This is a genomic window from Lysinibacillus sphaericus (genome assembly GCF_015844675.1).
Classification (GTDB): domain Bacteria; phylum Bacillota; class Bacilli; order Bacillales_A; family Planococcaceae; genus Lysinibacillus; species Lysinibacillus sphaericus_E.
Genome location: NZ_LDGC01000051.1, coordinates 57672 through 115342, shown reverse-complemented (window position 1 = coordinate 115342; position 57671 = coordinate 57672). Strand labels below are relative to the sequence as shown.

Genomic DNA, 57671 nt, shown 5'->3' with positions numbered 1-57671 from the left:
CCCCTACGACACAAACAACAACATAACCTAAATTTCCAATAAAGATCATGAGAGGCATCATCATGCCGGACATAAACTGTGCGCGCCAAGCGCTATTAAAAAGACTTTCATTGATTTCATTAAATTCTTGCTTCGCTACTTTTTCACCGTTATACACCTTCATAACATCATGCCCTGAATAGATTTCTTCAATATGACCGTTTATTCTTCCAAGGTCTTGTTGCTGGCGTATGAAGTATTTTCGGGATCTGGACATAATCAAGGTCATTAATACAAATCCTACTAAAGTTGCAGCAAGGGCCGAAAGTGTCATCGTCACATTAATAGAGAACATCATAATCAACGATCCAAAGAACATAACGACGGCCGTTACTAACGAACCAATACTTTGATTTAGAGACTGTCCAATCATATCCACATCATTCGTGACACGACTTAAGACATCTCCATAGGTTGTAGAATCAAAATATTTCAACGGTAATCTATCAATTTTGTTCGATATATCTGTCCGTAACTTTTTAGAAACTCGCTGCGTAATCGTAGCCATAATAAACGCCTGCAAATAATTGAAAATAAAACTCAATCCATACAAAATAGCAAGGAACAAACCTATTTTTCCAATAGCCGTAATATCAATCTCACCAGTAATACCATCCGTTATCAAATCGGTGATGTCACTAAGCATATTAGGTCCAATGATCGTGAAAATTGTTCCTACAGTTGCCAATACAAGTGCAAAGATCGTCGCTGGTAAATAAGGTTTACAATAGGCAATCAACTTTCCCCAAGGCTTTTTAAAATTTATTGGCTTTTCCCCTGGAACCATCATATTACCTGGATCAATGGGATCTTTTTGGGGCTTATTTTGTGTGTTAGGCATTTTCCAACTCCTCCTTCGATAGCTGAGAATAAGCGATTTCCTGATAAGTCTTACAAGTTTTCAATAATTCACTATGTTCCCCCATACCAACGATTTTACCTTCATCAAGAACAATGATTTTATCAGCATTTTTAATCGTTCCAATTCGCTGTGCCACAATCAAAGTAGTTATGCCTTTTGTTTCAGTTTTCAAGGTAGAACGAAGTTGACGATCTGTTTTATAATCTAGAGCGGAAAATGAATCATCAAAAATAAAGATTTCTGGATTACGATTCACTGCTCGTGCAATAGAAAGACGTTGTTTCTGACCTCCTGATAGATTTGCACCACCTTGAGCGATAGCCGCATCATATTGGTCATCCATGTTCTCTACAAATTCTTTCCCTTGAGCAATTTCCACCGCTTTTTTGATTTGCTCATCTGTTGACGGGGTCTGGCCGTTACCACCGTAGACAACATTAGATTTTACTGTACCTGAAAATAGTACGACTTTTTGAGAAACGTAACCAATCTTATTATGTAGAGCTTCTTGTGCATATTCTTTCACATTAATGCCGTCAACTAATACTTCACCTTCAGTCGCATCGTAAAATCTAGGGAGTAAATTAATAAGCGTACTTTTACCACTACCCGTAGAACCAATGAAAGCGACAGTTTCGCCTTTATGTGCTGTAAAGCTAATATTTTCTAAAACATAGTCCTCTGCATTAGGATATTTAAAGCTAACATTACGCAGTTCGATTTCACCTTCTATTCCCTTAGGTGACGTTTGCAATTTTCCATCCATAAGTGTTTGAGGTGTATTTAGCACTTCATTAATACGCGCTGCAGATACTGCTGCTCTCGGCAGCAAAATGAACGTCATTGATAACATCATAAATGCCATAACTACTTGCATTGCATAGGATGTAAATACGACCATATCACTGAATAAGCCAATTCGATTCATCCCCCCTGCATTATTAATTAAATATGCACCAATCCAGTAGATAGAAAGAGTTAATCCTGACATAATCAGCCCCATCCCCGGCTGCATAAGGGCCATAAGTCGGTTCACGAAAAGATTTGTATCCGTTAAATCTTTATTTACTTTTTCAAATTTTTCTTCCTGATATGCCTGCGCGTTATAAGCATGAACAACACGAATACCCGTTAAACCTTCTCTTGTTACTCGGTTCAGATGATCTGTCATTTTTTGAACGACTTTAAATTTCGGTAGCACAAAGATGATCATGTTGCCAATTAAAATAAGTAAAAAAACTACAGCTACTCCTGTTGCCACTGACCACTCCCAGCTTTTCCCGGTAATCTTTAAAATAGCCCATACTGCAAGGATTGGCGCTTTTATCATAACTTGAAGACCTATCGCTACAGTTTGCTGTATTTGCGTTATATCATTAGTAGAACGAGTAATTAGACTTGCGATTGAAAAACCATTAATCTCTTCCATAGAGAAAGAGAGAGTTTTATCAAATACACCTTTTCGTAATTCCTTTGACAAAGATGTTGCTACCATTGCTGCAAAATAACCAACAATAACTGCCAATATCATACTGCCAAGGGCACATAACAGCATCTTCCCTCCAGCTGTCCATATCTCGCTCGTTTTACTGCCCTCTGTTTGTACAATAGTCGTAATTTTAGCCATATAATCCGGCAACTTCAAATCCAAATAAACTTGGCCTACAATGAACACAATACTAGCAACAACGAGCGCCCATTCTTTAGGTTTTAAGTATTTAAATATTTTCAACATATTCGCAATCCCCCTCATTTTAGTTAGCACGCTAACTATATAGTAATAAAAACTTCAAAATAGCATCTTCTTCAAGATCGTATATTCTCTTTCATGGCATCCATCACTTCAAAAAAAACGTCAAGTTTCTCTTCCGGGATACCTGATAGTAATTTTTGTTCAAAGATTTCTCTACGACTCTTAATATCTTCATGTATCTTTAGCGCCCCTTCTGTTAAGACAATTTTTTTGAGCCTTGAATCGTAGGAAACAGATTGCCTTGTAATCAATCCCTTACTTTCCATAGACTTTAGTATTCTAGATGCTGTTGATTTACGAATAGAAAATGCTCTTTCAAAATCCTTTTGAAACACATCTTTATCTTGCTTTTTGCAAAGGTAGCTAATCGTCCAACCATGCATGGCAGTAAGGTTATCTTTTTTCGTTAACGTAGCACTTGTAATTTGATCCAATTGTCTTCTCATTAAAAGCGACAATGTACGCAATTCTAATCCAACTGATCTCCTTTTGCTCAATCCTATTCCCCCCCAATAGATCAACACTTAACTATCGCAATTAAAAAACTAATTTATTAGTATTTTTAGTCGAACATCTTGTTAATAAAGATAATTAGGTTCCTTAGGTATCGATGAGTCATCTTGAGATTTATCTTCGTATTCAGTTTGCAAAAAACTAATTCCATTTGTAGAAGCTCACGAAAATTTGATTTCGGAAGTTATTTTATTTTCATATTTAATTCTCCATTATGGTCAAAGCAGTGTAGCCATTTATCAGCTTCACTAACCATCCAATTTCCACACATGCCATGGGTTTGGAGTATGAAACTAATGATAGAAAATGATGACGTATTTAAAATATCTTCTATGCAGTGAACACTTAGTTCAATACCATCTACACAAGTATGTTTTTGAGTTAATTCTTGTTCTACTTCTTTTACCGCTTTATCTGCGGTTTATTAGGCTTTGCTTAGTAATCGCTTTTGTGTCTAAGTCAGCTACACCTTCAATACCTAGAACGAATCCCCTTATGTATACACTATGTATGTCATCTTGAAGATGAGTAGAATACGTACGTCTGAACAACATCGTTTATTACAGGAAGAAAAATAGGGTTGATGTTTTCCCAATCTGGATGGTTAATAATATTCCCATCACCATCCGTGACACATAAGCTTCCAATTACTCTAATACTAGTCATCACATTACTCCTTTTATTATTTTTTAGTAACTTAGCACCTCTAACTGCCCGTTTTATCTTCTATCGAATAAAAATATGACATTACGTAGTTCTCCCTTTGAAAATATGACTATCATTTCCATTTCATATAAAAATAGGATAGCACATTTTTTGTACACATGCTATCCAACTTTCATTATGGAAGTCCTTTAGGTTGAGATAACCTTCAAAAAACTATACTTAATTTTTAATCCTTTTTTCCAGCTAAAAGTATCCGCTTTTACTTTTCATTAAACTTAAATTCAATCTTTCCTTCTACAAAACGGAGTGACGCATTAAATTGTTTACCATTTTTTGATTTAAACCCTTTAACCACAGCTGTTTTACCAACCTTACATAAATCATTAATGTTCTTTTCAGTTAGTTTTTTTCCTAATAGCCTTCCTGGGAACGTTTGTTTACAACCATTTTTATAATTCGAGCAACCGTAAAAGCTTTTACGCAAACCTATTTTTCCTACTTTACATGTCGGACACATCACAATATCTTTCACAGCGGTTGGTTTAAACTGCTCTGCGTCAATTGTAAGTGACTCTAACTGTTTAGGTACCTCGGCGATTAATTGATTAACAAACTTGCCTATGCTTTCAATAAAATGTTTTGCAGAGCCTTCTCCACGACCAATTTTATTTAAGTAAATTTCCCATTTTGCAGTCATAGATGGACTTGAAAGTAAGGTCCCTTCAATTGACCGACATAAAAGCTCTCCTTTAGGCGTAATGCTCACTATGTTTTTTCGTACTTCAATAAATCCATGCTTTTTAATCGTCTCTATAATGCCACTCCGAGTTGCTTCTGTGCCAATACCTTCAATCGATTTCAGCATCTCGATTTCCTCTTCATCCTCAACTGATTTACCGCATGTTTTCATCATCGTAATGAGTTGACCTTCTGTATAAGGCTTGGGAGGTGTTGTCGTGCCTTCTAAAATAGAAATCTTACTTTGTACCATCTCATCTTGGAAAACGACAGGTAATGACTCCTCACGCTCCTTTAACTCTTTTTCATTTGAAAACAATTCTTTCCAACCTTTTACAAGTTCTGTTTTCCCTACCGTTTTAAACTCTATATTTTTGACATTCGTTAAAATCGTTTTTTCATCATATTCATAATCTTGGTGAAACATAGCGAGTGTCGTATTGACTATTTCGAAATAAATATTTCGTTCATCAGCATTCATGGATTGTAACGCTTTTTCTGTTGGCACTTTTTTCGTTGGAATAATAGCATAGTGCTCCCCTACGTTGGCACTATCGACATAGCGTTTGTTATTCCCACGATTTAGCGAATTAAATGTCTTTCCCACGAGCTGCTGATATTTTGCCAAGGATTCATTTAAATAAGCAAACTCATTATGTGTAATGAGCTGTGAATCGGTACGTGGGTAAGAAACGAGCTTTTTCTCATAAAGTGATTGCGTAAGTTTCAACACATGCGACGGACTGTATTTCCAACGTCTATTAGCGGCGGCCTGTAATGTTGATAACGCATGTAGTTTGGGTGGTGCAACACGCTTCGTTTTGTTCGTTACACTCGTAATTAGACCCGTATCCACCGGTTCAACCCCATGTTGTTGCAATAATTGCACAGCCTCTGCACGCTCTTTTGTTTTTAACTTTGCCTTCCCTTTATATACACCATTTTGTGCTTTAAAAACCCCTTCAATTTCATAAAATTTTTCAGGCTTGAAATATTCGATTTCCTGTTGCCTTTTATAAATTAAATAGACGGTTGGCGATTGCACACGACCGATAGAGATACTACCCTTAAAGCCTTTTTTTTGTAATAGTAGCGTATATAGGCGACTACAGTTCATGCCCACTAACCAATCGCTAATTTGACGTGTTTTTGCTTCTTGGTACATGAGCAGATCACGCTCATTACTTTGCATATTATTAAAACCTTTTCGAATTTCCTCAACCTCTAATGAATTGATCCATAATCGTTTAACAGGCTTATTTACTTTCGTCATTTTTAAAAGTGAGTAGAAGATGTTTGAACCCTCACGTTCACTATCGCAGCAGTTATAAATCATTGTTATTTGTGGATCACTAAAGATTTTTTTTACTGCATTAAATTGTGTATACATTTTAGAGACAACTTTATCTTCAAATTTTTGAGGAATGATCGGTAATGATCCAAGCGACCATTTCTCCCATTCCTTTTGATATTCTTTTGGTTCCTTTAATTCAACAAGATGACCAACTGCCCAGGTAATTACTGCACCTTCAGGAAAAGTAGAACAAGGTTCCAATTCAATAAATACTTTCTCTTTTTGTTTAATTTTAAATGCGTCTGCATAAGCTCTTGCTTGAGATGGTTTCTCTGCCAAAATGGCGATTTTCCCCATTAATCATCACATCTTCTTTTAAATATTTTAGTAGCTTTATATATAAACATAAAACCCAACTAATCAGATTAGTTGAGTTTAGTGTAAAATACCTTACTACTATCTTACTTTAAACATTCTAAAATATCACTTACTAAAATCTTTGTACCAGGAGTGTAATACGTGTCATTCGATAAAGCTTATTATCATCCCATTCATCAGGGGACAATTCTTTGATTGTATTGAAAAATGCACAAAAAATCGCTATGTACCTATTGGAACATAGCGATTTTCGTACGAGAGGATCATTTCATCAGCTATTGGAAGTGTAGTTTTTTCTAAAGTAAATGTTCTCCATTGGGGGGAGTTTATATGAACCTCTATGAAGAGGAATGTTTAGAAAGCTCAAGTACAAATATTACTGTATTTTATTTAAGTTTGTTTTTTTACTTCTTATTCTGATCTGCATCAAATTGGCATATTGCTCCCGAGTGTACCTATTCGTGCTAGTTAAATAGCTTATTCCTTCTCTTTTACCGCTTGTTTGCTTACTGAACTACTCACTTTACTTTTATCTCTTAATTCCAAGAGCTTCATCAAGTTGTTTTTTTTGCTTTTTCTTTCGTTAATGTACCTGCTTCTGCTTGGCTGAAAATTTCTTGTACTTTTTCTTTTGAAATCTCATCTAAGTTAGTTGGTTTACTTACTGTTTTTTTATCTACCTTCATTCCAAGAGCTTCATCAAGTTGTTTTATTGCTTCATCTATCGTTAATGTACCTGCCTCTACTTGGTTGAAAATTTCTTGTACTTTTTCTTTTGAAATCTCATCTAAGTTTGCTGGTTTACTTACTAGTTTTTTATCTCCCTTCATTCCAAGAGCTTCATCAAGTTGTTTTGTTGTTTCTTCTTTCGTTAATGTACCTGCTTCTGCTGGATTGAAAATTTCTTGTACTTTTTCTTTTGAAATCTCATCTATGTTTGCTGGTTTACTTACTAGTTTTTTGTCTCCTTTCATTCCAAGAGCTTCATCAAGTTGTTCTGTTGCTTCTTCTTTCGTTAATGTCCCTGCTTCTGCTTGGTTGAAAATTTCTTGTACTTTTTCTTTAGAAATCTCATCTAAGTTCGCTGGTTTACTTACTAGTTTTTTATCTCCCTTCATTCCAAGAGCTTCATCAAGTTGTATTGTTGCTTCTTCTTTCGCTAATGTACCTGCTTCTACTTGGTTGAAAATTTCTTGTACTTTTTCTTTAGATATCTCATCTAAGTTAGATTGTATACTTACTATTTTTTTAACTACCTTCATTCTAAGAGCTTCATCAAGTTGATTTATTGCTTCCTCTTTCGTTAATATACCTGCTTTTACTTGGTTAAAAATTTCTCGAACTTTTTCTTTAGAAATCTCATCTAAGTTAGATGGTTTACTAACTTGCCCTTTCACAAATTCACTACCTCCAATAATTTCGGTTGGGACTTCGGCAGCAAACGCAGCTCCAAAAGTTGAAAGCGCAAATACAGCACCTAAAGTTGTAGCAGCCAATTTCTTTCTCTTTTTCATAGTTTTTAATCTCCTTTTAAAGTAATTTGTCTTACAGTCTTGATTGTATAGGCGTTATCTGTAGTTACTGTGAAGACTATCTGAATATTACCTGGAGATTTTGGGGTATCTGGAGTAATTTCCCGAAAACATTTTATCTCTGTGCAGTAAACCATCGTAGATTGGCGTTCCAATATTATTCAATTTTCTACTGAAAGTCCATCTGCCATTTTTCCATATTTTTATCATATTCTTAGCATCATAAAGCCGCAAAAGGGCCAAAAGCACACGTAATGACTTAACCATTTTCTTCAACGAATCCACCATTTTTGGTTTTAATTCTGAATTATTCTTTGCAACAGGCTGATTATCCAGTAAAGGTGGATAACATCAAATTAAATAAATTGCTAGTTGAAGTGTTAATTGTTTTTTATGATGATGTCAATAAAGCACAGATCCAACCATCAATCCTTATTCCAGAGGATGAAATTTTTATTAATAACCTGACTAAGCGCCGTGTGAGACATTAAATCTCACGCGGCTTTTTTTGCATTTTTATGAATGTAATCGTCAAATAACGCCCACCTATTTTTCCGGGGCGCTATTGTTACGCTATCTAGGGTCCCGTCAGAAAGATACGGATTTACAACGTTAAGGAAAGAATGGTTACCAAACGACGCTTCAGGCACTTTAACCCCTCTTTTCGACAGCATAGTCAAATTTCCTCCACCTAGCATAAACGCATACACAGGCAAAAGAATATAATGTACATAAATTATTAAAAAATGTATTAGGAGGGACATTTTTGTGGATTCCATGTAAAGAAGGCTGTTCTTGCGAACGTTGTAAACCAGGTGTGATGAGAGCAGTAGAAATGTGTACTGTACCTATAGCAGCACCTCCACCAACATATGCAAACTTTTTCCAAACAGACTTTGTAACACTTGCCACTAATCAGCCTATGCCTTGGAATCGTATGGGGCAAACTGCTGGGATAACTTTAGACCCCGATACAGTAACTATCAGGGTTACTCAGGCAGGTGTGTATTACATTGATTATCATGTGAGCGGAAATTTTTCGTCAGGCGGGACTGGTAACACTACAATAGCTACAGCAATATTCGTTAATGATGCCGAAGTCAACCCTATCCAAACTAGATACGGTGCCGATAACAACGAAACAGATAGAAGTGAGTGCGAACCAATCTCAGGAGGAACAATTATATTTATCCCAGCGGATGGAACTGTTCAGTTAAGGAATGTAAGTCCAAGTTTCCGTACTTGCGACGGAGGGCTTTTAGCTGCTTCAATCAATTTGATTAAAATAAATTAATCATGCGAAAAGTTGATTGTCTTTAAGAAAAATCGACTTTTTTAAAAACTCCTTTCTCCTACTTATATAAACCCATAAGAAGCCGTATAAGTCTTTTTAAGGTGTTGACCTTAATTAACTTCAGGCATTCCTATAAAGCCCATTCCATAATCTAATAACGCTCTATACTAAAAATCCCCTACAAAGAATAGTTCATCCTTGTAGGGGGGTTTTATTATTAATGGGTAACACTTGGCGAGTTAAATTAAATGTGTTTCCATAGTTATCTATGAAACTACGTTTAAAACCTTCCATGTCGACCATTGATTCATGTTTTCAGCATTCCCTTAATTACGTTACTTTGCGAGGCGTAAAAAAGAGAAAACCCCGCTTTAAATGAAAATTAGATGCGTCATAACATAATGTTTCCTCCACCTCGCATAAACGCATACACAGGCAAAAGAATATAATGTACATAAATTATTAAAAAATGTATTAGGAGGGACATTTTTGTGGATTCCATGTAATGAAGGCTGTTCTTGTGAACGTTGTAAACCAGGTGTGATGAAAGCAACAGAAATGTGTACTATACCTATAGCAGCACCTCCACCAACATATGCAAACTTTTTCCAAACAGATTTTGTAACGCTTGCCACTAATCAACCTATGCCTTGGAATCGTATGGGGCAAGCTGCTGGGATAACTTTAGACCCAGATACAGTGACTATCAGGGTTACTCAGGCTGGTGTGTATTACATTAATTACCATGTGAACGGAAATTATTCGGATGGTGGAACTGGTAACATGTTAATAATTACAGCAATATTCGTTAATAATGCCGAAGTCAACCCTAACCAAACTAGATATGGTTCTTTAAACAGCGAAACAGATAGAAGTGAGTGCCAACCAATCTCTGGAGGAACAATTATATTTATCCCAGCGGATGGAACTGTTCAATTAAGGAATGTAAATCAAAGCTTCCGTACTTGTGATGGAGGGGCTTTTGTAGCTGCTTCAATCAATTTGATTAAAATAAACTAATCATACGAAGGGTTGATTGTCTTTAAGAAAATCGACCTTTTTTAATTTATAAAAGTCAGTATGACCCATCACTTTTTCCTAATTTCTCGCACTCTTCTATTCTTGGATTTTTCTTTAAATATTTACTTATTTCTCTGCCTCTTGCTATTTACGAAAACGAATATATTGCCTTTACATACTATATTTGCACCAACTGCAACGCCTTCTTAACCTCCTGAACATCTTTTGCTAATACGCCCTTCACATTGGCTCCAAACCATTCCAGTGAGGCATCTATCTTCATGTTTGAATCTACTTCTGCTAGGAATTCACCATAATCAACTGCACCTTCAAATAATGGAACCATCCCTTCTCTAGACCCTGCTGCGGCATAAACATTGTTTGGAGCAAAAACATCAAGTTGTGCACGTGAGGCAATATTTTTAAAGTGAAAATGTGAGATATAAGGACGAAGTTGCTTCATGGCGACAATAGGGTCCGTCCCTGATTCCCATATATGTAAAACGTCAAAGTTCACTCGTAGGCTTGAGTGATTCGTTTCTTCGAGTAACTGCATTGTTGAAGGTAGATTATCTGTCAATGTGTTCGGATGAGTTTCAACAAGCAAATATTGTCCTTTTGACTCAAGATAATCACAGAGCATTTTAAGTCTGAAAATAAGTTCTTCCCTTTCTTTTGTACTCGTGTCTGAGCTGCCCTTTTTTCCTACAAATGTCCGAATCTTATTCGTTCCCCAGCGCCTTGCAAGGGAAGATAACCTCTCTGTTTCAGCCATCATCTCAGATACTGGTGCTTCTAATGGCAAATAATCACTAAGCATGCTCGTTTCCAAACCGTAGGAGCTTAGCCAATCTGCTCCATAATGAAGTTCATCTGCCAAGTTCTTTGCATGAACACCCCAGAGCTCTATTCCTTGGAAACCTTGCGTTTTTGCAAATTGAGCTAATTGGTCAATCGAGTGGAGATGGTGCCGAAACGAGATTGTACAGATAGATAGTTTCATAAAATAACCTCTTTCTTGTGCTGTAATGTTAACCATGCTTCAAAACATTCTTGTAATCCTTGCTTAATCTTGAACTCAAGAAGATTTTGTTCTTCTAACTTCACAAAAATATCTTCCGCTACTAACAAATCTTGCGTCATCGCAAGCTTCATCGCTCGATACTGAATCGTTGTATAGCCATTCACTAGACGCTCAATGTCATCACACCATGTGTCAAAGCCTTCCTCTTCGCGGCCAAGTGCTTCCCAAAAAAATGCAAAGGCATGCTCATATGCATACTTTCTAATCGCTATAACCGGCAATTGTTTTAATGCAGTCGGAAGTTTTGACATATTTTCTTTTTCTTTTCCTGAAATATACTCTTTCATAATTTCGGTAATGGCATCTGTCAACGGATTACAATGAAGCATTATACATGTATTAAAATAGGCTTCAACGGTCTCTGTAGTTGGCGCAATAATCGTCTCTGCATCAAAGTAATAGCCACCTTCGACAGTTGGCTCTTGGATTGCAGCTAAAATTCTCTCCTTCGGTAAAATCCCTTCCCAGCGAAAATCAGGGTCATACATAAACCATTCTTCTTCATTTTCTGTCGATTCTAGCATCACATAATGAGGGAATGGACGTTGATGAAATTTATTCTCTCGCTCTGGAAGCATCGATAAATCCAGCATTACCATCACATGTTGATGTGGAGATTTATTCTCTAATAACCTTAGCAGTTTGTTTGTATTTTCTTGTTTTGATTGCTTTTCGTCATACCATTTGTAAAGCTTGATTCCATAGAGCATTTCATACCATGTTTGAAAGAAATGGTGATCAATTTGATCAGAGTGGTATGCTAGCACTCCGTTATCGAGCACATCAAAATCTGCGTCCCATACCCCAAAATAGTAGGGTCTATGATCGACGCCTTTCGTTTTCTTAATAACCTCACAAACACAGCTTACAAAACAATGAACTTTTATCATTTTAGCCTCCGATTATTCTACCTTTTGCTGTTTTTCTAAAAAACTTGCTAGTGTTCCTACTGTTTTGAAATCTTTCGGAACGAGAACCTCATCGGGAATGGAAATGCCAAGATCCAACTCTATATGAAGAATCAGTTGAAGGACCATAATTGAATCCATATACAAATCTTCATTTAATCGGGCATCTTCATTAAAAGAGGATAGTGTCTGCAACTCTAATGAATTTTCCATAATATCATAGATGCTCTTGATCAATTGCTGTCGCGTCATACTGGTATGCCTCCAAGTTTTTTTCTACTTACTTTTCCGTTAGGCAGCTTTTCAATTTCATGAACAAACACAAACTCCATCGGAATTTGATGTGGCGCGAGAAATTTCCGGCACCATTCCCTAAGTTCCATATTATCGATTGGTTCACTAGACACATATTGTGCGCATACTCGCTCTCCTGATAAGTTGTCTTGTTTCTTATATACGACAGCTTCCACTATTCTTGGGTCATCCATTAACACGGTTTCAACTTCATGCGGATACACATTCAAGCCTGCTACATTAATTGTGTCATCTATTCTTGCAAGAAAAGAAAGAACATGATCTTCTATATAGCCAAGATCTTTCGTATAAATCGTTTGTGTAGACGATTCAATGATAATTTCGCTCGGTGTTTGTTTGTTACCAGCTGTCACCTTCACATGAGGAAGGGGGTAACCCATTTCTTTCGGATCTTCTACATTAGGGTGAATTGCAATACACCCAGATTCAGAGCATCCATACTGCTGTAGTACTTGACGTGATTTCTCTCTTAACGATGTCAACCAGCTATGCGGCATCACAGTTCCTGACGTCATCACACGATCAAATTGTTGATCAATCGGTAATAATCTACTTAATGTATAAAGTAACGCTGGAGCCCCATAAAGTATGTGGTTAGGATATTCTTTTAGCATTTTCAACATATATTTAGGGTTACTATTCGTAATAATAACCGGCTTTGCTCCCCTTCTTATGCAAGCCAAAACACCACAAATGAATCCATAAGAATGAGTGACCGGACAAGCAACAATAGAATTTGTTAAGGAATCGACAGGTAATGTCTTCACATAACTTTCAATCTCTTCTTCCACTGAACTCCACGTTCGTTCAATACATTTAGGAGTTCCCGTTGTACCTGAGCTCATTTGAACTAATACGCCTTCTTGGTTGTTGGAATGATTTGATAATTCGATGAAAGAATCGATTGATTGGAACAACAAAAGATGACTACGTGCTGAAGAAGCAAGCCGTATAGATCCCTCTTTTGGCGTCGCAGGATGGATTGGGACAACTGATCCACCTTTTTCGCGAATGTATAAACAAAGAGCTATATATTGGAAAGTATCATCCGTACAAATAGCTAGTCTGCGATTGTTACACTCCCTTAGATGAGGTAAGCTTTCATATAGTTCAAATTGTTTATCGATATTTTCTACTGTATACAATTGATCATTGACATAAAACATCATCATTTCCCCTTTTCATCCGCTTGCGCCAACGTATTGTTGACGAAATGTCGAAAATTACCTTCTTCTTTATTTTGAACTTTCTTTGTTAGCAAAGATTCAACATAAATAGGTGTGCTAGTATGCTGAAGCTGTTCATTTCTAGAGCGTAATGATGGAAAACGTTCAAAGTGCTTCTGTATTCCGTTCTTAACTAGACTCCAAAAACGTGTTTCTGCAAATCCATACTGCTCTTCTAGCAAATAAGATAGTTCACTTAAATGAAACACGAATAGTGTATCCATCGCTAACTCTCGTAAAGCCTCTACAGAAGACATCCAATAATATTGATCGACAGGTGCATCTTTAAAACGTTCGTGTATCGTTTCAAAGTTTGGAACGAGGCTTCTGTCTGCAATAAATTCTTCCATATATTCGATACTGTCATGGAAATCCCTCAGTACAACTCGAGTTGGCCACCCATTTCGATGTAATAAAATCATATTTTGCGCATGTGCCTCAACAGCAATACCGTGAGCGACAAGCAAGTGCCACACAGGAATAACACTCACTTCGATCAAGCGTTTTACCCACTCCTCCGTTCCATATCGGCAAAGCCAATCATCAATAAATGGACGCCCATCTAACTCCATCATCATTAATACCGTAAACGGTACCGCTTCCTCTTCATCCTTCATATACAAGCGCACACTTTCTCGCCATATGGAGCCAAGCTGACCTTCTAGTTTGCTGCTATGTTTTTTTGCATTCGGTTCAAAAATAATCCCTGCATATTCTTCCAGTACAATAAGAGACGCTTCCTTATGTAAATAGTCGTCTAATTGAATCACCTGTTTAAGCCATGCTGAAATATGAGGAGCGGCACAAACAGCATGAGCATGTAACTTTCGTAATGAAGAGGTATTCACCATATTCATCGAGCATTTTAATTGCGCCTTTTTTGGATTTGAAAAATTCCATAATGTTCGCACTGATTGGGTTGCCCTATAGTCATCTCCTTTCACAGTTAGAGGTATTAGATCTTTTTGCTCCATTAATCCAGCTAGTTCATGCATCATGTTATGCCATTGCCAAGGATGAACCGGTAAGAACGTATACTCTTCAAATGTTCTATCCAATACCGCAAGCGTTGTAAGAAGGTCTTCCCACAGCAAATGCCCTAGCTCTTTTTTCCAAAAGTTCTCTTCTTCTTCAAGAACCGTGATTCGAACGTAGCTTCTTCTTACCGCAACCCATTGAAGAGTAAAAGATTGCTTTGCCTCAGGGCCATAGTCTTTATGGTCGTCGATCGTAAAACCGGTTCTGGATTTAAAACAAGGATGATATGGATGTCCTTCAATGATTTCTGATTCTAATTCCTCATAGCTCGAATTTCTTCTCGACATCGGCATTTGGAGATGATGATCATTCCATTCACATAGCTTACTCGTCAAATGAAGTTCTTTCAGTAACCGAACTTTGTCTTTACGAGTCGAAAGTAATTCATCTACTAGGTCCTCAAGACTTGCTTCTAGTAACGTTTCATCTTTCCCTATGCAAAAAATACTATCTCCCTGTATTCGGATGCGATCAAATGCCATTCTTCTGCCTTCACAACGATAGGTGCACTTCTGTCCAACAAGCGTAAAAATTGAGGTCCATTTATCTAAACGTGTTTCTTCATAGTTGATTAGTCCTTCAAAAATCATTGCTTCTACAAGCTGCCGCCTTACACGTAGCTCTCCTTGTTTAGAAGCTAAAGGCTGTAGCTGTTGCATATTCTGCCTCCTCATGCTGAAGAACAAACGGATTTGGAATTTTCGTGTATACCGCTTGTTCAAGTTCGGCTTCTAGTTCGTCTACATCATGAAACCTTGTTAATAAATTTGCCTTGAACGCAAGCTCTTCTTGTTTTAGAATGTTACGAATGAATGCCTTCCCGAAACCTGTAAATTCTTTTTCTAATAATTGCAGTTGATCGATAGACCACTTCAAAAGAATTTTTTCATCAATGAGCTGATCTGCTCCAAAGCGGGAAATAACGGGAAACAATTGATTCATAAACAAATAGTATGTAAATCTATCATGAATAAGGGCATCTTCGTAAAATAGCTCAGCTGTTTCTTGTAAAGAAGGCTCTATTGAAAGAAGGACTTCTTTATATGTTTTTGATAAGTAATAACCTTGGTTATCACGATAATAATAAGTAGTGGGATAACCAGAAGAAATGTTTAACAGACTGTTTTGCTGGTGTGCTTCAAGAGCAATCCCATGTTCATCGTATAATCTTAATAATGATTCAATAGCACATGTCCAATAGTCTTTAAACCAGGCTAAACTTACACTCTCTATTGAGCGGAATTCTGATTGAGAGATTTTCATAATGAGCTGACACAGTTTTGATTTTTCGTTTGGCAAGGGCTCTTGCACAAGAGTAGCGATCATGCATATTCCTTCATCATGCCCTTTAGGAAATACGTTTGAGCGAAAAATAACCTCAAACCCTGATTCCGTCTGATTTGGGAACTCTACAGTCATATAGGCTGGATCATCAATCATCCGGAAAGATGGATGGTTCTGTAAGAAATCAATCTTATTCATTAACCGAGCCATAACAATTCCAGCTTTGAGTTCATGCGTTCTATTTACCCTCAATGAATTTGTTATTTTTACAGGAATTGAAAACTTATACATCATTTCTTCATTTGAGCTATATACCGTTCTTATCGAAGAGGTTGCTGTATAAAATGCCCCAAGCGCACCTTCGTATTTTATCAATCCTTCGGCAATCGCTTCTTTTACATATTGTTGTTGTAAAAGCCACTGTGCTTGAAGCGGGTGCATCGGAATGAGGCAATCCTTCTCTGACATAACAAAATCCGATTGTGATTTTGTTAAAGACTGAGAAATAAGTTCACTCGCACTTTTTTCTAATACAGAGGACTCTTTGACAATTTTACGGTCGACACGAAAATAGTGAAGTTGGAAAGAACCTTGTAACTCTGGCGCAAAACTCGTTTGTTGCCAATCGGCCATCCCTTGTCTGCTTTTAGGTGTCGGATGAAGCCAATGACCAAGTAAGTTAGACTGCTCAGCTTCAATAAACGTACAGTTAGCTCCATTTTGTTTCTTACCTTCCAAACTCTTTTCAATATAATTGGCCATCGTTTGATAGCTCTCTATTATACGAAGAATGAGTTCATCAAAATGGGAGGAAAGTCCAAGACATCCATCCGCCTTAGCCATTAAATGTAGTTCCTGAATAAGCGTGATGAGTATCGTTAATTTATCTTCAACAAGCCATTGTTTTTGTTTCGCACAATACTTCAACGAAACACCAAATAAATGTCTTCCAACAAGAGATTTGTATTCCATGCCAAATGCAAAACGTGTGTTTTGGATCGGCAACTCAATCTCTAATATATGTGCCTCTGTAATCAAGATAGATAGTCGCTGTTCTTTTATCCACTCTTCTTTTCTGACCCAATGTCCGCTACTCACCTCTCGTATATAACAATTCATAAACGCCTGAAACGTTGCATTTTCTGCAATCTGTTTAGCTATCTGTTGCATGTAATTAATCATCCTTTCACAAAGCCTTCGCCTTCCCAAATGATAATAATTATCACTCACTGATAAAAAAATTAGTCTCCCTAATTAGAAAGACTGATGATAAGAAGCGAATGGGCACAAATGTGTTGCTAACAACAAATGATAATGATTATCACTTTCAGTTACATATTATAGGAAAGATGGAAATGACTCAACTGTCTAAAGACCTATATGGCAATATAAACCATCGAAATAGGTAAAAGTGTAGAAGTAGACGTCGTTTCTTGTATGACATGTGCAAGTTTATTAATATATGGCTCGGTATGACGCTAAAATATTACAAAGAGCTAGAAAAAGAATCGTACGATTTGGAAAAGGTCTGTATGTTAATAATGTTCATAGTTATTGATGTGATAATTTTATGACGTTACTTCGTTTTCATCGTTACTAAGATTTATGTCCATAAACTTTCACGTGTAATTGCAATATACAAAAACCCTTTCTTATCAACGAAAGGGTTAAAAATTATAAATATGTACATATATATTTATAGAGATAAAGTCACACGCAGAAATGACCATCTGAACATCTTGCTGCTTCAATAAACTATTAATGATTTTTAGCTGTTTTCTTGCTGTACTTAATGCAAATTCGCCGGGATAATGGAAAGTTCTCCATCTGCCATTTTCCCATCTTTTTATCATAATCCTTAGCATCAAGAAGCTCTAAATCACACTAGAAAACGTCAAAAAATTTCACATGCAAAAATTATTTGACGTTTTTTTATTAAATTTCATTTAGTTAATAGAATAGATGCCAAAATAGGCAAAGTATCAACGTATATAGAGCCCCTCAGTATTAGCTATCTTTTCAAATAGATCAAGATTATTTTCGCTATAAATGATAAATGCTAATCCATTCCCTCTAAATACAATATTTTTCTCCGGTATAATAAAGAATACATCAAGATGATCCGAAACAGCTAATTTAATGAGAGAAATTAACATAGAAAACTCATCAATGTTGATTAAATTTGATTCTTCACGATTTTTTTGTATTATTTCATTCCATTCTTTCTCGTAGAATTTATAATACATTGTATCTTTATACAAAGTTACTGGTACATCATAGAAAGCATAAAATTCAGTTGATCCTAACCATATCATTTCAAAAAATTTCTCGAATTTTTCTAAGCTTTTGAAATACGAATAAAAATCCTGAGTTTTTTGTTGAAAATCTTTACTTTCCAATTTATCAAAGAATACTTCTACTTGACTAAACTTTTCATTACTTTTTATTTGATAAGGGTAAATATCAAGTATTTTAACATTCTCATACTCACAAAGTTGATTTAGTAATTCATCTAATCTTTTACTATCTCTATTTTTAGCCTCTATGCAAATACTATTCACTAAATCTTCTAATGACATGCGATATGCCTTCTTTCATTTTTCAAATAATTAACGGACATTGTTTTTTCTAATACCAACACTTGGTCATAGATCTCTGTTATTTCATATATAATTAAACCCTATATTTTACAATAAATAAAAGAATCCATTTTGAAAAAAACTAGATCGCAATGGATTCTTCTTTAAAAGGTTTAATTAGCGGGGTTTTCTTCATCCCCACTAATTATTAGTTGAACGAATCGGGCTTTTACGGTGAGTTTATCTCTCACCTAACTTCTTTGCTTTTGCCGAATTTTGAGGTGGAGGTATTACTGCCCGTTAAAGCGGGATATAATTGTTTAATCATTTTTTACAGCGTTATCGTTTTTGTTGCAACTGTTTGTTGAAATGCTTGATCATGCTCAACAAACACCATTGTCGGATTAAATTTTAGAATAAGCTCTTCAATCTGCATGCGTGAATAAATATCAATAAAATTTAACGGTTCATCCCAAATATAGATATGCGCTTTTTCACATAAACTTTTGGCGATAAGCAGCTTTTTCTTTTGTCCACCTGAATAATGAGAAATATCTTTCTCAAATTGAATTCGGTCAAAGTCCATCTTACGTAGAATGGATTTAAATAACGTTTCATCAATCCCATGCTCCTCAATAAAGTCAGATAACATTCCCTTCAAATGAGAAGTATCTTGTTGGACGTAGGAAATAATGAGTCCTGAACCTGCATACATCGAGCCCGTATGCTGTATCGGATCTCCTTGAATGAGTTTGAGTATACTACTTTTCCCGCTTCCATTCTTTCCATCAAGCACAATTCGGTCACCTTGTTCAAGTTTAAAGCTAATTGGCTTATTCACTATTTGGTTATCGTACTGAACAGACACGTCGGCCAAAACAATCAATTCATTTGAATGAAACGTCAATGACTCTAATTTTAATGACTCGGTTTTTTCCACATTTTTTAGCAGTTTTGACTTTTCCTCAATAGCTTTTTGTTGCCTTGATTCAAGGTTTTTTGCTCTCTTCATCATCTTCGCTGCTTTATGTCCTACAAAACCTTTGTCTAACTTAGAGCCTGAATTCGTTGTTCCATTTTTGGAAGCTTCCACTTGATTAGACCAACCGGAAGTACGCTTTGAAGACTGTTTTAATCTCCCAATGTCTTTTTGTAGACGCTCATTAGTTGCCTCTTCATGTTCTTGCTGTCGATCAAAATTCAACTTCCAAGAAGAATAGTTACCACTTTGAACTTCAATATTTGCCCTATTTATAGATAAAATATGGTCAACGCAGCCATCTAAAAAGTTTCGGTCATGTGAAATTAATATAAACCCTTTTTTCTTCCTTAAATATGCAGAGACCATCTTTCTTGCTTCGGTGTCTAGATGGTTGGTTGGCTCATCAATTAATAAAAACTGCCCCTCCGTTAAAAAAAGTGCAGCAAGCAACACCTTGGTCTGTTCTCCGTTTGACAATGTTTTAAAAGGTCGATACATGACCTCGGCATCAACGTCTAAATAGGATATTTCACGAAGAATTTCCCAATCCTCTGCTTGGGGGCAAATTTCTTCCATGATTTCATGGGTATACTTGTTTTTATCCGAAACTGGATAAGGGAAATAATTAAACTCGACCGAAGAATTGATTTTCCCACTATACTCATAATTCCCTAATAATAAATGAAAGAATGTTGTTTTTCCTCGTCCATTTCTACCGATAAACCCAAGTTTCCAATCCGTATCTATTTGAAAGCTTACATTTTCAAAAATATTGTCAAAGCTGCTTGGATAAGAAAAAGTTAAATTTTGAACTTGTATCATTGACATGATAATTCCTCCTTTGTATAGCTATACTTTTTACTTTTTATACAAAGTCGGCATATCCATCCATTTTAAATTTCTCCGTAAAAGTTTGATGGATATTAACGACTTATACGGAGCATTACATGCGTAACAATTGTATCTGAATCGCTCATTTCCCTCTCCCCTTATCGATTAGATTGTTTATGAGAGCATAAAAAATCCTCCCAATTAGTAATTGGAAGGATTAGTCTTTCACTTATATTAAATAAGTGTTCTTTTTTGTCATAGGAAACATGACAAATAAAACGTAAACTGATTTATAAAAATGGACAGACTAATCCTATATTTTGTAATTTGAAGTTTGAAGTTGTTCGTTTCAAATAAAAATATAGTTTAGTTAATCATCGTCCATTCATCAGTCCTCTCATAATTTGTATTTTTATTTTACCAAATTTTTTTATGAAATACAATTCAGCATCATTTTCATGTCAAATTACTGTTTGTTGCCTTTTGGTAATACCCATACAACTGACCACAAGCAGCATCAATATCAATGCCAAATTAACTTCTAATGGTCATATTAATACCGGACGATTTCTTATAAAACTTCACAAAATGGCACTCCTATTAATCTATTCACTTTAGCTCTTTAATACTATACCTTACTAAAGAACACCTCACCCTTTATCTTTGATACTTAAAAAATGCTAATCCATGCAAAAATTTGTTTATATTGACCCACAGATGTTTCGTATCCAAGGACTATTTGATACTACTTGCACCTACTAATTGTTGACATTTTTGTGAATAGTGCTAGTATTAAAAATTAATTGAATATAAATAACTTATCCGCTAGGGGTGCCTTTGTAAAGGCTGAGATTGAAGTGTGACTTCGGGACTCTATGAACCTGACCTGGTTAATACCAGCGTAGGGAAGTGGTATACGGAAATTTGTCCTTTTCATCTCCAGCCACTTTCTTTACCAAAAAGAAAGTGGCTTTTTTGCATCCTACATTTGGAAGGCGGATAAATCTTAAAGAGGTGACCCCTATTAACTTATTATCAAAAGCAATTCATCTCATTTCTAATGGAAAAATGCCAATGGAACAACTAAGTGAAATTTTAGCAGACATCCATCCATATGCCGACGCTATCCATTTGCGTGAAAAACAAATGACCGCAAAAAAATTATTTGAAGCAGTCAATATGCTTTCCCGAGTTGGCGTTCCGTTATCCAAAATAATCATCAATGACCGGGTGGATGTTGCCGTTGTTACAGGTGTGAAAGGAGTCCAACTAGCCTATCACAGTTTGGATGTATCTATGATTAAAACCAACTTTCCTCAATTGACGGTTGGTTGTTCCATCCACTCAGTTGAAGAAGGAAAAAAGGTTCAACGCTTGGGAGCCGACTATGTGATATATGGTCATATTTTTTCTACCCAATCAAAGACAGGATTGGAACCAAGGGGTTTAGAGGAATTAATAAAGCTTACTAGTTCACTGGATATTCCTGTTATCGCTATCGGCGGTATTGCTCCTGAAAATACTAAACAGGTGATAAACAGCGGGGCCGACGGTATTGCTATGATGTCGGGCGTATTAAACGCCGATGATCCATTAGCTGTAATAAAAGCCTACCAAAAAGAAGTTAAAATGGAGATGTGTTGAGTGAAAAATACATTTGATGTTGCAATTATCGGAGGAGGAATTAATGGCTCTTCCATTGCCTATCAACTTTCTAAACTTGGAAAAAAAGTCATCATTCTTGAAAAAGGAACTTTGGCCTGCGAAGCCTCCAGTGCAGCAGCAGGTATGCTGGCAGCACAAGCGGAAATGGAACACGACGGTCCATTTTTCCAATTGGCATTAAAAAGCCAGGCTATGTTCCCCTCCATCACCAACGAATTACTTGAATATACGGGGATCGATATCGAATTTGTGAATAAAGGCATGTTAAAAATTGCGGAAACGGAAGAATTAGCTTCAGAGGTAAAAAGTCAGGTATTATTCCAGCAGAACTGGGATTCCGGCATCCAATGGCTCGATGCAACACAAGTAAGAGAAATGGAACCTGCATTAGCACCAACTGTTGCCGGTGCTATGTTCCTTCCAAATGATGCCCATGTTCAGCCTGCAAAATTATCACTTGCCTTCGCAAAAGCAGCAGAGTATTTTGGTACAGAAATCCGTGAAAATACAGAGGTCCTTTCTTTTATTTATAAAAATGGCGTTGTCAAAGGAGTATACACATCAACGGGAGCCGTCTATTGTGAACAAGTCGTTGTCGCTACCGGTGCCTGGGCTGCCAATTTAATGAAAAATACAGGGATCAACATAACCGTTTATCCTGTAAAAGGAGAATGCTTTTCTGTAAAGCCGAATAAGCCGATCGTTCACAGATCGATTTTTTCAGATAAACGCTGTTATTTTGTTCCTAAGCGAAATGGTGAAATTTACATTGGGGCCACTGTCGTGGAAAATACGTTTGATAAACAAGTAACGGCTGGTGGAATTTCTACCTTGATTGAACAAGCCGTTAAGCTGATTCCCCAGCTGAAAGATGCCCCTTGGGAACGGGTCTGGGCAGGATTAAGGCCGCAGACAGATGATGGTTTTCCCTATATCGGCGAGCATCCTGATATTAAAGGGCTATTTGTAGCTGCCGGACACTATCGAAACGGAATTCTATTAAGCCCACTTACCGGCAAACTCACAGCCCAATTGCTTACAGGTCAAGTGGAAAATGAGCAGTTTCTTGCTGCGTTTCGCATTGATCGATCTCAAATATTGATTCGTTAGGAGGACAGATCTTGGAAGTGATACTAAATGGAGAAAAATTGAAGTTATCAGAGGAAATTGTGTACGTTTCGGATCTGCTCGAATATTACAAACTGCTAGATAAAGTAGTTGTAATTGAGGTAAATGGAGAGATTCTGAACAAAGTTGATCATCAGGAAACCCGGCTCTCTGACCGGGATCGCATTGAAATTGTACATTTTGTTGGAGGCGGATAATTATGTTAAAAATAGGTCCTTATTCATTTCAATCCCGTTTGCTACTTGGAACAGGAAAATACCCTAATTTTGATATCCAAAAGCAGGCTGTTGCTGAATCGGAGGCAGAAATCCTGACATTTGCCGTTCGGAGAATGAATATCTTTGAAGCGAACCAGCCAAATTTTTTAGAAAAGCTTGATACTAAAAAATTTACTTTATTGCCAAATACAGCAGGAGCCAAAAACGCAGTCGAGGCCGTCCGCATTGCAAAGCTTGCAAAAGCATCCGGCCTTTGCGATATGATTAAAGTAGAGGTTATTGGATGTGACAAAACATTGCTTCCTGACCCTATTGAAACGTTAACAGCAACAGAAGAATTAATAAAGGAAGGGTTTATTGTTCTTCCGTACACATCAGATGATGTTGTTTTAGCCAGAAAGTTGCAGGAATTAGGCTGTCATGCCGTAATGCCAGGAGCCTCACCGATTGGTTCCGGACGGGGAATCATTAACCCGGTTAACTTGAGTTTTATCATTGAACAAGCAACGGTGCCAGTTATTGTCGATGCTGGTATCGGCTCTCCTGCTGATGCAGCAATGGCAATGGAGCTGGGTGCTGATGGAGTTTTATTAAACACAGCTGTATCTGCAGCAAAAGATCCTGTCAAGATGGCAAAAGCTATGAAACTTGCCATTGAAGCCGGACGCCTTGGCTTTGAAGCTGGTAGAATCCCGAAGAAACGTACTGCCGCAGCGAGCAGTCCTTTGGAAGGGATGAGTATTGGGTGAATAATCGCTATTCACGACAGGAATTATTTGCACCAATTGGGGAATCCGGACAGCAAAAAATTTCATCTAAACATGCATTCATTGTTGGAGCTGGAGCGCTGGGAACAACAAATGCTGAAGCACTAGTCCGCGCGGGAATAGGTAAACTGACGATTGTGGACCGAGATTATGTGGAATGGTCAAACCTGCAGCGTCAACAGCTATACTCTGAAGATGATGCAAAAAACCGGATGCCCAAAGCGATCGCAGCAAAAAAGCGCCTGGAGGCCATCAATTCAACAGTAACGGTCGAAGCAATAGTAGCGGATGCGTCAGTGTTTGAGCTGGAAGAATGGGCAAAACAGGCCGATCTCATGATTGATGCGACCGATAACTTTGAAACAAGAATGATGATGAATGATGTCTCGCAAAAATACTCAGTACCTTGGATCTATGGCGCTTGTGTGGGGAGCTATGGCATTACATATACGATCATTCCTGAAAAAAACCCTTGTCTTTCATGTTTGTTGGAAACAGTCCCAATCGGAGGTTTAACGTGCGATACCGCGGGAATCATCGGACCTGCCGTGCAAATGGTTACTGCCCATCAGATAAGTGAAGCTTTAAAAATATTAGTGGATGATACAGCATCATTACGGAATAAGTTAATATCCTTTGATCTTTGGAAAAACCAATATAGTGCGATAAAAGTGGATAAGATGAAAAAAGATGATTGCCCATCGTGCGGGAACAATCGGACATATCCCCACCTATCCTTTGAAAATCAAACAAAAACAGCTGTTCTATGTGGAAGGGATTCTGTTCAAATCCGGCCTTCCGCGAAAGAAAAACGTGATTTAGCCGAACTGGAAAAAGTCTTTTTGCAGCAAGGCGGAAATGTTCAACGAAACCCTTATCTGTTATCTTATCGTGTCGATGATCACCGTTTAGTAATTTTTAAAGACGGGCGGGTTTTAGTCCATGGAACAAAAGATATTGCGGAAGCGAAAACATTGTATCATCGATATTTAGGATAAAAATTTAAACATACTAATCTTAGTATGTTTCGTTCGTTTATGCCTTAAATACTTTTAAAGCACCTGTTCAACTTGTTATTCCAAGCATTTAACAATTTTCCCAAGTTCTAATCTCTTCCCTCCGAAAAAGAGTTCGAATTTATTTAAAATATTCTTTCTTAACAAAACAAAGAGCCACATAAAAATGTGACTCTTTGTGTTGTTAATGTCCCCGATGTAATCTAATGGCCGAATTTCGCTAAGAACGGGATTCGTTTCGTTAGTCTATTATAAATATTGAATAGGATTTGTACGTCCGGCTCCAATTTTTTAGAAGACTTAATAATGACTAAGCTTGCCCCAAATGACAGAAGGGCTCCGCCAATCACGTCAGCGGGATAATGAACGCCGACATAGAGACGGGAAATACCTACTAAATGTGGTACTAATTGATGACCACTATATGTGATAAATGGTCGTGGATGATAGTAGACCAAATGAATGGCGTTTAAACCCAATCCAAGTAAACATGTAAAGACAATGTATATAGCAGTATATGTTTTTCTACCCTTTTTTCTTTGTTTGCAGTAAACCATAAATATAAAATAAATACGATTACGACATAAGGAACGTTATCGGTGATGAAAATCATCCCTTGTCCAGAAAAGGATAGCGCCCCGCTATATCATTAATCCATTGAAATAATCCATAATTCATTTAGTAAATCTTGCATTTAATTTCTTGGCGTTCATTTTGTCATGTACTGTCTTTCAGGTGATCAATGCTCAAAAATCATAATCCCAGTTGAATACCTACATACCTCATAAATGACGTCATTATTAGCCTCATAGTCATAGTTTCCCATAAATCAATAAACAACAAACAAAACGACGAAATCTACAACAATAATTCTCAGGCTAGAAAATATTATTGTAAGCTAGCAAAAATCAGTATAAAGATGATAAAATATTCTCATAAAGGGGGCTTTCAAATATGGGGAAATTAAGCAAAAGGAACATTCTGTGGATTGTGCCAATCGGGATTTTAGGGGTATTCTGGTATTTTTACGGTCCACAAAAGGACATTACAGATAATGAATATATTACATATGTTAAAAACTATTCATTCGAAAATAGTAATAAGACGTTAGAATCTGGCTTTGCCAACGCTTGTAAAAATCCATATTGGGTATATTTTGAAACTCAAAAAGGACAGGACGTTGTAGAATTTAAAGGAGATTGTCCTGTCAATAAAAAACCTGCAAAAGTAAATGTTCAATTTTTAGTTGATCGGGATATGACAAATGTGAGATACGGTGCAATGCTCGTCGAGAATAAAATGCAGGAGGAAGCGGATCGAGACAAATTCATGCTCGCATTAGTTGGCGAATAAAAAGATATAAGCTCTCGTTTGAAAAACGAACGAGAGCTTCTTTTTATCGAATCGATGGATAGCTGTACTTTACCGTCGGATAGTTCATCAGAAAGAACCCTTTTTTATGATCATTTCACAGCTTTCCAAATGGTCCATCTATCCTTTTCCACTATAGAACTCTCAGTTGTAATAGTCTGATCAATGTAGTTCACTAAATCATTTAATTCTTCATCGTCTAATTCGTGTAAAATACTTCTACCTGTTCTTGCCCGTAAATCGTTTAACAATTGCTCTTTCTGTTCATACACATTTCTTGTTTCCCATAACTTTACTTCTGTAATCTCGTTAAAACCAATTTCCTTAAGGGTCTCAACGACTAGCTCACTACTATGTCTCCGTTTAATTTCTTGTACCTTTAATTTTGGAAAACGTTCAAAGAAATAGCCTCTAATATGGCAGTCATCTCCCTTAAGAAGACAATCTTCAGGTGTCCGATCTTGGATAATGTAGACCCCTTCATCCCCCAAAATTCTATATGCCTCTTGAAAACAAGCCTTTACATCTTGGATATGATGTATTAACGCTCGTTCCAGTACTAATTGAAAGCTGTCATCATCTAATCCTGTTGCCAAAGCATTTCCTTGCTTGAAAGTTATATGATGATATTGTTTACAATTTTCTGTCGCTCCAACGAGCATAGCATGTGAAAAATCCACACCGATTACAGAAGTTACGCCCATATCGGCTAATGCTTTAGCGTAAATCCCTCCGCCACAGCCAATATCTGCAGCCTTATTAATGCTCGTTATAGGGACAAGTTCTCTCATTGTTTCAATCCATGAATGGTCAGCATGCCGAGTTGTATAAGTAGTTTGATTGTCCTTATTATGAAAATCAATTCCCATCTTCATCACTCTTTTCTGTTTTTAATACCAATCTCTCTGGATATTCTTGCTAATACAATTTTACACCCTTTAGATACATAAGTAAAATCAATACTAATTATAAATCACCATAAGTTATCGTTATCAAAATGACCATTGATTAAAATCACTATCATGTGTTTTCTTACTTTCTTCAAAAACGACATTCAGTGCAAGTCCCCCCTCTAGACATAAACAAATACTATAACATGTTAATATTCACCAGAATAAATCTATTTACAAAGGGTTACTAAAAATGTAATATTACACCACAAGTGAATGATATTCGTAAAAATGAGTCATTTAATATGAAAAAATTGTAATGGATTTCTATAGAAAATCCTTTGAACGGACCAACGCAGCACTAGCTCAAAGGTATGAATACTTCAAAAAACATTAGGGGGAAACTAGTTTGGATTAAGTTTGCGAGAAATTGGAGTATATCTAACGATGATGATGATTGGTATTAATATTTAAGAGGAAAATTTATGAAATAACGAATATATAATTTAATTTTAAAGGAGTAATCAAAATGAAGAAAAACAAGAAAATCATTATTATAAACAGCCTATTAATAGGAACTATCATTCTAAATCTTTTTATTTTCACTTCGCGTATGCGCATCTTCCCTTGGTTTATTGAAGATGCATGGGGATATTTAGGAGTATTGCTTACAACACCAATCTTAATAGGTATTTATTTCATATTTAGACATTATCACAAGCTACAACTAGTCTCAAAGATCACTAAAATAATCCCCTTATTTGTTGCTGTATCATCATTGATTATTGTAATCATGCCGACAACTGATTTTTTAAATATTGTTTCCCTTGTAATAAACGTTGCTATGGTATTTTTAGTAGCATTCACACTAGATTTAGAAAAAGTTTAAGATTAAAACAATCATCTAAATTAAAGCCCAACAAAAAACTCATGCAATTTGAACTGCGCCCCAATTGTTAGATGTGTCTAACAGTTGGGGCGCAGTTCAATTCATTACTTTTCGCATGAGTTTTTTTGTTTATTTTACGGACTGGATAATGTTTAGCTCAAGTATTCGAATTTCCTTATTTAGCTTAGCAATGGCTGCTTCTATTTGTTCAAAGCGTTCCAAATGACTTTTACTGACATTATGTGTGGGTAACGCTTCTTTTAGCGCTGCCTGCCCTGCATATAGAATTTCAAGTAAATCCAACTTTTCAAAATAAGCTGTGCTATATTGTATCTCCATTCTATCAAAGCCCCTTACTGTTACTTTTTCACTACTAATAACACGATGCCTTTATTAGCACTATAACCGAAAAAAGCAAGCACAAAACTACATCTTAGTCATCATTTATTATCCAATAAAATGCATATCAATAATGAAAGTATATTTTCATAGGTTAAAAGATTTATTATTAATAAAGTGACACTTTTACCAGCAGGGTTTTCCTCATTCTCCACTTTTTTTAATTGAACGAATCAGGCTTTTACGGGACTTCTTCGCTTTAGCCGAATTTCGAGGTAGAAGAAGTGATTACTTATACATTGTTTAAAATGGAATAGACAAATGTATCGTGTGCCAGCCCGTTTTGATACATATAATCTCTAAGAATTCCTTCCTTTTGAAAGCCTATTTTAGTTAGCAGCTTATTCGAGGCTTCATTTTCAATAAATACAACAGCACCTATACGAGACAACCCCATATTTTGAAAGCCATACGACACAATTTTGGTAACCGCTTCTTGTGTATATCCTTTTCGCCAATAATCAGGATGAATTTCATAACCGATTTCTGCTCGTCTATGTATAGGCGACCATGCATGAAAACCAATTGTCCCGATTATACCCTTTTCTCCTTTTCTTTCAATGCCCCATCGTATTCCCCTTTTTGCAGCAAAGTTATTTGAAAATAAGTCCACTAAATCTTCTGCTTGTTGTAATTCTATAAATGGTTCTTGTCCGTAATAGCGGGTAACTTCTTCATTAGAAAAGCAATTGAAAAGGCTTTGCGCATCATCCTGCGTCAGCTCTCTTAAAATAAGTCTTTCGGTCTCTAAAATTGGAAACACAAACTTCTCCCCCTTTAATTACATTTATTCTCCACACTTGCGTTAAAATCCTTTAATACAAAAAAGCACACCCAATAAAACGTGTGCTCACTTTGTTTATATGTTTTATCCAAAAATTTGTGCAGCTATAGCAAATAGTGTATCATTTCTAGTCGGCATTTTTTCAGCATGCAGAATCATCACTGGAGGTTTATTTGCTTCTGTAAAACCACTTTGCTCTAACCTTTTAATAAATTCAGCATGACCGGATGGTACATCAATTCTTAATTTTCCATTATGATCCTTCGCTAAAGTATTAATGATGAAACAAGCTGTTAGAGAATCAGGCGCAATAATAGGGCCTAAAATTAAATTGAGTGGTCCTAAAATGGACAATCCAAAGCCTATAATTTTCCCATGAGAATCTTTCATAACGATACTTTGCTTCGATTGTTTTATTCTATTCTGTAGAAAATTACTTCTTTTAACGCCAAAGGCTGCTGCATCTAAGCTGACAATATCGGCAAAATTTTGCTCATTAAAATCTTCAATCGTATACTCGTTAGAAGCTAGGTTTTTGTCATTGAAATAGTTGTTATTCAGATATTTATGTACATAATCAACAGTGGCAAAACCCATTTTCTTATATAACGGTTCACCCTCTTCCGTTGCGACGAGCATAATTGCCGTTTGTGCTGAAACACTTTCTATACATTTTTGAGTAGCTAATTTCCCAAGACCAAGCCCTCTGTAATTTTCATGCACAATAACCATGCCTATAGAAGCTACATTTGAATCATAAGTGATAATGGCCGCACTTGAAACAATTTCCCCCTTATCATTTTTATGCCCAAATATTTCACCAGACTTCATCACTGTTCTAATTTCAAATTCATCGTAATCCCACCCAACAGAGTCAGATAGGGCAATTAATCCTGGAATATCATTTTCTTCGAATACTACTAACTGTAATTGATTAAATGTAGTCATTTTTCCCTCTCCCATTCCAGAACGTTTGTTTCTATTTTATATGTATACCCTTTTATGCACAAGTTTAAATTTTTTAAAATTTTAGATTCATCATTGAATGACATTTTTAAACGTTGTAATTTGAAAAAGCCAGGAAGCTTTATTCTGTGCGAAAGCGTAGTGACAGCAACGACCAAGCGTCCAGCCGATACGGAAATCAACCACGTGTTATAGTAACGAACCTAAATATTGAAAATATTTCTATATATGCCTTTTAAAAAGAACAAAAATATATATAATAGAAGCTAGACTATGCACTCCTACTTTTAACATATATAGGTGATTGAAAATGACATCTTATGAACGAATACTTATAATGGTCCCGCCGTTTCCCTAGCTACGTCTACTCTTTTCTAAAGAAGTAGATTTTGCTTGTAGGAGGGCAATAAGTTGAAAAAACATGTAGCACCATCTTTATTATTAATGATTGTTCTTGTAGCTTTTCCACAGATTAGCGAGACAATCTATACACCATCTCTACCTGATATTTCTGATGCATTAAATGCTTCAAATCGCTCTGTACAGTTAACTTTAAGTATTTATTTTATAGGGTTTGCTATCGGTGTCTTTTGTTGGGGATGGCTTTCTGATTTTATTGGACGAAGACCGGCTATGCTAGGCGGTTTAATTTTCTATGGTATTGGAAGTTTCATGTGTTTTTACGGAGAAACGATCACATTTCTATTAGTAAGTAGATTTATTCAAGCTTTTGGGGCAGCGACAGGCTCCATTATTACGCAAACTATTTTGCGAGAAAGTGTATCCGGCAGTAAAAGACATGCGATGTTTGCGCAAATTTCTGCAGTCATTGCGTTTACTCCTGCAGTAGGGCCGCTGATTGGTGGTTGGGTCGATCAAGCACTTGGTTTTAGAGCTGTTTTCTTTGTACTCGTTGCGATGAGTATTTTGTTGTTTATCTATGCTTATTTCAGACTCCCTGAAACAACAGATAAATCAACGAGAAAAAGAACGGCTATTTTCCCAGTTGTAAAAAGAATGATTTCATCTCCACGGGTTCTTGTCTTTGGGTTGCTAATTGGTGGGATAAACGGCGTGTTATTCAGTTACTATGCTGAAGCTCCTTTTATCTTTATTGACCATTTCAATTTATCCCCTGGACTTTATGGATTTCTTGGTATAATTGTGGCTCTTGCCTCTATTATCGGTGCCATGATTTCTAAACGACTAGTCAACAAATATCAGCCAGCAAAAGTTATTCATCTCGGTTGTTTGGTCATGACTGTCGGGGCTTTATTACTACTAATCATAAGTACATTACCATTGCCTACTATCGTCTTACTAATAGGCATGTTAGTGACCATTTTTATTACATTATTAGGTTCAGGAATTGCTCTACCTAATTGCTTAAGCCTTGCGCTTGTCAACTTTCAGGACGTTATCGGGACAGCTGGCGCTATTTTCAGCTTAGGCTATTACTTACTTGTAAGCTGCATAACTTCAGGTATGAGTTTCCTGCATACTGGTTCTTTGATAATTATGCCACTATATTTCTTCATCCTAACGATGATTCTGTTCATATTCGGAAGAAAATTTATTGATTAAACTATTGTAGCGGGAATATAAAAATCAATTGCGCTTCCTTAACTGGCCACCCTATATATCTATTAGGGTGGCCTTTTATTTACTGAAAGTAATAATTGACTACTTCTTCAGCCGAATGAAAAATAATATTGCTTTGCGTTTTATAAATAAACTTTGGTGAAGTACAAGCTTTTTCAAGACTTTTTGCGTACTTTAATGTATCGGTCATTTGTTCGATAATCTCAGAATAGCCATCAAGATTATTAGAGATCTTTGGCATCATTGTATCGGAAATGTCTAAAACAATGGAAACTTGATCCTCCGCATAACTATTCAAATTAATAAAAAAACACTCTTCCAAATCTTTCGAATGCTTGTCAACATTAATAACTGCTTCATTATAATTTGCAATTAGTCCAGTAGATGTCACTGTAATGGTAAAGCCTTGTTCAGTTAATTTTTTATTAACGGCATCTAAAAATGTATTGATTTCCGCATCCATTTTAGGTGTTACAGTTGTCTGTATTAAATTATCACAGTTTTGATGTATAGTATCAATTTCTGCCTGCTTATCAACAAGTAATTTAAAGTTTGATATCGAGTACACACTAAATCTCCCCTTTATTATAAGGTTGACATTAGCGCGTTTTTTTAGTCATCTTTCAACCATATATTTTTAGAACCATGAACTGATTCAGGAGAGTTTACTAATGCCCTTAAAGTTTTTAATAATGGCGATGTATTCAAGAAGGCTCTTTTTTATTTGACACCCCCATATTAAAGAAGTTAAATCAGTGTTTTTACCATGGTAAAATAGCTACTGCCAGGAGGATAATCTTTTACTTCTCCTACTACTTGATACCCCCTCGTTTCATAAAACGTACGTGCTTGAAAATCATAGGTAGTTAACAATGCCTTCGTAGCCCCCATTTGCTTGGCTGTTTCTTCAGCTTTCGCTAGTAGCTGTCCCCCGATACCTTTTCCACGGAATTCTTGACTGAACCAAAACTTTTTGATTTCTACCCAACCCCAATAAACCTCAGCAGTGATACCGCCAATCCATTGCTGTTGAAGATCCGTTACGATTATATTTAACGGACGAACAGAACCTTTTTTTCTACTTTCTTTATGATACGGTGAATGTTCATCGTTGTACTCTCTAATCTTTGTATTTAAAAACTTAGTAAAGTCATCGTGTTTTTCCAATAATATCTCTACTTGATAATCCATATGTTTCCCCTTTCCATATGTATCTCTATGCTTTATAACGCTCCATTAGCTTTTCCTGATGAGCTGTGAAAATTTCTTCGAGTGAAATATCATATTTATTAGCAATCACTATAATATTCCCTAAAACATCTCCAAGCTCCTCTACTAATTCTTGCTTATTTTCTTCATAGGATTGAATCTTTTCATCTGGTCGATCCCTACCAATTTCCAACGCTCGTATAGCTCTTGCTACTTCGCCAGTTTCTTCAGCTAGAAAGCCGATACGCGTAAAAACACTTAAATCAGACCAACCACGTGCATCATAGTAATCTTTCACGAATTTTTGAAACTCATTTAATTCCATTTCTATTTCCTCCATTTCCTTCCTCTTAAAATTAAATTATACTATAAAAGTGAAAAGTGAATCGGTGAGGTTTTTTAATCCCCCACTTATTGTTTTCTAACCGTTATTACGGAAAAAACTTATCAAATATGGAGGAACCATTATGAATAGTATTGCAGTATTTTGCGGATCAAGCATCGGTGCTTCAGAGGCATATAAAGAAGGCGCTATTCTTCTAGGAAAAGAATTAGCAAAACGTAAGATTACGTTAATATATGGTGGAGCAAGTGTCGGTGTGATGGGAACAGTAGCAGACACGGTTCTGCGTGAAGGTGGCAAAGTCATTGGGGTTATACCGACGTTATTAGAGGAGCGTGAAATTTCTCATAAGAATTTAACAGAGCTAATTGTTGTCAATTCTATGCATGAACGCAAAAGCAAAATGATGGAACTAGCTGACGGCTTTATAGCTTTACCTGGAGGACCTGGTACGTTAGAAGAATTATTCGAAGTATTCACTTGGAATCAAATCGGCCTTCTGCAAAAGCCTTGTGGTATTTTAAATATCAATCATTACTATGATTTACTCATTGGCTTATTTGACCATATGCAAAACGAACAATTTTTACAAGCTCAATCTAGGAATGCACTACTTGTCGATGAAGACGTTGCGGCACTACTAGATAAATGTGCAGCGTATGTTCCTCCTGCAGTCAAAACATATCAAACAAATAAATGAGGTAAAATTGTCATTTGAAGAATTAGAAGTATTAGATGGCTATTGGACAAATATGAATAGCTATATTAAAGAAATAACAAAGGTAAATTTAGGTGGATGAATATGAAAGAATATAGCATTGCTAATACAACCAAAGAAGAACGAGCTGAAAGGTTAGCGCGAGCGGAAGCAATTAACAGCTTAGGAGCTAAACCAGTAGCGCCTGAAGATCAGGAATTATTTCAAAGACATATTGACGGTGAACTGGAAATTGAAGAAGTAACACAAATGTTGATTGATAAATACAAAGAATCCAAAAGCTCTAAATGATTTCTCATAAAAAAGTTTGACCAGTTCTACCCTGTAATATTAAAGACAAGTAAATGTACATGATAGTTTATTACATCATATCTTGTTTAAAATGTTGCACATATAATAAAAATGTACATTACTAAAGTCAATTTTAGTGGTGTACGATGTATTTGTAGATTTGTAATAAAGTTTGATTAAATTGCCCCATATTAACCTTGATATGAGAACAAAAATTAAAGAGCATTTTTGAAAAAAGATTGATCAAAACATGCTCTTATTTAATGTGATAGATTAAATTCTTTAAAAAAAGTTCGATTATTTTTGAAATCCGTGTTGCATTAAAGCACCCGTTACTTGAATAAGAAAAACAATATTTATTACTTCTATTCGTTAATATTAAGTATCTTGTAATAAGCAAAAATGATGGTGGAGATACCAATCCCAAAAAGGATACTTCCAGCAGCTAAGAAATTATTTGTATAACCTTCAATTACAATTAGGTATTGCGAAGTATCCATCTCACCTTGTGTAACTATCCGATATTCAGCAAGTGATAATCCAATATCAACACTGAAAAATAGCAATATAAAACCAATTGCAGTTATTACAGAACCTAAAGAAACTAAACCTTTTAATTTATTTTTCGTCATTACTCTCCCTCTAATCTATTCTTTCACTAAACTACGCTGTTAGTTGAATAATCAGTTGTTTTATCCAGTGTAACATTTTTACAAATATTGGTGTGTATGTGTACTTTTCTTTTACTCCTGCTCAGAGCAGCGTCAAAATCACCTCTAAAAATAACTAACGAGGTAATTTCAATCAAACTGCGATCAATCTTTATTACAAAGTTAATAGGCACATAACTGTACAATCTTAAACCATTCCCACTATATAATGGTGCGTAGTAAGAATATTCGTTTTTTTGTAAATACTTCCTTAACCGCTTCATATCAATAGTATTGCTAGTAAAAGAATGTAATAGTAAAACGGCCTTCTCACCACCTTTAAAGAAAAAAGGTTTAGGGGCTACTTATTTTCATCATGAATTTAAATATCTCACTAACCTAGTATTTATCCCAACGTTAGCTTTATCCAATCCGATTTCCTATATTCTCCGTCTATTCGTGCTTTCGGAACAATTGGTTTTATTTTGCCATGTGGATTATTATTCTTTTCAAGTCCTTTGCAAAACCTTTAAAAAATCCTGAATTTCTATTAAATGATCAATGATGTAATCTGCTTCAACATTTTGCCATGCGTCATTTCTTTTCCAAATAGCCCTCATTCCTACTTTTTTAGCGGCCTCTACATCATTAATAGGATGATCCCCTACGTACAGACTTTCATTAGCAGATACCCCAAGTTTAGATAATGCTCGATTAAAAATTTCTGCATTCGGCTTTTTGATGCCCTCCCATTCAGAGATAAGAATCACGTCTAAATCTTTTTCTATTCCTAACGCTCGTATATTATCTAGTTGAAATTGTCCATATCCATTCGTGATCATACCGAGTTTTAAGCCCTGTTTTTTCAAATTGTGCAACATACTATGCAAATGTTCAAATGGAACACAATGATTTTTAAACTCCTGTAAGTAATCCTCTAACATCTCTTCCGGAGACAACATTATAGAATACTCTTCGATTAATTGCTGATAGACTTTATCTTTCCACACATATCCATGATTATCGAGCTCAATAAAGCGATGAATAATATTCTCTTTTAAAATATGTGATAGATTTGGTTTTAATCGCTCGTATTGCTGATCTATAAATGAGCGAACAGAACTATCCCGATTTAACAATGTCCCATCTAAATCAAAAATCACAGCTTTAATCATTAGTATCCATCTCCTTTATTTAATTCCTCGACTACGTTTTTTCACTGCCACTACGGCTATTAACACCATGACTAACTTCATCACCAAAATCAATGCGTACATGCTAAAAGATATGATTGCTGGCAAAAGAACTAACCACCAAGACCATGCAATAACATCCGAAAGTTTTAATACTACAAAGACAATTGTTAATACTTCAGCAATTCCCAAGTTCGCACCACCTATCAAATTGGAATATAAAATAATAGATATCTAAATTCCGCCATTCAATTGTTATACAACCATTTAAGCACTTATATGGAACATTTTAAACTTTTAAAAACACGATGAAACCATTTATTTGTAAATTCGTCTAAATATCGGAAATTACGATTTCCAAATTAAAAAAGGGAGATATAATCATGAAAAAACCAATTAAAAAATCTTGGATGATTGCTTCAGCACTAACAATAGGTATGGCCGTTCTAACGCCACTACAAGCAGGAGCTACTTCAGTAAAACCACCAAATGGTGTTACTGTTCAAATTGAACAACAAATTACAGGAACGATTACAGGCTTTGACATTGGCGGTTCCGGGGTTTACTTAAAAGGTAGAGACGGTAAAAACTACTATATCAGTTTCTATAAATTTTCTAAAGAACAACGAGAAAAAATGAACTTAGTAGAAGGACAGGAAATTACAGTTGAAGGCGGTGTAGTAGAGAGTCATACAGACTTTTACAATTTCGAAGTGTATAAAAAGGAGAACTTGCCTAAAGATGTACCAAATGAAGAGCTAACAAAATTAGAGAAAATGTTTTATGAAGTGCAGAAGTTGGAAAAACAATTGAAGGCTGAAATGACACAAGAAGAGTTTGACAAGAAATATGAAGAAATCACAAAAATTTATGAAGCTATGTATAAAATCGAAAGGCCATATACTATAGCTATTTGGCAGCCTCAACCATTTGAAGAGTTTCTAGAAGATTACGGATTTAGTAAAAAAAATATAATTATTGCAGAAAATGATAAAAAAGAGCTCAAAGCTATTTATGAAGAGTGGGTAAAGCTTGAAAAAGATGTTCAAATAGATGAGGCTAATGAAAAAATAGAAAAATTCCACAAAACCCTCAAACCCTATTATGACCAACTTTATCCACTTCCAACATTTGAAGAATACATTGAAGGCATTAATTATGATATCTCTGCTGAAGATTTAGCGAAACTAAAAACTATTTATGAAGATTACCGAAAAGCAAAAGGAGATGACAATTCCAAATTAATGAGAAAACTTTGGGGGGAATTCGATAACATCCTTGATGAATATAGAATTCCTCCCACGTTTGAAAAATACATGGCTGTCTATCAATTCAAAGTTAATAAAGCGGATAGAAAGCAATTAAAACAACTTTATGAAGAAATCTTAAAGCTTGATAAAAACGAAGAACAAGCGAAAATTAAAGAGAAATGGGAAGCATTTAATACTATTTTAGAGCCATATATTAAAGCAAATAAAGATGTTCTAATCTCAGCTTCTAAACTAACAATTAACGGCCATGAATACCTACCACAATAAATAAAAGAATCGGGGTGTCCTTGTTGGCATCCCCCTTTTTGTTGATTCCACAATAAAAGAATTTCCATAAAACCTACTTTCATAAATATGATAGATTTAAACCCCTTCTCCTTCGATGCATCCATAGGCTGTTGGAGAAAATTATTAACACAATCATTATTTTATGAAATGTTTGAAACTTTTTCAAAAATTGACGAACCTTTTCATTTGGTAATTCGTCTAAATATTGGAAACATCGTGTTCCAGAGTAAAAAAAAGGGAGATATGATTATGAAAAAACCAATTAAAAAATCTTGGATGATCGCTTCAGCACTAACAATAGGAATGGCTGTTCTAACGCCACTACAAGCAGGAGCTACTTCAGTAGAACCAACAAATGGTGTTACTGTTCAAATCGAACAACAAATTACAGGAACAATTAAAAGCATTGGCGAATCCGGGGTTGACTTAAAAGGTAGAGACGGTAAAAACTACTATATCAGTTTCTATAAATTTTCTGAAGAACAACTAGGTCAAATGAAATTAGTAGAAGGACAGGAAATCACAGTTGAAGGCGGTGTAGTAGAGAGTTATACAGACTTCTACACTTTCGAGATTTATAAAAAGTCATTGCCTAAAGAAGTAACAAATGAAGAACTAACAAAATTAGAAAAAATGTTTAATGACGTGAAGAAGTTGCAAAAAGAAATTTCAGATGACATGACAGAAGAAGAGTTTGACAAGAAATTTGAGGAAATCGGAAAAGTTTATGAAGAGATGTATAAAATTACAAAGCCATATATATTAGCTAATTGGCAGCCTCAAACGTTTGAAGAATATTTGGAGGAATTTGGATTCGGTGAAAAAAATATAATTATTGCAGAAAATGATAAAAAACAGCTCAAAGCTATATATGAAGAGTGGGTAAAGCTTGCAAAAGATGGTCAAGAAGATGAGGCTAATGAAAAAATGGAGAAATTCCATAAAATCCTCAATCCATATTTCGACCAACTTCATCCAGATCCAACATTTGAAGAATATATGGAATACTTCAACTTAGTAGATATCCCTGCTGAAACTTTAGCAAAACTAAAAACTATTTATGAGGATATCCGAAAAGCAGCTAAAGATGACAATTATGACTTACAAGATAAACTTTACGGGGAATTCTATGACATTATTGATCAGTTCATAAAGCCTCAATCATTTGAAGAATACATGGCTGACTATGAATTCAAAGTTAGTGAAGCGGATAGCAAACAATTAAAACAGCTTTATGAAGAAATCTTAAAGCTAGATAAAAAAGCAGAAGAAGCAAAAATTGAAGAAAAATGGGAAGCATTTTACACTATTTTAGACCCGTATTTTGAAGCATCTAAAGAAATCCTAATCTCTGCTTCTAAACTAATTATTAACGGCCAAGAATACCTACCACAATAAATAAAAGAATCGGGGTGTCTCAACAATCATTAAAATGATTGTTGGGATTCCCCTTTTTGTTGGTTCTACAATAATTTAGGCCCCCTTCCTGCCTACCTTCCATAAATATGTAAATATACCCCCCTTCTTTTTTGTTTTATCGATACCGCATATCCAGTTATTTCCTTCCCAATCAATGTCATTCAAGGCAGGTGATAAAAATTATCAACACATTCATTATTTATATGGATTGTTTGAAACTTTTCAACTTATTTCAAAAAAACAACGAACTTTTCCACTTGGAAATTCGTCCAAATATTGGAAACAACGAGTTCCAAAGTAAAAAAAAGGGAGATATGATCATGAATAAACCGATAAAAAAATCTTGGATGATTGCTTCAGCACTAACAATAGGTATGGCTGTTCTAACGCCTCTACAAGCAGGAGCTACTTCCGTAGAACCAACAACCAATGGTGTAACTGTTCAAATCGAACAACAAATTACGGGAAAGATTAAAGAGATCAGTGAAGACGGGGTATATCTAAAAGGTAGGGACGGTAAAAACTACTATATCAACTTATATAAATTTTCTGAAGAACAACGAGAAAAAATGAACTTAGTAGAAGTACAGGAAGTCACAGTTGAAGGCAACGTAGTAGAGGGTTATTCAGACTTCTACACATTCGACGTTTATAAAAAAGAATTGCCTAAAGGGGTAACAAATGAGGATTTAACAAAATTAGAAAAAATGTTTAAGGAAGCAAAAAAGCTGGAAAAAGAAGCTGCAAAAGCGGATGAAAATAAAGCGATTGAAGAGGCAGAAAAAAAATATGAAGAATTGCATAAAATTTATGTAAACATGGGTAAAATCGTTAAGCCGTATTATTTAGCTAATTGGCAACCTGAACCATTTGAACAGTATATAGAAGATTACGGCTTTAGTGAAAAAAATATAGTTATAGAGGAAAATGATAAAAAACATCTTAAAGTTATTTATGAAGAATGGGTAAAGCTTGAAAAAGATAATCAAGAGGAAAAAGCTAACGAAAAAATGAAAGAATTTCAAAAAAAGCTTCAACCGTATTTTGATAAACTTTATCCAACTCCAACATTTGAAGCGTATATCAAAAAATTTGAGTTAGATATCCCTGCTGAAGATCTTGCAAAACTAAAAAATATTTATGACAATGCTCAAAAAGCAGAAAAAGATGACAATGGAGATTTGTCTGTAAAACTATGGGAGGAATTCTATTACATCATTGATAAATTCATAAAGCCTCCAACATTTGATGATTACATGGCTGACTATGATTTCAAAGTTAGCAAAGCGGATAGCAAGCAATTAAAACAGCTTTATGAAGAAATCTTAAAGCTAGATTTAAAAGAAGAGAAAGTAAAAATTGAAGAAAAATGGGAAGCATTCCATACTATTTTAGAGCCATATTTTAAGGCAAATAAAGAAATTCTAATCTCTGCTTCTAAACTAATAATTAACGGCCAAGAATACCTACCACAATAAGTAAAAGAAACGGGTGTTTCAACAATCATTAACATGATTGTTGGGATTCCCCTTTTGGTTGATTCTACAATAATTTAGCCCCCTTTCCAGGAATACGATAAATATAAACCCTCTTCTCTTTTGGTGTAGAAAAAAACACTAACTTCGATTTTTATTAGTTCAATTGCATCGCCATTTATCTCCTCTTCTACTTCGATGTCATCCATATGCTGATGGTAAAATTGATTAACACCTGCATTTCCAACAATAATTCCCTTGTACTCATTGGTACTGCTCAAGCTTTATTGTTATACCTTATTTAAACATTCAACATGGAATCTTGGAAAATTGTATCTTTCCCAAAAAATAACGAACCTTTTTATTTGGTAATCCGTCTAAATATTGGAAACAATGTGTTACAGAGTAAAAAAAAGGAGACATGGTCATGAAAAAACCGATTAAAAAATCTTGGATGATTGCTTCAGCATTAACAATAGGAATGGCCGTTCTGACGCCACTTCAAGCAGGAGCTACTTCAGTGGAACCAACAAATGGTGTCACTGTTCAAATCGAACAACAAATTACAGGAACGATTACAAGCATTAACGGAGTTGGGGTTGAGCTAAAGGGTATAGATGGTAAAATCTACTACATCAGTTTCTTTAAATTTACTGACGAGCAACTAAAACAAATGAACTTAGTAGCAGGACAGGAAATCACAGTTGAAGGCGGAGTAGTCGAGAATTTTGCAGACTTCTACACTTTCGAAGTTTATAAAAAAGACTTACCTAAAAATGTACCAAATGAAGAGTTAACAAAATTAGAAAAAATGTTTAGTGAAGGGAAGAAGCTAGAAAAAGAAGCTTCAAATGCAATAACAAATAAAAAGATGGACGAAGCTGAAAAGAAATTTGAAGAAATGAATAAAATTTATGAAGAAATGCATAAAATCACGAAGCCATATTATTTAGCTAGTTGGCAGCCCCAACCTTTTGAAGAGTTTCTAGAAGACTACGGATTTAGTGAAAACAATATAGTTATTGCAGAAAATGATAAAAATGACCTTAAAGCTATTTATGAAGAATGGATAAAGCTTGAAAAAGATGGCCAAGAGGAAAAGGCTAAGGAAAAAATGAAAGGATTTAATAAAATACTCCAACCATATCTGGAAGAGCTTTATCCAACTCCAACATTTGAAGAATATATCGGACGCTTAGACTTATTAGAAATCCCTACTGAAACTTTAGCAAAACTTAAAAATTTTTATGAAGATTACCGAAAAGCAGAAAAAGAAGAAAATTATGATTTATTTGATGAAATCTGGGTTGAATTCCACGACATCCTTGGTCCATTCATAATACCTCAAACGTTTGAAGAATATATGTCTAGCTTTGAATTCAAAGTTAATAAAGCGGATAGCAAACAATTAAAACAACTTTATGAGGAAATCTTAAAGCTAGATAGAAAAGAAGATTTAGCAAAGATTGAAGAAAAATGGGAAGCATTTTACACTATTTTAGAGCCATATTTTGAAGCAAATAAAGCTATACTACTCTCTGCTTCTAAATTAACAATTAACGGCCAAGATTTCCTTTCACAATAAGTAAAAGAATCGAGGCGTCTCAACAATCATTTAGAGATGATCATTGGGAGTCCCCTTTTTAGACCAAAAGTTTGCTTCGCCACCAAGTACAGACTATTTAAATATTTCAATATATTTGTTATCCTTTCAATGATTAAAATAAATTCCATATAATAAGGGGTGATAGATTGACGTTTGATCTATTCAAAACAATTGCTCGTTAGGGGACGAATGCCGAAGTCAGTGATTATAGGAGAACACATACTAGTGGAAGATGGAGCAGTCCGTCTTACAGTGGTTGACACAAAAGCATAAAATCAATCGTGGTCCGGATCAAAGGATGAAATAAGTCTTTGTGAAGCAGGAACTAGAAGTAATCGTTTTGAAGAGCAAGACGGTGAATTCGAACATTCCCTATAAAAGCCTGATACTGCTATTGTAGAAAAAGAAAACGGAACCCTTCCTTCAATGTTGAAATAACATTTTGGAGGAAGAGCAATTGAGTAGAAAAAATGAGAATACAGCATTTCAATGTGAAAATTGTAGTACGATGGTTGAACCATTAAGCAACGGCAGCTTCAGAAATCATTGTCCAAATTGTTTATTTTCAAAACATATGGATAATGTTCCTGGTGACAGAGCGAGTACTTGTAAAGGTTTGATGAGACCAATTGGAGTCGATTATACTGGAAAAAAAGGCTTTCAACTTATTCATCAATGTACAAAATGTCAAAAAAAGAGTCGAAATAAAGTTGCTGTTGATTCCATTCAAGAGGATCAAATTATTTACTTTATGCAATCGATCATTTAGTTAAGTATTTATAAAAGACACATTGGAAATAAACTTCAATGTGTCTTTTTTGTATTCATTTTACTTCTATAGCAAAAATATAAGAAGAACTACCCTTATCCCAGCTACCGAAAACACTATAAATATAAGTCCCCTTTTCTTTCGGCACAGTGAAAACATTACCATGTACTTTTACTACCTCTATTTCATCGTTGCCTACCCATTTATCAACTTCTATTCCCTCAATAGGTGCTTTCTTAAAATTAATATTAATTTCACTTTGCGGTGAAACAGGAAACGGAACAATTTTATTATTAGCAATAATTTCAGGTGGTGGAATTTTATCAACACATCTATTATTTATAAAGCCTTGCCAACAATAGGAACCTTGTACTATTGATACTTCCTTACCTTCTGACAAAACAACAGGCTTGGGTGGTCCAGCAATTATTAGCATCATCATCCATACAAATGCGATAATAAATAAAAGACTAAATATTGTTTTCTGTAGTCTTCCCATTTAAAAGTTCCCTCCAAACATTAATTTTTATTCTTTGATTTAGATTCAATTCAATTTTGTCGCGTTTTTTATAATGTATAACAAAAAAATGAATGTAGTGAATAATTAGCAATCCTATATGACACATTACATATAGGAGGTGGAAGAATAATGACTAGAATTATTGGTGTAGAACAATCATTAACAAACGTTGAAGACGCTTTAAAAGCAAAAGGTTATGAAGTTATTCAGCTTCGTACTGAAGAGGATGCAAAAAAATGTGATGCTTGTGTAATCACTGGGCAAGATAGAGATATCATGGGCATTAGCGATCCTGTCATGGCAGGACCTGTTATTGACGCTGACGGTCTCTCTGCTGACGAAGTACTTCAACGTGTCGACAAATATTTCCACTAATAAATAACTAGGTGCTGTCGCTATAGCTTTGTTGACTATAGCGCAGCACCTTTTAATATTTATGTCGATTATAGAATGGACATTCATAATTTCACCCATTCGAATCATATCAATTATGCCTCCGCGTATGCATCCGGAATTGGCTTTGTGAATTGAAACCTATTATCTTCCCAGAAGTAAATCTTACAAATTCCATATGTAAACGGCATTAACAAGTATTACTTTTGTAGACTTGGCGAAAAGACGTTTTTGAGAGCACCAATTATTCCCGGCACTAGAAAAACAATGCCAAAAAAGATAGTAAGTAAATTGAAATTGTTTGTTTCATAAAAAGTAAACCACTCTTTGAAAATTGAAGATTCAGTAATTCGTGCAAATAGCGTTCCACTAATATCTCGATAATTAGGAATCCATCCTGTTGCTTCTAAGGTCATAAAGATTATTTGTGACAATACAAATACACCAATAGCAGATACCCAAGGTTTTTTCAAAAATGGAGTATGATGTTGTTTATTAGCCAAGTAATTTCCCTCCCTCTATTTAATTCTATTTATACATATACGTAAAATCAAGGGTTAAATACCAACATTAAACAATCCCCTTAACACCATTTGCCTTTTTTGTTGTGTGAAACCAAACCCTTGTAATAAATCACCAACAATGACTTAGATATATATAACATATTTACAATTAATCTGTTAGCCTTTCATCATTCCACTTATGATTTTAGCAAGAAAATTTAATGAAACGCTTGCTAACTCTCATTTCACTTATTCTTGTTGAATCACAATACTTCCCCCTACTAACCAATCCTTTTCGGAGAATTCCTTTCTGATTCCGTGACATCCGCCGGAAGAAGTTAAATGGTGAAAAAATCGCTACTATTAGAAATTTAGATAGTACAAATACAAATTTAACGAATCGCATCCACATTGAAGCTATCAATGATGACATCGCCTCTTTAATAGCTATCATGTATCAAACATTTGTATATGAAAAATGAAACAGTTATTTTTCGTGCGACTAAATGACACAATTAATTCTCCACGAATTTGGAAATTAATCCTGCCCTTATAACAGCGCACATAAAATTTATTGCATCCTTTCAAAGAAAAAAAGTCACACCTTTTGAGAAGATGTGACTACATACATTTGATTAATCAAATTCTAAAACGTTTTTTTCTATTACCACTTTGTAAACATCTATTGTACTAATTAAAATCGTTTTATAATGTTCTGTTTCAGTAAATGAATACCAAGGCTTCTCATTGAACCCATTAGAAATTTCTTCAGTAAATGTTTCTTGTTCAATATTATTCTTGATTTTATACTCATCTTCATGACCTTCGTTATAGCAAAACTTCACTTTATATTCATACTCCATAAGTCAACACCTCCCATCTATCTATATAATGGATTGGAATGACAAGAAATATGAGCATAATAAAAACTACATCTATTTATGCATGACAAATTATATTACTTGGCCTCTGCTTTGTTAAATTGTTATTACTGCACAGTATGGTACTCCATATTTATAGAACCTTAAATGTTGATTAAGATAGGATTAAGGGCTCAATATAAAAACACTTTAAAAAAGTAAATAATTAAACTGACAGCAACAACGGTATTGAATACCAAAGCAATCTTATAATGAAACTTAATTTTAAATAAAGACACCAGTATATGATGTAGAAATAAATACATTGTTAATACAACAAAGTGCATGATAGAAAACACGATACTCATTATGATTAAAGAAGAGCGGCTCAAATCTCCTGGAAAACTATCCGCAGCAGTAAAACGTATACTGCCCACAAAAAGTACAGTTATCCATTGCATATAGTAGGTTAAGATAGACACAATTAAAAAATAAACTACATAAGATAAATATTGAAGAAATGACTTAATATCCATTCACACTCCTTAACTAAATGAGAGTATTACACTCTGATTTCTAAGTATGATTAAATACAATAACGATAAAACTATTAGATTTGTTGCATATTTCTCCAAAAATGAAACGATAACCCGTTATATATAATAAAAAAGCACCGATAATTCAAGGCGCTTTCGTTTTTTGATTCTTTCGAGCTTGATGACTTTTTTCAGTTGGGCATTCTCTCTATTTTTAAAATCAATTGTGCACACATAATTCTTTAAAATTACACCCTTTGCAGTGCCATTTTTCAGTGGTTTGCTCAAATTCCTCAAAGTCCACGGGTTCATTGGAGAATATATCCGCCTGATATTTTTTCATTTCCAGCACACTTCGCTGAAACGTATGTAAAATATTGTCCATATCAAATACTGAAAAGGCGTATTTTTTCCGTTTGCCAGTCAATAAATATTCATTATAGACATCAATCTGGTCAAGCGATACTCGATATTTCTGCTGAATATAGTATGCATAGAGCGCTAATTGTTGGCGATCATCATCGGACTCTACACCTGTTTTCCAGTCGATAATAATCCACTTGTCTGTCATCTCATCAAAATAATGAAAATCCATTACTACAAAAACTTGTACACCCTCGATTTTCATGGAACGAAATTGTTCAGGCTCACCGATTCGTAGCGAGCCTTTTTGTGCGGTAATTTGCTGGAACGTTTCACTGTTAAGAAAGTTGTCAAACACAGCCGTCATACGTTCCTTATAGTCCTGTACCAGTTCAGAATTTAACTGCCCTTCGTAATAAATTTCCTGCATCATATAAAATTTATTAGGCTTATGTCTCCATAAATCTACATGACGTGTAGAATCGATAAAAGCGGCATTAAGCTGGCCACGCGCACGATTTACAAGTTCAGCAACAGTCGGCGCCTTGCCGGTTTGTAAGTAATCATTGATCGATTGTTCTATTAAATGATGGACGATTTGCCCAAATAAAATCGGCATCGATTGAAGCTTTTTTAAGCGATAGACATGTTGATGATATGGCTCCACATTGTAACTGAGCCAGCCATTATGAGAAAAATAATATTCATAGCCATACTTCCGCGCACAGCTTGTTAACGTTTTATGACGTGACAGTGACCACGAAAAAGATGGATAAGGTGTGATTTCAAACATGGTTATCGCCTCCTTATATTTGTTTTATAAAATCATAGACGAGCTGTACGATTAGCACAATGGTTACAATCCGCAGCAATAGCTTTACTTGATTTGCCTTAACCTTTCTGGCAAGGAAAATGCCTATTTGTGCACCGATTACAGAACCAATCATTAATACGATTGTCAACGGCCAATCAATTTTACCTGTGGCAATATACGTAATCGAAGCTCCTGAGCACATCGCAAAAACACCTACACGCGACAAACCTACTGCTTTCATATAAGAGATTTTCTGATGTGCATATGTATAAAGTGCAAGCGTACTGCTACCAGGGCCGAACATCCCATCATAAAAACCAACCCCCAAAAGGATTGGACCGTTTTTACGATTCATTGTAAAGCTTTCTTTTTCTCCAAATTCAGCCCCACCTAAAAAGGACATAACAAGGGCAAAGCCTAATAAAATGATGGCGATAAACGTTAATGTGTGACTGCTCATAAATGATGCAAACAGGCCTCCAAGTGTACCACCTATTAAGGAAACAAGTAATACAGAACGCATTTCTGACCATAGTATTTCTTTTCTTTTATAAATTGTGTAAAAGCTTGAAAAGGCACTGACCATATTAGAAACCTTATTCGCACCGATTGCTGAATGGACTGGTACCCCTACTAACATCATCGTCGGTAATGTTATTAACCCGCCACCTCCAACTAATGTGCCAATGATGTTGCCAATGATTCCAATTAGTAAAAACAACAAGTATTCCATCTAACCCTTCTTTCTATGTCACACATGATAGTATTCTTATGATACAGTATAACAGACTGCAATTTTTTAATTGAACTATGAGGTGAACAAATGCTAGAACAACAAAAAACACCTACACCACGCTTTTGTAAATCGCTAACGCTTATTGTTGCGACTATTTTTTTAGCTGGCATTACGGCAACATTAATCCAATACAATAAGCTTCCCGCTTCTATACCGGTTTTGCAAAGCTTTAAGAGTGAACATGCGCAATTTGGCCCGAAAATCACCATTTTTTATTTACCTTTCATTGCCTTAATGCTATTTTTGCTTTTACAATACTTAGAGATGAAAGCAGCTTATCCTACTTTACGTAAAAATAAGTCTACCTTATCTCATATCCAGCGACAAAATGGAATCATTACCTTTTGTCTCATCAAAAATAGTATACTCTTATACTTTACATATTCACTATTCAATGATTTAACAGTTGCATTAGGCCATGATCGCATTTTACAGCAATGGCATGCTTATGTATTTCTATTTGTACTAAGTACAATATTTATAATGGGGATTGTGCGTGGGATTTTATTGAATAAAAAGAAATAGAGCATACGATACGCTGTACTAATGTATGATAAATAACAGAAAATGGAGAATGAAAATATCTGTTTATCAACAAGGTACATCGTTTTGCCCCTTTAGATATTTTTTTCTAAAGGGGTTTTTTTGCTCTTTCATTATGAAAGACACGCATCAAAAAGTGTACGTCTTTTTTTCGGTTGTTCATTTTTTTAAAGGATTAAAATGCAGTTTGTCGAATAAAATGGAGAACAACTTTAAAGAATAGATGGAATTTATGAGGGGGAAGCTTTGTGACAAAAATTGCAATTATTTCAGATATCCACGGGAATAAAACGGCATTAGAAGCTGTTTTAAAAGACATTCGATTAAGAAAGATTGAAAGAATTTTTTGTCTTGGTGATTTAATCGGCAAAGGTCCCCGAGGATCCGAATGTATAAATCTCATACGAAACAACTGCGAACACGTAGTTCGAGGTAACTGGGACGTATTTATTCAATCCCCTACTGATAATGATTTTATTCAGTGGTACAAAGATAGATTAACAGAAGAAGATTATCAGTATCTTTGTTCATTACCATTTAACATTGATCTTGAATTAAACGGACAATTAATAAGGTTTTTCCATGCATCTCCAAGAAGTGAATTTGAACGTATCTCGGTTAGTCATCCGATTGAAAAGCGTTTATCTATGTTTGAAAACAGTGAAGTAATACAATCAAACAATACCAATACAATTCCTGATATTGTATTCTACGGCGATATACATACAACTTTTTTACATACATTTAAAAAGGGTATTCTATGTAACGTTGGGAGTGTTGGCAATTCGCTTGACTTAACTACAGCTTCATATGCGATCCTAGATGGAACTCATTCAAACAATGCCATTCAATTTATTAGAGTAGATTATGACAGGCAAGCTGAGCTTATGATTGCAGAAAAATTGGGGTTGCCCCAATTTGATAAATATTATGATGAAATTATGTTTGCAAATTATCGAAATGCTTAGAAGCATTTTTTAATCGGGCGCATTGATTATACTTTATTTCAAATCTACAGAAAAAAAGCTACTTGATGTCAAATAGCATCAAGTAGCTAATATTTTTTACAGATCCGTTTTCATTTGTTCAAAGGTATGTATTAACACATATTTTTGTACGCCGCGCGCAAATCCAATGCTTTCTTTCTGATACTGATCAAACGCGGCTTCATTCTTCACCTTGTGCGCATAAACCGCTTCAATTGCTGGCTGCATCCACGGCTTTGTAAGCTGATCGCTTCGCATGTCTGTTGTTCGTCCTTCAAGTGCAGCGATATAACATTTTGCATAGCTAGTTAATGGCTCTTTATTTATTTTATTAGCCGCATTCTTTGCTTCCTCTAAATTCTCTTCCATTATTGCCTTAATAAATTTCCAGTTATACTTCATTGCTGGCTGTTTATGCTTTACAATTGCTGTATCTAATGAGTGAAACTGGTCTTCCTTTGTACCATAAGCAACTGCATATAGGTAGGCAAAAAAAGGATGCTTCTTGCGATCTTTTACTAACTTATCTACCAATTTCATATTATTAGTCCAGAATACAATATGTATATGTCTATAAATCATTGCAATCGCGATAAGGATAACGATGCCAAGTGAAATGGATTGGCTAACTCCAGCTAGTGATAGTAATAGTGCCAACATAAATATGACCAAATAAAATATGGCTAGTTTTGTAATTTTCATAATTCCACCTATTGTAATTTCCTTCGCATTTTTCGAGAAAAAATAAAGCCTGCTCCAAGGAAGAATATAAGCGCCATAAATTTCATGAGAGGAATAATAAATAACTTGCTAATTACGAGAACAACAAGAATATAATAAACCACCATTGCCAGTAATAATAATGTTAGTTTATTCACTGTTCTCCCTACTTTCATTTAGTGCTACTTCAATGGCCGTTAACGCTTTCGGTCCCATCCCGTGTAATTTTTTTAACGTCGATAAATCAACCTTTTCCAATTGCTCTAATCTTGTATATCCTGCCGCATTTAATGCACGTATAGCAGGCTTCGCTACACCCTTTGGCCATTCCGTCATTTATGCTCGTCCCTTCCTTTTTCTTCTATTCAGTATCTCTGTTCCTATAATACCTATTAAGAGTATAGCTAGTGAGGCGACATGGTAATCAACGAAAAAAGTCGTAAATGCTATATTATAATAGCGGCATATGGCAGTGATAATACGCCCTCCCATTAATATTAAACCGATAATCAAGCATCCTTTTACTATTTGCTCGATGAATTGCATTTCAATCACCTCTCCGCTTTATTATGCAAGGGAAAATGATGAAATGCAAATGAGCTAGGTCCTTAGAGCATATTAAAAATTGCCATGAAGGCGGCCAACAGATTGCCAATGCCATGTATGCTCCAGCTTGTTATAATGGAGCCATTGGATTTTCGTTCATTGATCCACCCCATTAAATAACCTGCGAACCCGGTTGCTAAAACAACTAACACTACGACATCAAAAGGAATATAAGAGTAAAACATCCATCCATGTAAAATACCAAATAATAAACTTTGCATAATATTTCCGATTTGAAAACCAGATTTATGCATGAATCTTTTCAGTAAAAAGCCTCGGAAAAACAACTCCTCTGACAAACCTGTTTGTACAATAGCATGGAAAAGTGCTGATATAAGTGCTGAAAAACCAACCCCTGTAAAACGATTTGACGCTAAGATTGAACTGTCTAGGTAGAAATAGCTAATCGTAAAAAGTGGTCCGAATAATAAAACAAAAATGACTAAAAACCATAAAAAATAAGTACCTTTGTTTTCAATAACAGGCTTTCGAAGGCCAAGCCATGCTAAAAATGATTGTTTCTTTTTTGCAGAGAAAAACCACCAAATGAACGGTATAACTGAAAATAAAATGACCTGAAAAACTGCATCTATTATGCTTTGCAAAACCATAATCTTTCCCCCTGTTCATAATGTTTTACATGAAGAATGACAAGCGATGGTGAAAGGATCCTCTCGGATGGAGAAAGCCGCCATTATTCTATAGCTGTCCTTCTTCAATGTTAAGCATATTAAATAGCAGAGTTAAAATCAAGGTTAATTTAATGATAATCATTAAATAATTATCTTTTATAACTAAATATTAAATGCTAATCAATTTACCCAAAAAACGACTAGAAATAAACTGTACCCTATAAGATAGATACTTTGAACAAAGTCTATTTTATAGGGTACTTTTGACTTTCACAAAGTAACATGCGTAAATAACAAAAAAACCGAAGTATCTCTACTTCGGAAGCATGCTTACAAATCTTCTGTTTTGAATTCTGTGTAACCCTCATAGTAATAACTTGCGTCAATACCTTTGAAAAGACTTTCCTTACTTAAATCATCTGTCAAAGTGTTTTGAATTAAATATTTGAGCTCTCCTGTACTTACACTACTTCGTATCATTGCACTCAAATATTCGTCTTTATCAATGCTATTCCAATCTACAATTTTACCTAATTTTTGTTTTAGAATACAATCAAGCCAAATTCGTGTTGCTCGCCCATTCCCCTCACGGAAAGGGTGCGCCACATTCATATCAGCGTATTTGTCAATGATTTCATCAAAGGTATTTTGCGGAAGTTCATCAATATAGGCAAGTGACTGTTCAAGAAAGATACGAGGAGCAAATCTAAAATCTCCCTTTGCAATATTGACATCTCTTATCTTACCTGCAAACTCGTAAATTTCCCCAAAAAGATAAGCATGAATTTCTGATAAACCCTTGAAAGTTCCGACTTCAATTTCGTCTATCTTGCCTGATTCAAAAAGGGCTTTGGCTTTGATTTTAGATAGCCGTTCTTCTTGTCTGCTTAGTTCAGCTTGATTTTCTATGCCGAGTTTATTTTTTAATACCATTTTCAACCCCCTATATAATTGAAAGAACTTAGATCGTTAAGCTCTTTTTCTCATTGATTTCTCTGTTATGGCTTCTGTGAGCGTTTGTGAAAAATTCAAATCCATTTCTCGTCCTAACTTATCCGCCCATTTAGGAATCGTCAATGTTTTCTTTACAGGCTCTTGCTGTCCTAAGTACTCGTCAATGTTGACTGTCACCATGCTTATAAAAGACTGGCTAGGGTCATAATTAAATTCTGTATCATCTTTGTACGGGTTAGCTGTTTCTAATATAAGATTTGAAATTGTTGAGGGTTGAGGTGGCTCCTCACCATTTTCAATAAAATCAGCGATCGCAATGCCTAACCAATCCGAAGCCATTCTAATCGCGTCAGGTATGCTTGTGCCCTGTGTGCCTGACATGCCCCCAAAATCGGGAAAAGTAATGAAATATTTCGCTTCTGAACTTTCTTTATCGTCATAATAAAATGCTGCAGGATATGCAAGTAACATTTGAAAACCTCCTTAATAATCATTTATATGTTAGGAAGAATGAGGGCTATTTAAGCCCTGTGTCTTTCAGTATTACCTTTTCAGTCAGCTTGTTAAGCTTGCCTTTTGGAATAATTATAGGAGGTTGACATTCGGCATTTTTACTTTTTCATGTGAGCCTTTCCCTTGTTTTGGAATAAACGCCCCGCCGTTTTAACAAGTAATGCCACCATTTCACCTTGTGTCATTGGCACTCATAACAACCTCCTGACGAAAATAATTATAACACGTGTAGCACGTGTTTACAAATGATATTATGAAAATAAACAACCAAAAGAGGCTGGGACACAAGGATTTTAGCCAATGAAAAACCCGAACTATATCACGAAACGCTCTGCCTGTGTTTCGTAATTGTTCGGGTTTTCTGTTTATATTCATTGCTAATTTAAAAATTATACGTTTTTCATAAAGTACAAATTAGTTATGTCCCAGTCTCGGTGTGGTTTTTATAAAATTCATTTATTCTTTGATTTCCTTTTCCTACTTTTCCATAATACCCCTGTAAAAATCATGTTAGCTGCAAGAATTGCTTTGATAATTATAATAAATCGTTTGAAAAGAAGAAAACTAGAAAACCCCCGAAATGATGTTGTTGGTCCAACTATTTTAATATTTTCATTTTCTTTGTCATTGCCATTTATTCTTTCTTACTTTAGCATCATTAATTACCATTCTTTAAAAATCTCTCGTAAAAATCAATAAATTTCTTTAGCTCACTGTTTTCTAGTTCCAAACTCAGCTTCTCAACCCCTCCTTTTCTATTTCTCTGTAAGCCTTGACCATACTTTATACCAGCAAAATATAAAATATTTGTAGGATACATCAAACATTGAATAAGGTCTATAGTTTTTTCATGTTTGGCTTGTTTCTATTGGACTTTTTCAATAAAAAAACACTAGTTGATTCATTCTTTAACCGGATTTCTCTATTTCACCACAATGCTTTTCGAAATGAATAGCACCATTTCTCATACCCTAATCGCTCTTCATAAAAGCGATGTGCACTATTCCTTTGGATACCTGACTCTAAAGCTATATAGTGCGCCCCATTTTCTTTGCCCCATTGATGAAGATCATGCAAAAGTTTCTCACCATAGCCTCCTGAACGATACTGCTCATCCGTTACTAAATCATAGACAAAAATATGGCGTTCGCTATAAAAATTGACTCTCCAACTTAATCCAGCGACAACAATCATTTTCTTATTTTCAAATAAAGCGAATAACATATAGCCATCTTGAGTCATTTCCTTTAACAATTGGAGATACTTTTCTACTGTTAATTCCGTACGGAGCTGCACGATAACTGCAAATGCATCCATCCACTCCTGCTCCGTTGTTAATTGTTTGATGGTTACAGTCATTATTCGAACCTCCATTTACCAATATTTAATATAATGAAATACGCCATTATCAATTTTCATCCCAAGCTTCTCATATAGTTTTTGAGCACGCACGTTGTCTGTCGCTGTTTCTAAACATAGATAACGCGCATCGTTTTGTACACAATACGAATAGCACTTTTCAATTAGTGCCTGTGCTACACCTTGTTTCCTAACATGCTCAGCCACAAATAGATCATTTAAAATAAACGCCTTTTTCATTGCAACAGATGAAAAAGTAGGATAGAGCTGAACAAAACCAACTGGCTTCGCATTTAAATAAGCTAGGAAAATGACCGACTCCTCCTTATGTAAACGCTCTAATAGAAACTGCTCAGCCTGCTCTAAGTCAGATTGTTGACCGTAAAATTCCCGATAGGCATTAAATAATGGCACGACGTCTTCAACTGTTGCTAAAGTTACTGTACAAATCTCCATTCACTTATCTCCCCATTCCTTTTTTATATGTCATTCATGTATTATGATAAATAACAAACTGACATTTAAAAAGAAACAGTTCTAGACATTTCATCATGTCAAGAGGGGGGGAACTTTATGGAGGATTTTATTTTCTTATTCACTGAAAAAGAGGCAAAGTATAAACAAATTTATCAGCAGGTCAAATGGTTAATCGAACAAGGGACAATGAAAACAAATGATTCCCTTCCTTCTATTCGGAGGCTAGCCGAAACTTTACATATCAGTCGGAATACAACGTTAACTGCCTATGAGCAGCTCGTAGCGGAAGGATACATACGTGGTGAAGGACGAAAGGGCTATTTCGTCAATAATTTTGAGCAAGTATTTTTACAAGAGGAACGACCAAGCATTACTCAAAATACGAAAAATAATCGTGAAGATATCATCATTGATTTTCGCGCTGGCGCTGTCGATCAACAGCATTTCCCTTTAAAAATATGGCGTCAAATGGCAAATCAAGTGTTACCTTTGAACGAGTGCTATCAGTATGGTGACCCTTTCGGCGAGCCACTTTTAAAGGAACAGCTTGTGCATTATTTACTTCAAGCTCGTGGGGTTCATGTAAATGAAGAGGACATAATTATTGGTAGCAGCACGCAACAAATGTTAATTTATCTTGGCTTTCTATTAAAGCATGATTTCCAAAGTGTTATTTTAGAAGACCCTGGCTACAACGGTGCACGAGAAGTGTTCAAGCTACATGACTTTCGTATAGAGACATTACCAGTGTTGGAAAGCGGTGCACAGCTTGAGCATTTAGCGCATTTACACTCGCGTTTACTCTATGTCACCCCCTCTCACCATTTCCCATATGGGATTTCCTTAAGTATTCAGCAGCGACAAGCATTAATTCAGTGGGCCAAAAACGTCGATGGATATATACTTGAAGATGATAATGATGGTGAATTTCGTTATACGCAACAGCCGTTTCCTGCTCTCGCCTCCATCGACAAGTCACGTGTTATTTACATGGGGACATTTTCAAAATCATTTTTACCAGCGATTCGTTTAAGTTATATGGTGTTACCAAAAGCACTTGTTCAGCCATATAAAAAACGATTTGCTCATTTTGAACATAACGCCTCGTCCTTACATCAATTAACAATGGCGAAATTTATGGAACAAGGTGAATGGACACGACATATTAAAAGAATGCGTATCACCTATAAACATAAAATAAATACACTTGTAGAGGAACTTAACAAACTATTTGGAGAAAAAATTACGATTCTTGGAGAGCAATCTGGACTTTATATATTGGTCAAGGTGCATACCCAATTTTCAGAAGAACAGCTCATTCAAAACGCTCAACAATACGGAGTAAAGGTCTACCCTACGAGCCCCTATTTTCTCCAACAGACAAGTTCAGCGCCAATTATTCAATTAGGCTTTAGTAAGTTAAAAACGGAAGAACTTATCCTCGGTGTGCAACTACTAAAAAAAGCTTGGATTACAAAATAAAAAGCCATATCTGCAATGGTTATGGCTACTCATTTTCTCGGTAATCATATGTTTCATCTGGCACATTCAATGTCACTCCGTTAATACTGACCGTATCATCGTCGCTCCATTTAATGAATGCTTCATTTTTTCGATATTGCCAATATATTTTTTTAGACTTTCTTTTTTCATGATTGAAAATCAATTCTCCCAATACCGCATAAGAAGTCGTCGCACCCGCATCTGAAACATAAGCTTTCACTGTATAAGTTCCTTGTGGCGATGTAGATTCAGCAATCAAATCTTGTTTAAATCTAGACCAATCGAAAAATAACCAATAAATACCGTACCCTATAATACTAGCAAAAATCAAAATCCAAATAAGTAGCACTAGAAGAGTTTGTTTGTATACTTTCTTGCGTTGCATCTTCTCGGATTCGTTCATCGGTATCCCCCAATCTGTTTAATTATGAAACGATGTAAGCGAATTAGATGTTTCTTAATAAGGTAATAAAGTTCTCCAGAGCAGTTTTTTCGCTGTCCCCATGTCTTTTCCATTGGACCTGATCAGTTCTTTCGCTAATCCGATCACTTTTCCATTGAACCCGATCAGTTCTTTCGCTTACCTGATCACTTTTCCATTGAACCCGATCAGTTCTTTCGCTAACCTGATCACTTTTCCATTGAACCCGATCAGTTCTTTCGTCGACCTGATCACTTTTCCATTGAACCCGATCAGTTCTTTCGCTAATCCGATCACTTTTCCATTGAACCTGATCAGTTCTTTCCCTGACCCGATCACTTTTCCATTGAACCTGATCAGTTCTTTCGCTAACCCGATCACTTTTCCATTGAACCCATAAAAAAGGAATCTGCACAGGCTGTCTCTGCACAAATTCCCATATATTTTTTAAAAATAATCAATAAACGTTGGAATGCCAATTGGTAGTACTGTCTCTAGTAATGCAATTTCAATGGCATTGCCCTGTAAACGCTCAATTTTTTCTAAATAGCTCGGTCGTTTATAGCCTAGTAACATCGTGGCAAGAGTTTGGACCGTTAGCTGAACAGCATTTTCAGACAGTGTCTCACTCACCATTTCGACCGTGACTTGTCCATCTTGCTTTGTGATGACAAATGTGCCATTATTCCAAGCCACAATGCGATCAGTTACAGCGAGTCGAAGCTGAAAATCATTTCCCGTGAATGGATAGCGTAAAAGAAATTCTTTTACATCGACAATTCGTGCCATAAAATAAGGGGACACTTTTTGAATAATTTCACTATCTTCTAGTAAAAAGGCAACTGCTTCATTGCCAGTTGTTTTACCATAGACATTATAAATCATCGAGCTATGTGCGGAGACAAAATT

At 35.5% G+C, this 57671-nt stretch carries 60 protein-coding genes, 1 pseudogene and 1 riboswitch (2 of these 62 cut by a window edge); of the genes and pseudogenes, 21 read left to right on the top strand and 40 right to left on the bottom strand.

The window, feature by feature from the left end:
* The 6 genes from ABE34_RS13545 to ABE34_RS13520 form a co-directional block, all read right to left on the bottom strand.
* On the bottom strand, positions 1-880 hold the beginning of the coding sequence (locus ABE34_RS13545; protein WP_197143079.1) for an ABC transporter ATP-binding protein. The gene continues 947 nt to the left of window position 1, outside the view; the window shows 880 of its 1827 coding nt (coding positions 1-880); it begins with the start codon at positions 878-880; its stop codon lies off the left edge, out of view.
* Positions 873-2636, bottom strand: coding sequence for an ABC transporter ATP-binding protein (locus ABE34_RS13540; RefSeq protein WP_197143078.1), 1764 nt, complete (start codon positions 2634-2636; stop codon positions 873-875). Before ABE34_RS13540 ends, ABE34_RS13545 begins: the two co-directional genes overlap by 8 nt.
* 71 nt (positions 2637-2707) lie before the next feature.
* The gene (locus ABE34_RS13535) at positions 2708-3151 is read right to left on the bottom strand and encodes a MarR family winged helix-turn-helix transcriptional regulator (RefSeq protein ID WP_197143077.1); all 444 of its coding nucleotides are present in this window, start codon (positions 3149-3151) and stop codon (positions 2708-2710) included.
* Positions 3152-3680: 529 nt separating this feature from the next.
* A complete protein-coding gene (locus ABE34_RS25125; RefSeq protein WP_241747107.1) occupies positions 3681-3833 on the bottom strand; it encodes a hypothetical protein in 153 nt (50 codons plus the stop codon).
* A gap of 259 nt (positions 3834-4092) precedes the next feature.
* Positions 4093-6222 (bottom strand): type IA DNA topoisomerase, encoded by a 2130-nt coding sequence (topB, locus tag ABE34_RS13525; protein ID WP_197143076.1) that lies wholly within the window; start codon positions 6220-6222, stop codon positions 4093-4095.
* A gap of 575 nt (positions 6223-6797) precedes the next feature.
* Entirely contained in the window at positions 6798-7757 is a 960-nt protein-coding gene (locus tag ABE34_RS13520) for a hypothetical protein (protein ID WP_197143075.1), read from the bottom strand.
* A 784-nt stretch (positions 7758-8541) separates the two neighbouring features.
* Here ABE34_RS13520 and ABE34_RS13510 point away from each other — a divergent pair.
* Positions 8542-9069, top strand: a complete 528-nt coding sequence (locus tag ABE34_RS13510) for a hypothetical protein (protein ID WP_197143073.1) — start codon at positions 8542-8544, stop codon at positions 9067-9069.
* Positions 9070-9558: 489 nt separating this feature from the next.
* Positions 9559-10089: a hypothetical protein gene (locus tag ABE34_RS13505; RefSeq protein WP_197143072.1), complete on the top strand. Its 531-nt coding sequence runs from the start codon at positions 9559-9561 to the stop codon at positions 10087-10089.
* Between the two features lie 178 nt (positions 10090-10267).
* Here ABE34_RS13505 and ABE34_RS13500 read toward each other — a convergent pair whose 3' ends face one another.
* From ABE34_RS13500 to ABE34_RS13465, 8 genes are all read right to left on the bottom strand, one after another.
* A complete protein-coding gene (locus ABE34_RS13500) occupies positions 10268-11092 on the bottom strand; it encodes a sugar phosphate isomerase/epimerase family protein (protein ID WP_197143071.1) in 825 nt (274 codons plus the stop codon).
* Complete coding sequence (locus tag ABE34_RS13495; protein WP_197143070.1) at positions 11089-12063, bottom strand: DUF6005 family protein; 975 nt, start codon at positions 12061-12063, stop codon at positions 11089-11091. Before ABE34_RS13495 ends, ABE34_RS13500 begins: the two co-directional genes overlap by 4 nt.
* A gap of 12 nt (positions 12064-12075) precedes the next feature.
* Complete coding sequence (gene asbD, locus ABE34_RS13490; RefSeq protein WP_049666019.1) at positions 12076-12333, bottom strand: petrobactin biosynthesis protein AsbD; 258 nt, start codon at positions 12331-12333, stop codon at positions 12076-12078.
* Positions 12330-13568 carry an AMP-binding protein gene (locus tag ABE34_RS13485; protein ID WP_241747106.1) on the bottom strand — a complete coding sequence of 413 codons (1239 nt, stop codon included), beginning with the start codon at positions 13566-13568 and terminating at the stop codon, positions 12330-12332. The genes asbD and ABE34_RS13485 overlap by 4 nt, the downstream gene beginning before the upstream one ends.
* Complete coding sequence (locus ABE34_RS13480; RefSeq protein WP_197143069.1) at positions 13565-15319, bottom strand: IucA/IucC family protein; 1755 nt, start codon at positions 15317-15319, stop codon at positions 13565-13567. The genes ABE34_RS13485 and ABE34_RS13480 overlap by 4 nt, the downstream gene beginning before the upstream one ends.
* Positions 15291-17114: an IucA/IucC family protein gene (locus ABE34_RS13475; RefSeq protein ID WP_197143068.1), complete on the bottom strand. Its 1824-nt coding sequence runs from the start codon at positions 17112-17114 to the stop codon at positions 15291-15293. The genes ABE34_RS13480 and ABE34_RS13475 overlap by 29 nt, the downstream gene beginning before the upstream one ends.
* A gap of 812 nt (positions 17115-17926) precedes the next feature.
* Complete coding sequence (locus ABE34_RS13470) at positions 17927-18523, bottom strand: hypothetical protein (protein WP_197143067.1); 597 nt, start codon at positions 18521-18523, stop codon at positions 17927-17929.
* Between the two features lie 331 nt (positions 18524-18854).
* Positions 18855-20333 (bottom strand): Lsa family ABC-F type ribosomal protection protein, encoded by a 1479-nt coding sequence (locus tag ABE34_RS13465; protein ID WP_197143066.1) that lies wholly within the window; start codon positions 20331-20333, stop codon positions 18855-18857.
* 820 nt (positions 20334-21153) lie between these two features.
* A riboswitch (TPP riboswitch) is annotated at positions 21154-21261 on the top strand.
* A gap of 98 nt (positions 21262-21359) precedes the next feature.
* Here ABE34_RS13465 and tenI point away from each other — a divergent pair.
* Genes tenI through ABE34_RS13435 form a run of 5 tightly spaced genes read left to right on the top strand, consistent with a single transcriptional unit; the run spans position 21360 to position 25112 of the window.
* Positions 21360-21980, top strand: a complete 621-nt coding sequence (tenI, locus tag ABE34_RS13455; RefSeq protein ID WP_346655563.1) for a thiazole tautomerase TenI — start codon at positions 21360-21362, stop codon at positions 21978-21980.
* The gene (gene thiO, locus ABE34_RS13450; RefSeq protein ID WP_197143065.1) at positions 21981-23111 is read left to right on the top strand and encodes a glycine oxidase ThiO; all 1131 of its coding nucleotides are present in this window, start codon (positions 21981-21983) and stop codon (positions 23109-23111) included. It abuts the gene before it with no gap.
* Positions 23112-23128: 17 nt separating this feature from the next.
* Positions 23129-23326, top strand: a complete 198-nt coding sequence (thiS, locus tag ABE34_RS13445) for a sulfur carrier protein ThiS (RefSeq protein WP_346655562.1) — start codon at positions 23129-23131, stop codon at positions 23324-23326.
* Between the two features lie 2 nt (positions 23327-23328).
* Positions 23329-24096 (top strand): thiazole synthase, encoded by a 768-nt coding sequence (locus ABE34_RS13440; protein ID WP_197143063.1) that lies wholly within the window; start codon positions 23329-23331, stop codon positions 24094-24096.
* Positions 24093-25112 (top strand): MoeB/ThiF family adenylyltransferase, encoded by a 1020-nt coding sequence (locus ABE34_RS13435; protein ID WP_197143062.1) that lies wholly within the window; start codon positions 24093-24095, stop codon positions 25110-25112. The genes ABE34_RS13440 and ABE34_RS13435 overlap by 4 nt, the downstream gene beginning before the upstream one ends.
* Positions 25113-25333: 221 nt before the next feature.
* Here ABE34_RS13435 and ABE34_RS13430 read toward each other — a convergent pair.
* Positions 25334-25808: pseudogene (locus ABE34_RS13430) on the bottom strand (phosphatase PAP2 family protein).
* Between the two features lie 276 nt (positions 25809-26084).
* Here ABE34_RS13430 and ABE34_RS13425 point away from each other — a divergent pair.
* Positions 26085-26483 carry a glucosamine 6-phosphate synthetase gene (locus ABE34_RS13425; protein WP_197143061.1) on the top strand — a complete coding sequence of 133 codons (399 nt, stop codon included), beginning with the start codon at positions 26085-26087 and terminating at the stop codon, positions 26481-26483.
* A 110-nt stretch (positions 26484-26593) separates the two neighbouring features.
* Here ABE34_RS13425 and ABE34_RS13420 read toward each other — a convergent pair whose 3' ends face one another.
* A complete protein-coding gene (locus tag ABE34_RS13420; protein ID WP_197143060.1) occupies positions 26594-27370 on the bottom strand; it encodes a class I SAM-dependent methyltransferase in 777 nt (258 codons plus the stop codon).
* A gap of 550 nt (positions 27371-27920) precedes the next feature.
* On the opposite strand from ABE34_RS13420, the gene ABE34_RS13415 reads away from it, so the two are divergent.
* Positions 27921-28280 (top strand): hypothetical protein, encoded by a 360-nt coding sequence (locus ABE34_RS13415; protein ID WP_197143059.1) that lies wholly within the window; start codon positions 27921-27923, stop codon positions 28278-28280.
* 129 nt (positions 28281-28409) lie between these two features.
* Here ABE34_RS13415 and ABE34_RS13410 read toward each other — a convergent pair whose 3' ends face one another.
* The 3 genes from ABE34_RS13410 to ABE34_RS13400 form a co-directional block, all read right to left on the bottom strand.
* Positions 28410-28619, bottom strand: coding sequence for a hypothetical protein (locus tag ABE34_RS13410; RefSeq protein ID WP_197143058.1), 210 nt, complete (start codon positions 28617-28619; stop codon positions 28410-28412).
* Between the two features lie 292 nt (positions 28620-28911).
* On the bottom strand, positions 28912-29442 hold the full coding sequence (locus ABE34_RS13405) for a GNAT family N-acetyltransferase (RefSeq protein ID WP_197143057.1): 531 nt from the start codon (positions 29440-29442) through the stop codon (positions 28912-28914).
* A gap of 105 nt (positions 29443-29547) precedes the next feature.
* Positions 29548-30411: a GNAT family N-acetyltransferase gene (locus ABE34_RS13400; protein ID WP_197143056.1), complete on the bottom strand. Its 864-nt coding sequence runs from the start codon at positions 30409-30411 to the stop codon at positions 29548-29550.
* Between the two features lie 429 nt (positions 30412-30840).
* On the opposite strand from ABE34_RS13400, the gene ABE34_RS13395 reads away from it, so the two are divergent.
* Positions 30841-32013, top strand: a complete 1173-nt coding sequence (locus ABE34_RS13395; protein ID WP_197143055.1) for a multidrug effflux MFS transporter — start codon at positions 30841-30843, stop codon at positions 32011-32013.
* Between the two features lie 79 nt (positions 32014-32092).
* Here ABE34_RS13395 and ABE34_RS13390 read toward each other — a convergent pair whose 3' ends face one another.
* The 3 genes from ABE34_RS13390 to ABE34_RS13380 form a co-directional block, all read right to left on the bottom strand.
* A complete protein-coding gene (locus ABE34_RS13390) occupies positions 32093-32599 on the bottom strand; it encodes a hypothetical protein (RefSeq protein ID WP_197143054.1) in 507 nt (168 codons plus the stop codon).
* A 179-nt stretch (positions 32600-32778) separates the two neighbouring features.
* On the bottom strand, positions 32779-33222 hold the full coding sequence (locus ABE34_RS13385) for a GNAT family N-acetyltransferase (protein WP_197143053.1): 444 nt from the start codon (positions 33220-33222) through the stop codon (positions 32779-32781).
* 25 nt (positions 33223-33247) lie between these two features.
* Positions 33248-33565: a MazG nucleotide pyrophosphohydrolase domain-containing protein gene (locus tag ABE34_RS13380; RefSeq protein ID WP_197143113.1), complete on the bottom strand. Its 318-nt coding sequence runs from the start codon at positions 33563-33565 to the stop codon at positions 33248-33250.
* Between the two features lie 142 nt (positions 33566-33707).
* Between ABE34_RS13380 and ABE34_RS13375 the strand changes: the two genes are divergently transcribed.
* Together ABE34_RS13375 and ABE34_RS13370 are read left to right on the top strand one after the other, a co-directional pair.
* Entirely contained in the window at positions 33708-34283 is a 576-nt protein-coding gene (locus ABE34_RS13375; RefSeq protein WP_197143052.1) for a TIGR00730 family Rossman fold protein, read from the top strand.
* Positions 34284-34385: 102 nt separating this feature from the next.
* Positions 34386-34592: a hypothetical protein gene (locus ABE34_RS13370; protein WP_197143051.1), complete on the top strand. Its 207-nt coding sequence runs from the start codon at positions 34386-34388 to the stop codon at positions 34590-34592.
* A gap of 365 nt (positions 34593-34957) precedes the next feature.
* On the opposite strand, the gene ABE34_RS13365 is transcribed toward ABE34_RS13370, so the two are convergent.
* The 3 genes from ABE34_RS13365 to ABE34_RS13355 form a co-directional block, all read right to left on the bottom strand.
* Positions 34958-35224: a hypothetical protein gene (locus tag ABE34_RS13365; protein ID WP_197143050.1), complete on the bottom strand. Its 267-nt coding sequence runs from the start codon at positions 35222-35224 to the stop codon at positions 34958-34960.
* A gap of 527 nt (positions 35225-35751) precedes the next feature.
* A complete protein-coding gene (locus tag ABE34_RS13360) occupies positions 35752-36417 on the bottom strand; it encodes an HAD family hydrolase (RefSeq protein ID WP_197143049.1) in 666 nt (221 codons plus the stop codon).
* Between the two features lie 15 nt (positions 36418-36432).
* A complete protein-coding gene (locus ABE34_RS13355; protein ID WP_197143048.1) occupies positions 36433-36627 on the bottom strand; it encodes a transmembrane Fragile-X-F protein in 195 nt (64 codons plus the stop codon).
* A 191-nt stretch (positions 36628-36818) separates the two neighbouring features.
* On the opposite strand from ABE34_RS13355, the gene ABE34_RS13350 reads away from it, so the two are divergent.
* From ABE34_RS13350 to ABE34_RS13330, 5 genes are all read left to right on the top strand, one after another.
* On the top strand, positions 36819-37973 hold the full coding sequence (locus tag ABE34_RS13350; RefSeq protein WP_197143047.1) for a hypothetical protein: 1155 nt from the start codon (positions 36819-36821) through the stop codon (positions 37971-37973).
* 270 nt (positions 37974-38243) lie between these two features.
* On the top strand, positions 38244-39392 hold the full coding sequence (locus tag ABE34_RS13345) for a hypothetical protein (protein ID WP_197143046.1): 1149 nt from the start codon (positions 38244-38246) through the stop codon (positions 39390-39392).
* Positions 39393-39733: 341 nt separating this feature from the next.
* Positions 39734-40891, top strand: a complete 1158-nt coding sequence (locus ABE34_RS13340; RefSeq protein ID WP_197143045.1) for a hypothetical protein — start codon at positions 39734-39736, stop codon at positions 40889-40891.
* A 424-nt stretch (positions 40892-41315) separates the two neighbouring features.
* On the top strand, positions 41316-42473 hold the full coding sequence (locus ABE34_RS13335; protein ID WP_197143044.1) for a hypothetical protein: 1158 nt from the start codon (positions 41316-41318) through the stop codon (positions 42471-42473).
* A gap of 478 nt (positions 42474-42951) precedes the next feature.
* Positions 42952-43263: an RNHCP domain-containing protein gene (locus ABE34_RS13330; RefSeq protein ID WP_241747104.1), complete on the top strand. Its 312-nt coding sequence runs from the start codon at positions 42952-42954 to the stop codon at positions 43261-43263.
* 55 nt (positions 43264-43318) lie between these two features.
* Here the strand turns inward: ABE34_RS13330 and ABE34_RS13325 are convergent, their stop codons facing one another.
* On the bottom strand, positions 43319-43762 hold the full coding sequence (locus ABE34_RS13325; RefSeq protein ID WP_197143043.1) for a hypothetical protein: 444 nt from the start codon (positions 43760-43762) through the stop codon (positions 43319-43321).
* Positions 43763-43912: 150 nt separating this feature from the next.
* Here ABE34_RS13325 and ABE34_RS13320 point away from each other — a divergent pair, with 150 nt between their 5' ends.
* On the top strand, positions 43913-44158 hold the full coding sequence (locus ABE34_RS13320; protein ID WP_197143042.1) for a YkuS family protein: 246 nt from the start codon (positions 43913-43915) through the stop codon (positions 44156-44158).
* A gap of 218 nt (positions 44159-44376) precedes the next feature.
* On the opposite strand, the gene ABE34_RS13315 is transcribed toward ABE34_RS13320, so the two are convergent.
* The 4 genes from ABE34_RS13315 to ABE34_RS13300 form a co-directional block, all read right to left on the bottom strand.
* Entirely contained in the window at positions 44377-44679 is a 303-nt protein-coding gene (locus ABE34_RS13315) for a YfzA family protein (protein WP_197143041.1), read from the bottom strand.
* Positions 44680-45314: 635 nt separating this feature from the next.
* The gene (locus ABE34_RS13310) at positions 45315-45542 is read right to left on the bottom strand and encodes a hypothetical protein (RefSeq protein WP_197143040.1); all 228 of its coding nucleotides are present in this window, start codon (positions 45540-45542) and stop codon (positions 45315-45317) included.
* A 753-nt stretch (positions 45543-46295) separates the two neighbouring features.
* A complete protein-coding gene (locus tag ABE34_RS13305; protein WP_197143039.1) occupies positions 46296-47231 on the bottom strand; it encodes a PD-(D/E)XK nuclease family protein in 936 nt (311 codons plus the stop codon).
* Positions 47232-47244: 13 nt separating this feature from the next.
* The gene (locus ABE34_RS13300; RefSeq protein WP_197143038.1) at positions 47245-47985 is read right to left on the bottom strand and encodes a sulfite exporter TauE/SafE family protein; all 741 of its coding nucleotides are present in this window, start codon (positions 47983-47985) and stop codon (positions 47245-47247) included.
* A gap of 90 nt (positions 47986-48075) precedes the next feature.
* On the opposite strand from ABE34_RS13300, the gene ABE34_RS13295 reads away from it, so the two are divergent.
* Both ABE34_RS13295 and ABE34_RS13290 read left to right on the top strand, forming a co-directional pair.
* The gene (locus ABE34_RS13295; RefSeq protein ID WP_197143037.1) at positions 48076-48573 is read left to right on the top strand and encodes a DUF1648 domain-containing protein; all 498 of its coding nucleotides are present in this window, start codon (positions 48076-48078) and stop codon (positions 48571-48573) included.
* Between the two features lie 266 nt (positions 48574-48839).
* Positions 48840-49559 (top strand): metallophosphoesterase family protein, encoded by a 720-nt coding sequence (locus tag ABE34_RS13290; protein WP_197143036.1) that lies wholly within the window; start codon positions 48840-48842, stop codon positions 49557-49559.
* Positions 49560-49655: 96 nt separating this feature from the next.
* Here ABE34_RS13290 and ABE34_RS13285 read toward each other — a convergent pair whose 3' ends face one another.
* From ABE34_RS13285 to ABE34_RS13255, 7 genes are all read right to left on the bottom strand, one after another.
* The gene (locus tag ABE34_RS13285; protein ID WP_197143035.1) at positions 49656-50279 is read right to left on the bottom strand and encodes a hypothetical protein; all 624 of its coding nucleotides are present in this window, start codon (positions 50277-50279) and stop codon (positions 49656-49658) included.
* Between the two features lie 168 nt (positions 50280-50447).
* Complete coding sequence (locus tag ABE34_RS13280; RefSeq protein ID WP_197143034.1) at positions 50448-50633, bottom strand: hypothetical protein; 186 nt, start codon at positions 50631-50633, stop codon at positions 50448-50450.
* Between the two features lie 272 nt (positions 50634-50905).
* Positions 50906-51514: a CPBP family intramembrane glutamic endopeptidase gene (locus ABE34_RS13275; RefSeq protein WP_197143033.1), complete on the bottom strand. Its 609-nt coding sequence runs from the start codon at positions 51512-51514 to the stop codon at positions 50906-50908.
* A 351-nt stretch (positions 51515-51865) separates the two neighbouring features.
* Entirely contained in the window at positions 51866-52468 is a 603-nt protein-coding gene (gene fic / locus ABE34_RS13270) for a protein adenylyltransferase Fic (protein ID WP_197143032.1), read from the bottom strand.
* A 36-nt stretch (positions 52469-52504) separates the two neighbouring features.
* On the bottom strand, positions 52505-52960 hold the full coding sequence (locus ABE34_RS13265; RefSeq protein ID WP_197143031.1) for a type II toxin-antitoxin system HicB family antitoxin: 456 nt from the start codon (positions 52958-52960) through the stop codon (positions 52505-52507).
* 969 nt (positions 52961-53929) lie between these two features.
* Entirely contained in the window at positions 53930-54361 is a 432-nt protein-coding gene (locus tag ABE34_RS13260; protein ID WP_197143030.1) for a GNAT family N-acetyltransferase, read from the bottom strand.
* 15 nt (positions 54362-54376) lie between these two features.
* Positions 54377-54817, bottom strand: a complete 441-nt coding sequence (locus ABE34_RS13255) for a GNAT family N-acetyltransferase (protein ID WP_197143029.1) — start codon at positions 54815-54817, stop codon at positions 54377-54379.
* A 117-nt stretch (positions 54818-54934) separates the two neighbouring features.
* On the opposite strand from ABE34_RS13255, the gene ABE34_RS13250 reads away from it, so the two are divergent.
* On the top strand, positions 54935-56320 hold the full coding sequence (locus ABE34_RS13250) for a PLP-dependent aminotransferase family protein (protein ID WP_197143028.1): 1386 nt from the start codon (positions 54935-54937) through the stop codon (positions 56318-56320).
* Between the two features lie 25 nt (positions 56321-56345).
* Here ABE34_RS13250 and ABE34_RS13245 read toward each other — a convergent pair whose 3' ends face one another.
* From ABE34_RS13245 to ABE34_RS13235, 3 genes are all read right to left on the bottom strand, one after another.
* The gene (locus ABE34_RS13245) at positions 56346-56744 is read right to left on the bottom strand and encodes a DUF5412 domain-containing protein (protein ID WP_197143027.1); all 399 of its coding nucleotides are present in this window, start codon (positions 56742-56744) and stop codon (positions 56346-56348) included.
* A 177-nt stretch (positions 56745-56921) separates the two neighbouring features.
* Positions 56922-57143: a hypothetical protein gene (locus tag ABE34_RS13240; RefSeq protein WP_197143026.1), complete on the bottom strand. Its 222-nt coding sequence runs from the start codon at positions 57141-57143 to the stop codon at positions 56922-56924.
* 66 nt (positions 57144-57209) lie between these two features.
* Positions 57210-57671, bottom strand: the end of a protein-coding gene (locus tag ABE34_RS13235) for a GNAT family N-acetyltransferase (protein WP_197143025.1). It continues 762 nt past the right edge of the window; the window shows 462 of its 1224 coding nt (coding positions 763-1224); its start codon lies beyond the right edge, outside the window; it ends in the stop codon at positions 57210-57212.

Coding starts and splice junctions, on each gene's coding strand:
- ABE34_RS13310 (WP_197143040.1), bottom strand. CDS start 45,542: ATGGAGTATGAATATAAAGTGAAGTTTTGCTATAACGAAGGTCATGAA.
- ABE34_RS13470 (WP_197143067.1), bottom strand. CDS start 18,523: ATGTCATTAGAAGATTTAGTGAATAGTATTTGCATAGAGGCTAAAAAT.
- ABE34_RS13295 (WP_197143037.1), top strand. CDS start 48,076: ATGCTAGAACAACAAAAAACACCTACACCACGCTTTTGTAAATCGCTA.
- ABE34_RS13375 (WP_197143052.1), top strand. CDS start 33,708: ATGAATAGTATTGCAGTATTTTGCGGATCAAGCATCGGTGCTTCAGAG.
- ABE34_RS13415 (WP_197143059.1), top strand. CDS start 27,921: ATGAAGAAAAACAAGAAAATCATTATTATAAACAGCCTATTAATAGGA.
- ABE34_RS13385 (WP_197143053.1), bottom strand. CDS start 33,222: ATGGATTATCAAGTAGAGATATTATTGGAAAAACACGATGACTTTACT.
- ABE34_RS13300 (WP_197143038.1), bottom strand. CDS start 47,985: ATGGAATACTTGTTGTTTTTACTAATTGGAATCATTGGCAACATCATT.
- ABE34_RS13400 (WP_197143056.1), bottom strand. CDS start 30,411: ATGACTACATTTAATCAATTACAGTTAGTAGTATTCGAAGAAAATGAT.
- ABE34_RS13480 (WP_197143069.1), bottom strand. CDS start 15,319: ATGCAACAGCTACAGCCTTTAGCTTCTAAACAAGGAGAGCTACGTGTA.
- ABE34_RS13345 (WP_197143046.1), top strand. CDS start 38,244: ATGAAAAAACCAATTAAAAAATCTTGGATGATCGCTTCAGCACTAACA.
- ABE34_RS13305 (WP_197143039.1), bottom strand. CDS start 47,231: ATGTTTGAAATCACACCTTATCCATCTTTTTCGTGGTCACTGTCACGT.
- ABE34_RS13360 (WP_197143049.1), bottom strand. CDS start 36,417: ATGATTAAAGCTGTGATTTTTGATTTAGATGGGACATTGTTAAATCGG.
- ABE34_RS13380 (WP_197143113.1), bottom strand. CDS start 33,565: ATGGAATTAAATGAGTTTCAAAAATTCGTGAAAGATTACTATGATGCA.
- ABE34_RS13540 (WP_197143078.1), bottom strand. CDS start 2,636: ATGTTGAAAATATTTAAATACTTAAAACCTAAAGAATGGGCGCTCGTT.
- ABE34_RS13350 (WP_197143047.1), top strand. CDS start 36,819: ATGAAAAAACCAATTAAAAAATCTTGGATGATTGCTTCAGCACTAACA.
- ABE34_RS13475 (WP_197143068.1), bottom strand. CDS start 17,114: ATGCAACAGATAGCTAAACAGATTGCAGAAAATGCAACGTTTCAGGCG.
- ABE34_RS13465 (WP_197143066.1), bottom strand. CDS start 20,333: ATGTCAATGATACAAGTTCAAAATTTAACTTTTTCTTATCCAAGCAGC.
- ABE34_RS13260 (WP_197143030.1), bottom strand. CDS start 54,361: ATGACTGTAACCATCAAACAATTAACAACGGAGCAGGAGTGGATGGAT.
- ABE34_RS13520 (WP_197143075.1), bottom strand. CDS start 7,757: ATGAAAAAGAGAAAGAAATTGGCTGCTACAACTTTAGGTGCTGTATTT.
- ABE34_RS13265 (WP_197143031.1), bottom strand. CDS start 52,960: ATGTTACTTGCATATCCTGCAGCATTTTATTATGACGATAAAGAAAGT.
- ABE34_RS13245 (WP_197143027.1), bottom strand. CDS start 56,744: ATGAACGAATCCGAGAAGATGCAACGCAAGAAAGTATACAAACAAACT.
- ABE34_RS13410 (WP_197143058.1), bottom strand. CDS start 28,619: ATGGAGATACAATATAGCACAGCTTATTTTGAAAAGTTGGATTTACTT.
- ABE34_RS13500 (WP_197143071.1), bottom strand. CDS start 11,092: ATGAAACTATCTATCTGTACAATCTCGTTTCGGCACCATCTCCACTCG.
- ABE34_RS13495 (WP_197143070.1), bottom strand. CDS start 12,063: ATGATAAAAGTTCATTGTTTTGTAAGCTGTGTTTGTGAGGTTATTAAG.
- ABE34_RS13420 (WP_197143060.1), bottom strand. CDS start 27,370: ATGGGAATTGATTTTCATAATAAGGACAATCAAACTACTTATACAACT.
- topB (WP_197143076.1), bottom strand. CDS start 6,222: ATGGGGAAAATCGCCATTTTGGCAGAGAAACCATCTCAAGCAAGAGCT.
- ABE34_RS13340 (WP_197143045.1), top strand. CDS start 39,734: ATGAATAAACCGATAAAAAAATCTTGGATGATTGCTTCAGCACTAACA.
- ABE34_RS13425 (WP_197143061.1), top strand. CDS start 26,085: ATGGGGAAATTAAGCAAAAGGAACATTCTGTGGATTGTGCCAATCGGG.
- fic (WP_197143032.1), bottom strand. CDS start 52,468: ATGGTATTAAAAAATAAACTCGGCATAGAAAATCAAGCTGAACTAAGC.
- ABE34_RS13325 (WP_197143043.1), bottom strand. CDS start 43,762: ATGGGAAGACTACAGAAAACAATATTTAGTCTTTTATTTATTATCGCA.
- ABE34_RS13275 (WP_197143033.1), bottom strand. CDS start 51,514: ATGGTTTTGCAAAGCATAATAGATGCAGTTTTTCAGGTCATTTTATTT.
- ABE34_RS13370 (WP_197143051.1), top strand. CDS start 34,386: ATGAAAGAATATAGCATTGCTAATACAACCAAAGAAGAACGAGCTGAA.
- ABE34_RS13485 (WP_241747106.1), bottom strand. CDS start 13,568: ATGATGATGTTTTATGTCAATGATCAATTGTATACAGTAGAAAATATC.
- ABE34_RS13255 (WP_197143029.1), bottom strand. CDS start 54,817: ATGGAGATTTGTACAGTAACTTTAGCAACAGTTGAAGACGTCGTGCCA.
- ABE34_RS13250 (WP_197143028.1), top strand. CDS start 54,935: ATGGAGGATTTTATTTTCTTATTCACTGAAAAAGAGGCAAAGTATAAA.
- ABE34_RS25125 (WP_241747107.1), bottom strand. CDS start 3,833: ATGACTAGTATTAGAGTAATTGGAAGCTTATGTGTCACGGATGGTGAT.
- ABE34_RS13320 (WP_197143042.1), top strand. CDS start 43,913: ATGACTAGAATTATTGGTGTAGAACAATCATTAACAAACGTTGAAGAC.
- ABE34_RS13440 (WP_197143063.1), top strand. CDS start 23,329: ATGTTAAAAATAGGTCCTTATTCATTTCAATCCCGTTTGCTACTTGGA.
- ABE34_RS13365 (WP_197143050.1), bottom strand. CDS start 35,224: ATGACGAAAAATAAATTAAAAGGTTTAGTTTCTTTAGGTTCTGTAATA.
- ABE34_RS13335 (WP_197143044.1), top strand. CDS start 41,316: ATGAAAAAACCGATTAAAAAATCTTGGATGATTGCTTCAGCATTAACA.
- ABE34_RS13280 (WP_197143034.1), bottom strand. CDS start 50,633: ATGACGGAATGGCCAAAGGGTGTAGCGAAGCCTGCTATACGTGCATTA.
- ABE34_RS13285 (WP_197143035.1), bottom strand. CDS start 50,279: ATGAAAATTACAAAACTAGCCATATTTTATTTGGTCATATTTATGTTG.
- asbD (WP_049666019.1), bottom strand. CDS start 12,333: ATGACGCGACAGCAATTGATCAAGAGCATCTATGATATTATGGAAAAT.